General features: G+C 68.7%; 50 protein-coding genes (1 of these 50 running past the window's edge). 34 read left to right on the top strand and 16 right to left on the bottom strand.

Annotated elements, in window-relative coordinates; all coding sequences use genetic code 11:
• From dxr to ACZ7L9_RS28455, 6 genes are all read left to right on the top strand, one after another.
• A protein-coding gene (dxr, locus tag ACZ7L9_RS28480) for a 1-deoxy-D-xylulose-5-phosphate reductoisomerase (RefSeq protein ID WP_471419560.1) crosses the window boundary here: on the top strand, positions 1–564 show its 3' end. 690 nt of this gene lie to the left of the window's left edge; only the last 564 of its 1,254 coding nucleotides appear in the window; its start codon lies beyond the left edge, outside the window; its stop codon occupies positions 562–564.
• Entirely contained in the window at positions 561–1,871 is a 1,311-nt protein-coding gene (locus tag ACZ7L9_RS28475; protein WP_471419558.1) for a M50 family metallopeptidase, read from the top strand. The genes dxr and ACZ7L9_RS28475 overlap by 4 nt, the downstream gene beginning before the upstream one ends.
• Before the next feature lie 181 nt (positions 1,872–2,052).
• Positions 2,053–3,207 (top strand): flavodoxin-dependent (E)-4-hydroxy-3-methylbut-2-enyl-diphosphate synthase, encoded by a 1,155-nt coding sequence (ispG, locus tag ACZ7L9_RS28470; protein ID WP_471419678.1) that lies wholly within the window; start codon positions 2,053–2,055, stop codon positions 3,205–3,207.
• A 202-nt stretch (positions 3,208–3,409) separates the two neighbouring features.
• Positions 3,410–4,255 carry a GNAT family N-acetyltransferase gene (locus ACZ7L9_RS28465; protein ID WP_471419556.1) on the top strand — a complete coding sequence of 282 codons (846 nt, stop codon included), beginning with the start codon at positions 3,410–3,412 and terminating at the stop codon, positions 4,253–4,255.
• A gap of 63 nt (positions 4,256–4,318) precedes the next feature.
• Positions 4,319–4,942 carry a GNAT family N-acetyltransferase gene (locus ACZ7L9_RS28460; protein ID WP_471419554.1) on the top strand — a complete coding sequence of 208 codons (624 nt, stop codon included), beginning with the start codon at positions 4,319–4,321 and terminating at the stop codon, positions 4,940–4,942.
• A gap of 36 nt (positions 4,943–4,978) precedes the next feature.
• Positions 4,979–6,679: a proline--tRNA ligase gene (locus ACZ7L9_RS28455; RefSeq protein WP_471419553.1), complete on the top strand. Its 1,701-nt coding sequence runs from the start codon at positions 4,979–4,981 to the stop codon at positions 6,677–6,679.
• A 60-nt stretch (positions 6,680–6,739) separates the two neighbouring features.
• On the opposite strand, the gene ACZ7L9_RS28450 is transcribed toward ACZ7L9_RS28455, so the two are convergent.
• The 3 genes from ACZ7L9_RS28450 to ACZ7L9_RS28440 are packed head-to-tail and all read right to left on the bottom strand — an operon-like array spanning position 6,740 to position 8,659.
• Positions 6,740–7,642 (bottom strand): aminoglycoside phosphotransferase family protein, encoded by a 903-nt coding sequence (locus ACZ7L9_RS28450; RefSeq protein ID WP_471419551.1) that lies wholly within the window; start codon positions 7,640–7,642, stop codon positions 6,740–6,742.
• A gap of 28 nt (positions 7,643–7,670) precedes the next feature.
• Positions 7,671–8,135, bottom strand: a complete 465-nt coding sequence (locus tag ACZ7L9_RS28445) for a ferritin-like domain-containing protein (RefSeq protein ID WP_471419549.1) — start codon at positions 8,133–8,135, stop codon at positions 7,671–7,673.
• Positions 8,132–8,659: a hypothetical protein gene (locus ACZ7L9_RS28440; RefSeq protein ID WP_471419547.1), complete on the bottom strand. Its 528-nt coding sequence runs from the start codon at positions 8,657–8,659 to the stop codon at positions 8,132–8,134. The genes ACZ7L9_RS28445 and ACZ7L9_RS28440 overlap by 4 nt, the downstream gene beginning before the upstream one ends.
• A gap of 176 nt (positions 8,660–8,835) precedes the next feature.
• On the opposite strand from ACZ7L9_RS28440, the gene rimP reads away from it, so the two are divergent.
• The 8 genes from rimP (at position 8,836) to ACZ7L9_RS28400 (ending at position 17,226) form a co-directional block, all read left to right on the top strand.
• Complete coding sequence (gene rimP / locus ACZ7L9_RS28435) at positions 8,836–9,333, top strand: ribosome maturation factor RimP (protein WP_471419545.1); 498 nt, start codon at positions 8,836–8,838, stop codon at positions 9,331–9,333.
• Positions 9,334–9,335: 2 nt separating this feature from the next.
• Positions 9,336–10,376, top strand: coding sequence for a transcription termination factor NusA (gene nusA / locus ACZ7L9_RS28430; protein WP_384464155.1), 1,041 nt, complete (start codon positions 9,336–9,338; stop codon positions 10,374–10,376).
• Between the two features lie 190 nt (positions 10,377–10,566).
• Positions 10,567–10,845, top strand: coding sequence for a YlxR family protein (locus ACZ7L9_RS28425; RefSeq protein WP_266749022.1), 279 nt, complete (start codon positions 10,567–10,569; stop codon positions 10,843–10,845).
• Between the two features lie 147 nt (positions 10,846–10,992).
• A complete protein-coding gene (gene infB / locus ACZ7L9_RS28420) occupies positions 10,993–14,076 on the top strand; it encodes a translation initiation factor IF-2 (RefSeq protein ID WP_471419543.1) in 3,084 nt (1,027 codons plus the stop codon).
• A gap of 135 nt (positions 14,077–14,211) precedes the next feature.
• The gene (locus ACZ7L9_RS28415; protein ID WP_389999194.1) at positions 14,212–14,508 is read left to right on the top strand and encodes a DUF503 domain-containing protein; all 297 of its coding nucleotides are present in this window, start codon (positions 14,212–14,214) and stop codon (positions 14,506–14,508) included.
• Positions 14,509–14,533: 25 nt separating this feature from the next.
• Positions 14,534–14,986 (top strand): 30S ribosome-binding factor RbfA, encoded by a 453-nt coding sequence (rbfA, locus tag ACZ7L9_RS28410; RefSeq protein WP_471419541.1) that lies wholly within the window; start codon positions 14,534–14,536, stop codon positions 14,984–14,986.
• Complete coding sequence (truB, locus tag ACZ7L9_RS28405; RefSeq protein WP_471419539.1) at positions 14,983–15,936, top strand: tRNA pseudouridine(55) synthase TruB; 954 nt, start codon at positions 14,983–14,985, stop codon at positions 15,934–15,936. The genes rbfA and truB overlap by 4 nt, the downstream gene beginning before the upstream one ends.
• 336 nt (positions 15,937–16,272) lie before the next feature.
• A complete protein-coding gene (locus ACZ7L9_RS28400) occupies positions 16,273–17,226 on the top strand; it encodes a bifunctional riboflavin kinase/FAD synthetase (protein WP_471419538.1) in 954 nt (317 codons plus the stop codon).
• A 96-nt stretch (positions 17,227–17,322) separates the two neighbouring features.
• Here ACZ7L9_RS28400 and ACZ7L9_RS28395 read toward each other — a convergent pair whose 3' ends face one another.
• From ACZ7L9_RS28395 to eccE, 9 genes are all read right to left on the bottom strand, one after another.
• Entirely contained in the window at positions 17,323–18,318 is a 996-nt protein-coding gene (locus ACZ7L9_RS28395) for an oligopeptide/dipeptide ABC transporter ATP-binding protein (protein WP_471419536.1), read from the bottom strand.
• Positions 18,315–19,343, bottom strand: a complete 1,029-nt coding sequence (locus ACZ7L9_RS28390; protein ID WP_471419534.1) for an ABC transporter ATP-binding protein — start codon at positions 19,341–19,343, stop codon at positions 18,315–18,317. The genes ACZ7L9_RS28395 and ACZ7L9_RS28390 overlap by 4 nt, the downstream gene beginning before the upstream one ends.
• Entirely contained in the window at positions 19,340–20,260 is a 921-nt protein-coding gene (locus ACZ7L9_RS28385) for an ABC transporter permease (protein ID WP_471419532.1), read from the bottom strand. Before ACZ7L9_RS28385 ends, ACZ7L9_RS28390 begins: the two co-directional genes overlap by 4 nt.
• An 11-nt stretch (positions 20,261–20,271) precedes the next feature.
• Positions 20,272–21,354, bottom strand: coding sequence for an ABC transporter permease (locus ACZ7L9_RS28380; RefSeq protein WP_471419530.1), 1,083 nt, complete (start codon positions 21,352–21,354; stop codon positions 20,272–20,274).
• 108 nt (positions 21,355–21,462) lie between these two features.
• Positions 21,463–23,331 carry an ABC transporter substrate-binding protein gene (locus tag ACZ7L9_RS28375; RefSeq protein WP_471419529.1) on the bottom strand — a complete coding sequence of 623 codons (1,869 nt, stop codon included), beginning with the start codon at positions 23,329–23,331 and terminating at the stop codon, positions 21,463–21,465.
• Positions 23,332–23,528: 197 nt separating this feature from the next.
• A complete protein-coding gene (locus tag ACZ7L9_RS28370; protein ID WP_471419526.1) occupies positions 23,529–26,201 on the bottom strand; it encodes an SCO5717 family growth-regulating ATPase in 2,673 nt (890 codons plus the stop codon).
• Positions 26,202–26,530: 329 nt separating this feature from the next.
• On the bottom strand, positions 26,531–26,764 hold the full coding sequence (locus ACZ7L9_RS28365; RefSeq protein ID WP_406384356.1) for a DUF397 domain-containing protein: 234 nt from the start codon (positions 26,762–26,764) through the stop codon (positions 26,531–26,533).
• Between the two features lie 84 nt (positions 26,765–26,848).
• Positions 26,849–27,559 (bottom strand): hypothetical protein, encoded by a 711-nt coding sequence (locus tag ACZ7L9_RS28360; protein ID WP_471419524.1) that lies wholly within the window; start codon positions 27,557–27,559, stop codon positions 26,849–26,851.
• Positions 27,556–28,896 (bottom strand): type VII secretion protein EccE, encoded by a 1,341-nt coding sequence (gene eccE / locus ACZ7L9_RS28355; RefSeq protein ID WP_471419522.1) that lies wholly within the window; start codon positions 28,894–28,896, stop codon positions 27,556–27,558. Before eccE ends, ACZ7L9_RS28360 begins: the two co-directional genes overlap by 4 nt.
• A gap of 182 nt (positions 28,897–29,078) precedes the next feature.
• Here eccE and eccB point away from each other — a divergent pair, with 182 nt between their 5' ends.
• The 11 genes from eccB to ACZ7L9_RS28300 all read left to right on the top strand — a co-directional run bounded on the left by eccB (position 29,079) and on the right by ACZ7L9_RS28300 (position 39,955).
• The gene (eccB, locus tag ACZ7L9_RS28350; RefSeq protein WP_471419521.1) at positions 29,079–30,611 is read left to right on the top strand and encodes a type VII secretion protein EccB; all 1,533 of its coding nucleotides are present in this window, start codon (positions 29,079–29,081) and stop codon (positions 30,609–30,611) included.
• A gap of 13 nt (positions 30,612–30,624) precedes the next feature.
• Positions 30,625–31,881, top strand: coding sequence for a type VII secretion-associated serine protease mycosin (gene mycP / locus ACZ7L9_RS28345; RefSeq protein WP_471419519.1), 1,257 nt, complete (start codon positions 30,625–30,627; stop codon positions 31,879–31,881).
• A gap of 170 nt (positions 31,882–32,051) precedes the next feature.
• Positions 32,052–32,513: a hypothetical protein gene (locus ACZ7L9_RS28340; protein ID WP_471419517.1), complete on the top strand. Its 462-nt coding sequence runs from the start codon at positions 32,052–32,054 to the stop codon at positions 32,511–32,513.
• Positions 32,510–34,258, top strand: coding sequence for a hypothetical protein (locus ACZ7L9_RS28335; RefSeq protein ID WP_471419515.1), 1,749 nt, complete (start codon positions 32,510–32,512; stop codon positions 34,256–34,258). Before ACZ7L9_RS28340 ends, ACZ7L9_RS28335 begins: the two co-directional genes overlap by 4 nt.
• Positions 34,259–34,283: 25 nt before the next feature.
• Positions 34,284–35,540: a S8 family serine peptidase gene (locus ACZ7L9_RS28330; protein ID WP_471419513.1), complete on the top strand. Its 1,257-nt coding sequence runs from the start codon at positions 34,284–34,286 to the stop codon at positions 35,538–35,540.
• Between the two features lie 81 nt (positions 35,541–35,621).
• Positions 35,622–35,981, top strand: coding sequence for a WXG100 family type VII secretion target (locus ACZ7L9_RS28325; protein ID WP_471419512.1), 360 nt, complete (start codon positions 35,622–35,624; stop codon positions 35,979–35,981).
• A gap of 64 nt (positions 35,982–36,045) precedes the next feature.
• Positions 36,046–36,345, top strand: a complete 300-nt coding sequence (locus ACZ7L9_RS28320) for a WXG100 family type VII secretion target (RefSeq protein WP_471419510.1) — start codon at positions 36,046–36,048, stop codon at positions 36,343–36,345.
• 412 nt (positions 36,346–36,757) lie between these two features.
• Positions 36,758–37,111, top strand: coding sequence for a DUF4333 domain-containing protein (locus ACZ7L9_RS28315; protein ID WP_471419508.1), 354 nt, complete (start codon positions 36,758–36,760; stop codon positions 37,109–37,111).
• Between the two features lie 666 nt (positions 37,112–37,777).
• Positions 37,778–38,083, top strand: coding sequence for a hypothetical protein (locus tag ACZ7L9_RS28310; protein ID WP_471419506.1), 306 nt, complete (start codon positions 37,778–37,780; stop codon positions 38,081–38,083).
• Positions 38,084–38,102: 19 nt separating this feature from the next.
• Positions 38,103–39,407, top strand: coding sequence for a putative T7SS-secreted protein (locus tag ACZ7L9_RS28305; protein WP_471419505.1), 1,305 nt, complete (start codon positions 38,103–38,105; stop codon positions 39,405–39,407).
• A 35-nt stretch (positions 39,408–39,442) separates the two neighbouring features.
• Complete coding sequence (locus ACZ7L9_RS28300) at positions 39,443–39,955, top strand: hypothetical protein (RefSeq protein ID WP_471419503.1); 513 nt, start codon at positions 39,443–39,445, stop codon at positions 39,953–39,955.
• Positions 39,956–40,213: 258 nt separating this feature from the next.
• Here the strand turns inward: ACZ7L9_RS28300 and ACZ7L9_RS28295 are convergent, their stop codons facing one another.
• Together ACZ7L9_RS28295 and eccCa are read right to left on the bottom strand one after the other, a co-directional pair.
• Complete coding sequence (locus ACZ7L9_RS28295; RefSeq protein WP_471419501.1) at positions 40,214–40,930, bottom strand: hypothetical protein; 717 nt, start codon at positions 40,928–40,930, stop codon at positions 40,214–40,216.
• Positions 40,931–41,129: 199 nt separating this feature from the next.
• Positions 41,130–45,104 (bottom strand): type VII secretion protein EccCa, encoded by a 3,975-nt coding sequence (gene eccCa / locus ACZ7L9_RS28290; protein ID WP_471419499.1) that lies wholly within the window; start codon positions 45,102–45,104, stop codon positions 41,130–41,132.
• A 234-nt stretch (positions 45,105–45,338) separates the two neighbouring features.
• On the opposite strand from eccCa, the gene eccD reads away from it, so the two are divergent.
• From eccD to ACZ7L9_RS28260, 6 genes are all read left to right on the top strand, one after another.
• Entirely contained in the window at positions 45,339–46,841 is a 1,503-nt protein-coding gene (gene eccD / locus ACZ7L9_RS28285; protein WP_471419677.1) for a type VII secretion integral membrane protein EccD, read from the top strand.
• 281 nt (positions 46,842–47,122) lie between these two features.
• Positions 47,123–47,413 carry a 30S ribosomal protein S15 gene (gene rpsO / locus ACZ7L9_RS28280; RefSeq protein WP_189546018.1) on the top strand — a complete coding sequence of 97 codons (291 nt, stop codon included), beginning with the start codon at positions 47,123–47,125 and terminating at the stop codon, positions 47,411–47,413.
• Positions 47,414–47,759: 346 nt separating this feature from the next.
• Positions 47,760–49,973, top strand: a complete 2,214-nt coding sequence (locus ACZ7L9_RS28275; RefSeq protein ID WP_471419497.1) for a polyribonucleotide nucleotidyltransferase — start codon at positions 47,760–47,762, stop codon at positions 49,971–49,973.
• Positions 49,970–51,349 (top strand): M16 family metallopeptidase, encoded by a 1,380-nt coding sequence (locus ACZ7L9_RS28270; protein WP_471419496.1) that lies wholly within the window; start codon positions 49,970–49,972, stop codon positions 51,347–51,349. Before ACZ7L9_RS28275 ends, ACZ7L9_RS28270 begins: the two co-directional genes overlap by 4 nt.
• Before the next feature lie 23 nt (positions 51,350–51,372).
• Positions 51,373–52,125 (top strand): 4-hydroxy-tetrahydrodipicolinate reductase, encoded by a 753-nt coding sequence (gene dapB / locus ACZ7L9_RS28265; RefSeq protein WP_471419494.1) that lies wholly within the window; start codon positions 51,373–51,375, stop codon positions 52,123–52,125.
• Positions 52,126–52,138: 13 nt separating this feature from the next.
• Positions 52,139–52,624, top strand: coding sequence for a hypothetical protein (locus ACZ7L9_RS28260; protein ID WP_471419492.1), 486 nt, complete (start codon positions 52,139–52,141; stop codon positions 52,622–52,624).
• 42 nt (positions 52,625–52,666) lie between these two features.
• Here the strand turns inward: ACZ7L9_RS28260 and ACZ7L9_RS28255 are convergent, their stop codons facing one another.
• Both ACZ7L9_RS28255 and ACZ7L9_RS28250 read right to left on the bottom strand, forming a co-directional pair.
• On the bottom strand, positions 52,667–53,218 hold the full coding sequence (locus ACZ7L9_RS28255) for a hypothetical protein (protein WP_471419490.1): 552 nt from the start codon (positions 53,216–53,218) through the stop codon (positions 52,667–52,669).
• A gap of 94 nt (positions 53,219–53,312) precedes the next feature.
• A complete protein-coding gene (locus ACZ7L9_RS28250) occupies positions 53,313–53,552 on the bottom strand; it encodes a hypothetical protein (protein WP_471419488.1) in 240 nt (79 codons plus the stop codon).
• A 186-nt stretch (positions 53,553–53,738) separates the two neighbouring features.
• Between ACZ7L9_RS28250 and thyX the strand changes: the two genes are divergently transcribed.
• The 3 genes from thyX (at position 53,739) to ACZ7L9_RS28235 (ending at position 57,343) form a co-directional block, all read left to right on the top strand.
• Positions 53,739–54,476 (top strand): FAD-dependent thymidylate synthase, encoded by a 738-nt coding sequence (gene thyX, locus ACZ7L9_RS28245; protein ID WP_266749048.1) that lies wholly within the window; start codon positions 53,739–53,741, stop codon positions 54,474–54,476.
• A gap of 152 nt (positions 54,477–54,628) precedes the next feature.
• Positions 54,629–55,528: a 4-hydroxy-tetrahydrodipicolinate synthase gene (gene dapA / locus ACZ7L9_RS28240; RefSeq protein ID WP_471419486.1), complete on the top strand. Its 900-nt coding sequence runs from the start codon at positions 54,629–54,631 to the stop codon at positions 55,526–55,528.
• Positions 55,529–55,657: 129 nt separating this feature from the next.
• Entirely contained in the window at positions 55,658–57,343 is a 1,686-nt protein-coding gene (locus tag ACZ7L9_RS28235; RefSeq protein ID WP_384463067.1) for a ribonuclease J, read from the top strand.
• Positions 57,344–57,671 lie beyond the last annotated feature (328 nt).

Here is a 57,671-nt window from a genome sequence, read left to right as displayed (position 1 = left end):
ACGATCAACTCCGCCACCCTGGTCAACAAGGGACTGGAGGTCATCGAGGCGCATCTCCTCTACGACATTCCGTTCGACCGGATCGAGGTCGTGGTCCACCCCCAGTCATACGTCCACTCGATGGTCGAGTTCACCGACGGCTCCACCCTCGCCCAGGCCACGCCCCCGGACATGAGAGGCCCGATCGCCATCGGCCTCGGCTGGCCCCAGCGCATCCCGGACGCCGCACCCGCCTTCGACTGGTCGAAGGCGTCCAGCTGGGAGTTCTTCCCCCTCGACGACGAGGCCTTCCCGTCCGTGGGACTGGCCAGGCACGTGGGCACGCTCGGCGCCACCGCCCCGGCCGTGTTCAACGCCGCGAACGAGGAATGCGTCGACGCATTCCTGGCCGGACGGCTGCCCTTCAACGGAATCATGGATACGGTCACGGCGGTGGTGGCCGAACACGGCACCCCCGCCACGGGAACTTCGCTCACGGTCGCAGACGTCCTCGAAGCGGAGACCTGGGCACGCGCCCGGGCCCGTGAACTCTCGGCGAAAGCGACAGCGGAGGCGCGCGCATGAGTATTACGACGGTCCTGTTGACGATTCTGGGCATCGTCGTCTTCGTCATCGGGCTGCTGTTCTCGATCGCCTGGCACGAACTGGGCCACCTGTCGACAGCGAAGCTCTTCGGTATCCGCGTCCCCCAGTACATGGTCGGCTTCGGACCGACGATCTGGTCACGGAAGAAGGGCGACACCGAGTACGGGATCAAGGCCATCCCGGCCGGCGGCTACATCCGCATGATCGGCATGTTCCCGCCGGGACCGGACGGGCGCCTGGAGGCGCGGTCCACCTCACCGTGGCGCAGCATGATCGAGGACGCCAGGTCCGCGGCCTTCGAAGAGATCGAACCGGGCGACGAGAAGCGCCTCTTCTACACGCGCAAGCCCTGGAAGCGCGTCATCGTGATGTTCGCCGGACCGTTCATGAACCTGGTCCTCGCCGTCGCGATCTTCCTCGGTGTGGCGATGACCTTCGGCTTCCAGACCCAGACCACCGAGGTCGCCGGTGTCCAGAAGTGCGTGATCGCCCAGAGCGAGAACCGCGACACCTGCAAGAAGTCCGACCCGGTCTCGCCCGCACAGGCCGCAGGACTCAAGAAGGGCGACAAGATCGTCGCCTTCGACGGCCAGAAGGTCGACGACTGGGCCACGCTCTCCGAAAAGATCCGCGACACCATCGGCCCCGCCACCATCACGGTCCAGCGCGACGGCCAGGAGAAGACCCTCCACGCCGTGCTGCAGGAGAACTCGGTCGCCAAGAAGGACTCCAAGGGCGAGGTGGTCCCCGGGAAGTTCGTTCCGGCCGGATACCTCGGCTTCGCGGCCCAGACCGAGATCGTCCCCCTCTCCTTCGGTGACTCGGTCGTCCGCATGGGAGACATGATCGAGAACGGCGTCCACTCGATCATCGCCCTCCCGTCCAAGATCCCCGGCCTGTGGAACGCCGCCTTCGGCGACGGCCCGCGAGCGGCCGACTCCCCGGTGGGCGTCGTCGGCGCGGCCAGGATCGGCGGCGAGGTGATGGCGCTGGACGTACCGGCGCAGAACCAGATGGCGATGATGCTGTTCCTGCTGGCGGCCTTCAACCTCTCGCTGTTCCTCTTCAACATGCTGCCCCTGCTTCCGCTCGACGGCGGACACATCGCCGGAGCGCTCTGGGAGGCCCTGCGCCGCAATGTGGCGCGCGTCTTCAAGCGCCCCGATCCGGGCCCCTTCGACGTGGCCAAGCTGATGCCGGTCGCCTATGTCGTCGCAGGTGTCTTCATCTGTTTCACGCTGCTGGTGCTGGTGGCCGACATCGTCAATCCGGTCAAGATCTCCTGACCTCCCGGACGGCCGGTGCACGAAGGGTGACGGCCCCGGGACACAGTGTGTGTCCGGGTCGTCCCCTGTGTGCGGCGCTCCCGCACGCGGTGTGCTCCGGGCCGCCGCCGGTGACGTAACCTCGGAACCCGGAGCCCGCCGATCTCGGGACCTCGATCCACACCTTGGGGATGCTCAGCGCATGACTGCGATTTCTCTCGGAATTCCGTCCGTTCCGACCAAGCTCGCCGACCGGCGGGTCAGCCGCAAGATCCAGGTCGGGTCGGTGGCGGTGGGCGGGGATGCGCCGGTGTCGGTGCAGTCGATGACGACGACGCGTACGTCGGACATCGGTGCGACGTTGCAACAGATCGCGGAGCTGACGGCGTCGGGCTGTCAGATCGTGCGGGTGGCGTGTCCGACGCAGGATGACGCGGACGCGTTGGCGACGATCGCGAAGAAGTCGCAGATCCCGGTGATCGCGGATATTCATTTCCAGCCGAAGTATGTGTTCGCGGCGATTGATGCGGGCTGTGCTGCGGTGCGGGTGAATCCGGGGAACATCAAGCAGTTCGACGACAAGGTGAAGGAGATCGCGCGGGCTGCGAAGGATGCGGGTACGCCGATCCGGATCGGTGTGAACGCGGGTTCGCTGGATGCGCGGTTGCTGAAGAAGTACGGGAAGGCGACTCCGGAGGCGTTGGTGGAGTCGGCGCTCTGGGAGGCGTCGCTCTTCGAGGAGCATGATTTCCGGGAGATCAAGATCTCGGTGAAGCACAACGATCCGGTGGTGATGGTGAATGCGTACCGGCAGTTGGCGGCGCAGTGTGATTACCCGTTGCATCTGGGGGTGACGGAGGCGGGTCCGGCGTTCCAGGGGACGATCAAGTCGGCTGTGGCGTTCGGTGCGTTGCTGTCGGAGGGGATCGGGGACACGATCCGGGTGTCGTTGTCGGCGCCGCCGGCCGAGGAGGTCAAGGTCGGTCTGCAGATTCTGGAGTCGTTGAATCTGAAGCAGCGTCGGCTGGAGATCGTGTCGTGTCCGTCGTGCGGGCGGGCGCAGGTGGATGTGTACAAGCTGGCGGACGAGGTCAGTGCGGGTCTTGAGGGCATGGAGGTGCCGTTGCGGGTGGCCGTGATGGGCTGTGTCGTCAATGGTCCGGGTGAGGCCCGTGAGGCGGATCTGGGTGTCGCGTCCGGCAACGGCAAGGGGCAGATCTTCGTGAAGGGCGAAGTCATCAAGACCGTGCCCGAGTCGAAGATCGTCGAGACGCTGATCGAGGAAGCCATGAAGATCGCCGAGCAGATGGAGAAGGACGGCATCGCCTCGGGCGAGCCCGAGGTCTCCATCAGCTGAACCACGATGCTCGCGACCGCGCCCCGCCGGATGAACACCGCCCGGCGGGGCGCAGCCGTGAGCGGCCTCACCGAGCGGCCCGGGAGAACGGCCTGAACCACTCCCCGTCGTGCACCAGGTCGTTATCCGGGCACGGGGCGGCGCGGATGAGGCTCTTTGGGTACAGTGCGGAAATCAGCAGACCGCATGGTGAGGCCCCCTCGTGTTGACGCAGACCACCACCCGGGTCCTCGAACCCAGCGACCTCGGCGCCGCTCTCGCCATCCTGGAGAGCGAACCCGTGGTCAATGCCTTCGTGACCGCCCGGGTCCGAATCGCAGGTCTCGATCCCTGGCGCCTCGGCGGCGAGATGTGGGGCTGGTACGCCGACGGACGGCTGCGCTCGCTGTGCTACTCGGGTGCCAACCTCGTACCGATCTGTGCCACCCCCGAAGCCGTCAGGGCCTTCGCCGACCGCGCCCGCCGGGCCGGCCGCCGCTGCTCCTCGATCGTCGGCCCCGCGGAGCCCACCGCCCAGCTGTGGCGGCTGCTCGAACCCGGCTGGGGCCCCGCCCGCGAGGTCCGGGCCCATCAGCCGCTCATGGTCACCGAGAGCCCGTCCGCCCAGGTCGCCCCCGACCCCCTGGTCCGCCGGATCCGCAAGGACGAGATGGACGTCCTCATGCCGGCCTGCGTGGCGATGTTCACCGAGGAGGTCGGCATCTCCCCGCTCGCGGGCGACGGCGGTCTCCTCTACCAGGCACGCGTCGCCGAACTCGTCGGCGCCGGCCGCTCGTTCGCCCGGATCGAGGACGGCAAGGTCCTCTTCAAGGCGGAGATCGGCGCGGCCACCCCGCAGGCCTGTCAGATCCAGGGCGTCTGGGTCGCTCCCGAACACCGCGGCCGAGGACACTCCGAGACCGGCATGGCGGCGGTCCTGCGCTACGCACTGGCCGATGTCGCACCCGTCGTCAGCCTGTACGTGAACGACTACAACACCCCCGCCCGCAGGGCGTACGCCAGGGTCGGCTTCCGCGAGACCGGCGCGTTCATGAGCGTGCTGTTCTGACCGGCGGTGGCCGGTGCATCCGCCCCGTACCGCCCACCCCGCCCGGGCCAGTAGGGTCGGCCCATGGCAGCAGTTTCCGGGGGCGGCCCCCATACTCCCAGCGTCCGGATCGGACCGATCGATCTCGCCGCGCGCGTGGACGAGGCGCTCGCCGTGCAGGCCGTCGCCTTCGGCCTGGGTCCGGAAGAGATCGAGGTGCGGCGCCACATCGTCCTCAGACACCTCGACCACCCCTGCGCCCGCGCCCTGGGCGCCACCACCCCCGACAGCCGGCTCGTCGGCTTCGTCTACGGCATGCCGAACGAACGCGGCCAGTGGTGGTCCACCGTCGTGGAGCCCTACCTCCGCGCCACCGGCTCCGCGCACTGGCTCGACGACTCGTTCGTCATCACCGAACTGCACGTCCACCCGGCGTTCCAGAACCGCGGCATCGGCCGCATGCTGATCACCGCCATCACGGACGCCGTCGACCACCCCCGGTCCATCCTCTCCGCGATCGACACGGACAGCCCGGCACGTGGCCTGTACCGCAGTCTCGGTTACCGGGACCTGGCCCGCCAGGTGCTCTTCCCCAGCGCTCCCAAGCCGTACGCGGTGATGGGAGCCCCGCTCCCGCTGCGTCGCAAGGGACAGGCGGGGACAGACCGGCAGCCAATCGATTTCCGCCCACCCGTACCACCCGGCTAACCTCCTGCACATCACCCTTCCAAGCAGGAGTTCATCATGGCCCAGGTCCAGCGCATGTCCCGATTGATGATCAAGACACTGCGCGACGACCCGGCGGACGCCGAGACGCTCAACCACAAGCTGCTCGTCCGGGCCGGTTACGTACGTCGCACGGCGGCCGGAATCTGGACCTGGCTGCCGCTCGGAAAGAAGGTCCTGGAGAACATCACCCGCGTCGTGCGCGAGGAGATGGACGCCATCGGCGGCCAGGAAGTGCTGCTTCCCGCGCTGCTCCCCAAGGAGTCGTACGACGCCAGCGGCCGCTACCACGAGTACGGCGATCTGCTGTTCAAGCTCAAGGACCGCAAGGGCGCCGAGTACCTCCTCGGCCCCACCCACGAAGAGATCTTCACCCAGGTCGTCAAGGATCAGATCACGTCCTACAAGGACCTGCCCGTGATCCTCTACCAGATCCAGACCAAGTACCGGGACGAGGCCCGCCCGCGCGCCGGTGTGCTGCGCGGCCGCGAGTTCCAGATGAAGGACTCGTACTCCTTCGACACCACGGACGAGGGGCTCGTCGAGGCGTACCAGCTGCACCGCGCCGCCTACATCCGGATCTTCGAGCGGCTCGGCCTCGACCACCGCATCGTCTCCGCCGTCTCCGGCGCCATGGGCGGCTCGGCCTCCGAGGAGTTCCTGGCCCCCGCCCCGGCCGGTGAGGACACCTTCGTCGACTGCCCCGCCTGCGACTACGCTGCCAACACGGAGGCCGTGACCTTCAAGGCCACCGCCGTGGACGGCTCGGCCCACGGCCCCGTCGAGGAGCTGGACACCCCCGACACCCCGACCATCGAGACGCTCGCCGCACACCTGGGCGTCCCGGCCTCCGCGACCCTGAAGAACCTGCTGGTCAAGGTCGACGGCGAGATCGTCGCCGTCGGCGTGCCCGGCGACCGCGAGGTCGACCTCGGCAAGCTCGGCGAGCACCTCGCGCCCGCCGTCGTCGAGCTGGTCACCGCGGAGGACTTCGTGGGCCGCCCGGAACTGGTACGCGGCTACGTCGGCCCGCAGGGTCTGGAGAAGGTCCGCTACATCGCCGACCCGCGCATCGCCGCCGGTACCGCCTGGATCACCGGCGCGAACAAGCCCGGCACCCACGCGAAGAACGTCGTCGTCGGCCGTGACTTCGAGGTCGACGACTACCTCGACGTCGTCGTCGTCGAGGAGGGCGACCCCTGCCCCAAGTGCGGCACCGGCCTCAAGCTGGACCGCGCCATCGAGATCGGCCACATCTTCCAGCTCGGCCGCAAGTTCGCGGACGCCTTCCAGCTCGATGTGCTCGGCCAGAACGGCAAGCCGGTCCGGGTCACCATGGGCTCGTACGGCATCGGCGTCTCCCGTGCCGTCGCCGCGCTCGCCGAGCAGACCGCCGACGAGCAGGGACTCTGCTGGCCCCGCGAGATCGCCCCGGCCGATGTCCACGTCGTCGCGGCGGGCAAGGCACTCCAGACGGAGCTGGCCCTGGACGTCTCCGAGAAGCTCGCCGCCGCCGGTGTGCGGGTCATGGTCGACGACCGTGCGGGCGTCTCGCCCGGTGTGAAGTTCACCGACGCCGAGCTGATCGGCGTCCCGAAGATCCTGGTCGCCGGCCGCCGCTCGGCCGAGGGCGTCCTGGAGCTCAAGGACCGCCGCACCGGCGAGCGCGAGGAGCTCACGGTCGACGAGGCGATCGCCCGTCTCATCGCCCAGGGCTGATACCGGAACGGACAGGAGGCCCCCGCGCGGTGCGCGGGGGCCTCCTGCGTTCGCGGACCGCTACAGCCAGCCGGCGAACTCCAGCGTCAGCTCACCCTCCTGGCGACGGCCGACCGCCAGCGCCCGGGTACCCGACTCCACCGCGCGGAAGAGCGTCCAGCCGTGCAGCCGTTCCCGGTCCACGTCCAGCGAATCGGCGAGCTTCTTGATTCGGCGACGGGCCGTCGTCGGACCGCCCGGGGAGGCGATCAGATCCTCGACGCGGTCGCGTACCAGGCGCGCCAGATCGTAGGCCCGCTCGCCGACCAGCGGCTCCGGCCCGACCGTCAGCCAGGGCACCCGCTCACCCGCGAGTACCTTGCTCTGGCGGAAGTTGCCGTGCAGCAACAGGAGTTCGGGGGAGTGGGCGACCAGCTCCTCGCGCGCCGCGAGCGCCTCGGAGACCAGCGGGGCGAGGTTCGGTTCGGCCGCGGCGCAGGCGCGCATCGGCTCCGTACGGCGCCCGGTCCGTTCCGCGACCGTCTCGAATCCATGACCGGCCGGCGGCTCGACCCACAGCCGGCGCACCGTCCCCGCCGCCTCCAGCAGCGCCTTCGCCTCCGGCAGCGAGCGCAGCGACATCTCGGGGTGCAACCGCTCCAGCAGCAGGGCGCCGGGGCCGGAGCCGAGGAGCCGTACCGCGCCCCAGCCGTTCCAGTGTGCGAGCGCCGCCCGTTCCAGCTCGGGTGCGGCCCCGGACGGAGTGAGCTTCAGCGCGGCCGGGGTGCCGTCGGAGCACGTCACCAGCAGGACCAGACTGCTGCGGCCGCCAGGGGTGGCGATCCGGTCCACGGTCACCTGCTGCCCGGTCGACGACAGCGCTTCCTCGGTCAGTGCGGGAATCCGCGCGAGCCAGTCGGCGGCGTCATCCCCGTACGACTCGCCGAGCGCTCGCACCAGACGCTGCGGCGGTTCGAAACCCATGCGTGCTTTGTTCCCTTTCAGAGCTTCTTCAGTGCGTAGCGCCGGACCCGTGCTTCGCAGTGGTCCCGTCGGCGGTCAGCTCGGCGAGCCCGGGAAAGGGTACGCCGCTGCCCCGCCAGCGGACCGTACGCACCGCGGCCTCCCGCAGCGCGTCCGCGGCCTCCCGCCTGAGCGGCCCGTCGGCGGCCCGTACAAGATCCGAGTAGACGCCCGCGACCCGGTCCTCCAGCAGGGCGGCCAGTCGCACCGCCGCGGCCGGGTCTGGCACCGCGAACGGCAGAGCGTACGCGGCCTCTGCCGCCACCGGCTCACCGCCCAGGTCGCTCACGGTCCGCACCAGCGCGTCGCGCCGGGCCCGGTGCGCGTGGTAAGCAGCCGTGGCCTCGGCCCGGCGGCCGTCGGCGACCCGGCCGCCGACCACCCCGTACCCGTACACCGCCGCGTGCTCGGCGGCCAGGGCGGCCTGCGCCGCCTTCAGCGTCCCGGCGCTCATGACGAGGTCTCCTTGGCAAGCTCGGTCAGCAGATAGGTGTGGGCCGCGCCCGCCGCCGCGATGGACGCCAGCAGCCGGGCCAGCTCCGGCGGGGCCTTCAGCAGCGTCGCCGTATGGGCGTCCGCGGTGCGGCGCTCCGCCGCGGCCAGCTCCTTGACGGCGGCCGCGGCGTCGGTAGCAGGTGCCTGCGAGAACACGGGCGTCCCGCCGCCGTCGGGCGCCAGCGCCTTGGCATGGGCCCGTACGGCGTCCCGCAGCGGCGAGAGACCGGCGGCGGTCGCCGGATAGGCCCTGACCACGTGTTCGTACCGGGCGAGCAGTTCCCTGCTGGTACCGGCGGCGCTCGTCCGGAGCGTCCGCTCCGTCCGCGCGGCCAGCGCCTGCGCGGCCGCTGTCGTCGCGTCGGTACCGGCGGAGCCCTCCCCGGGCCCGGACCCGTCACCGCAGCCGGCCAGCACCGCCCCCATGGCGATCGCTCCCGTCGCGGTGAACGCACCTCTGCGCGTCGTCCCCGTGCGCCGCACTTGTTCTCCTCCGGGCTTGGACCTGTTGTGACTGGATCTGTCCTGAAGTGATCACCGCAGGCGAGCGTACCCGCGGCCGCGGAGCAGGCGGACGCCAACACCCCTCGGGACCGGATACCCTTTGACCTGACACGCGAGATCCCCACAACAGCACACGCGGCCGAGGAGTCACCCGGATGAGCACGACCCAGAGCGAGAGGCTGCGCGGACTGCTCGAACCGCTCGTCAGCGCCGAACAGCTGGATCTCGAAGAGATCGAGGTGTCCCGGGCGGGCCGCCGCCGGGTGCTGCGGATCATCGTGGACTCCGAAGAGGGCGTGGAGCTGGATGCCTGCGCCGAGCTGAGCCGCGCGATCTCCGAGAAGCTCGACGAGACCGACGCGATGGGCGAGGGCGAGTACGTCCTCGAAGTCAGTTCCCCCGGTGCCGACCGTCCGCTGACGGAGCACCGCCACTACGTACGTGCCACGGGCCGCCTGGCCAAGCTGCAGCTGCGCGAGGGCGGCGACCTGGTGGCCCGCATCCTCGCCGTGGACGAAGAAGGGCTCGACCTCGAAGTGCCGGGCGTCAAGGGCCGCAGGCCGACGTCCCGCCGGGTCGCCTTCGACGACATCGCCAAGGCGCGCGTGGAGATCGAATTCAGCCGCAAGGACAAGAAGGAAGAGGAGGCGTAGCCGTGGACATCGATGTGAAGCTCTTGAAGGGCTTGGCACAGGACAAGGAGATCCCCTTCGACGTGCTCGTCGAGGCGATCGAGTCGGCCCTCCTCATCGCCTACCACCGTACGGACGGAAGCCACCGCCGCGCGCGCGTGGAGCTCGACGCGCGCGGCCACGTGACGGTGTGGGCGAAGGAGGACCCGGCCGACCTCGAACCGGGCCAGGAGCCCAAGGAGTTCGACGACACCCCGTCCGGTTTCGGCCGGATCGCCGCGACCACCGCCAAGCAGGTCATCCTGCAGCGGCTGCGCGACGCCGAGGACGACAGGACGTTCGGGGAGTACGCGGGCCACGAGGGCGATGTCGTCACCGGCGTCGTCCAGCAGGGCAAGGACCCGAAGAACGTCCTGGTCGACATCGGCAAGCTGGAAGCCATTCTTCCGGTGCAGGAGCAGGTACCGGGCGAGGAGTACACCCACGGCCTGCGCCTGCGTACGTACGTCGTACGGGTCGCCAAGGGCGTGCGCGGTCCGTCCGTGACGCTGTCGCGGACCCACCCCAACCTGGTGAAGAAGCTCTTCGCGCTGGAGGTCCCGGAGATCGCGGACGGTTCCGTCGAGATCTGCGCGATCGCCCGCGAGGCCGGCCACCGCACCAAGATCGCGGTCCGTTCGACCCGCTCCGGGCTGAATGCCAAGGGTGCCTGCATCGGCCCGATGGGTGGCCGGGTGCGCAATGTCATGGCCGAGCTGCACGGCGAGAAGATCGACATCGTGGACTGGTCGGACGACCCGGCCGAGATGGTCGCCAACGCTCTGTCCCCCGCACGGGTGAGCAAGGTCGAGGTCGTGGACCTCGGTGCGCGGTCCGCCCGGGTCACCGTCCCGGACTACCAACTGTCGCTCGCGATCGGCAAGGAGGGGCAGAATGCCCGCCTCGCCGCCCGCCTCACCGGCTGGCGCATCGACATCCGTCCGGACACCGAGACCGATGCCGAGCGCGACATCGCCGACCGCGAGCGGGCCGAGCGGGCCCGCGAGCGTTCCGAGCGCGGCTGACACGACCCGGTAGTTCCGGGCGGGCGGCGCGCGCCGGATCACCGGGCGCGGGCCCGAAAACAGGTTCCCCGGGCTCGGTCGCGCCGGGCCCGGGGAATACATCGGGACGACAGGGCGCTGAGATCACGACAACATCCGTTCGATTTTTGCCCCAAAGGGGTGAGGTCGGCGCGGGGAGGTAGACTTAACCGTGTCTGGCCGGACGCAAGCCCGTGCCTGCCCTGAGCGAACCTGTGTGGGATGCCGGGAGCGGGCGGCCAAGAGCGAGCTGCTGCGCATCGTCGCGGACGAGGACGCCTGCGTCCCTGATCCTCGCGGTACGCTGCCCGGCCGGGGTGCCTATGTACACCCCGTCTCAGTCTGTCTGGACCTGGCGGTTCGCCGCCGGGCATTCCCCCGGGCCTTCAAGGCCAAGGGGCCGTTCGACACCGCCGCGGTGCAGCGGTTCGTCGAGCGGGTGACACCGTAAGAAATGAACGGCACGGGACCCCGTGCGGTCAGGTACCTCGCGAGTTGGAAGTAGGTCGAGATTGCGATGAGCACTCGATGAGTACGCGATGAGTACGCCCATGAAGTAGCGACGGTCCGGCGGTAACCCGGACCTAAAAGGAGCGAAGTGGCTAAGGTCCGGGTATACGAACTCGCCAAGGAGTTCGGCGTCGAGAGCAAGGTCGTCATGGCCAAGCTCCAAGAACTCGGTGAATTCGTCCGTTCGGCGTCCTCGACGATCGAGGCGCCGGTTGTACGCAAGTTGACTGACGCACTGCAGGGGCCCGGCGGCAACGCCGGCAAGTCCGCTGCGAAGCCTGGCGCGCCCCGCAAGGCGACGCCCGCAAAGCCCGCAGCGCCCTCCCCGGCCGCTGCGGCACGTCCCGCTGCCCCGAAGCCCGGCGCCCCGGCCCCCAAGCCGGCCGCCGCAGCCCCGGCGAGCAGCACCCCCGCGGCGCCCTCCGCGCCGTCCGCAGGCCCGCGTCCGGGTCCGAAGCCCGCGCCCAAGCCCGCTCCGGTGACTCCGGTCCCCGCCGCGGAGTTCTCGGCTCCGGCTCCGGCCCAGCCCGCTGCCCCGCAGCAGCAGGCCCCGCGTCCCACGGGCGCCACCCCCGGACCTCGTCCGGCCGGTGGTCACGCCCGCCCGGGCGGCGGTCAGCGTGACGGTGGCCGTGGCGGCGAGCGTGGCGACCGTCCCGCACGTCCCGCAGGCCAGGGCGCTCCGCGACCTGGCGGCTCCCGCCCGGCCGGTCCCCGTCCGGGCAACAACCCCTTCACCTCCGGTGGCTCGACGGGCATGGCCCGTCCGCAGGCGCCCCGTCCCGGCGGCGCCCCGCGTCCCGGTGGCGGTCAGGACCGTCCGGGCGCCCCGCGTCCGCAGGGCGGCCCCGGCGGCGCCCCGCGCCCGCAGGGCCAGGGCGGTGCTCGTCCCACTCCGGGCGGCATGCCCCGTCCGCAGGCTCCCCGTCCGGGCGGTGCCCCCGGTGGTAACCGTCCGAACCCGGGCATGATGCCGCAGCGTCCCGCTGCCGGCCCGCGTCCCGGCGGTGGCCCCGGCGGTGGCCGTGGTCCCGGTGGTGGCGGTCGTCCCGGCGGTGGCGGCGCAGGTCGTCCCGGTGGCGGCGGCTTCGCGGGCCGTCCGGCCGGTCCCGGTGGTGGCGGCGGCGGTTTCGCCGGTCGTCCCGGTGGCGGCGGTGGCGGCGCGGGTCGTCCCGGCGGTGGCGGCGGCTTCGGCGGTCGTCCCGGCTTCGGTGGACGTCCCGGCGGCCCCGGTGGCCGTGGTGGCACACAGGGCGCGTTCGGCCGTCCCGGCGGTCCCGCGCGTCGTGGTCGCAAGTCGAAGCGGCAGAGGCGCCAGGAGTACGAGGCCATGCAGGCCCCGTCGGTCGGCGGCGTCATGCTGCCTCGCGGCAACGGACAGTCCGTCCGTCTGTCGCGCGGTGCCTCCCTCACCGACTTCGCGGAGAAGATCAACGCCAACCCGGCGTCGCTCGTCGCCGTGATGATGAACCTCGGCGAGATGGTCACCGCCACGCAGTCCGTCTCCGACGACACGCTCAAGCTGCTCGCCGAAGAGATGAACTACGTCCTGGAGATCGTCAGCCCGGAGGAGGAGGACCGCGAGCTGCTCGAGTCCTTCGACATCGAGTTCGGCGAGGACGAGGGCGGCGAAGAGGCGCTCATCCCGCGTCCGCCGGTCGTGACCGTCATGGGTCACGTCGACCACGGTAAGACCCGACTGCTGGACGCGATCCGCAAGACGAACGTCGTCGCGGGCGAGGCCGGCGGTATCACGCAGCACATCGGTGCGTACCAGGTCTCCTCCGAGGTCAACGGCGAGGACCGCCGGATCACCTTCATCGACACCCCGGGTCACGAGGCGTTCACCGCCATGCGTGCCCGTGGTGCGAAGTCCACCGACATCGCGATCCTCGTGGTGGCGGCGAACGACGGTGTGATGCCCCAGACGATCGAAGCGCTGAACCACGCCAAGGCGGCCGACGTGCCGATCGTGGTCGCGGTCAACAAGATCGACGTCGAGGGCGCGGACCCGACCAAGGTGCGCGGCCAGCTCACCGAGTTCGGTCTGGTGGCCGAGGAGTACGGCGGCGACACGATGTTCGTCGACATCTCCGCCAAGCAGGGCCTCAACATCGAGGCTCTTCTGGAGGCCGTCGTCCTCACCGCCGACGCCTCGCTCGACCTGCGGGCCAACCCGGAGCAGGACGCGCAGGGTATTGCGATCGAGTCCCACCTCGACCGCGGCCGCGGTGCCGTCTCGACGGTCCTGGTCCAGCGCGGCACGCTGCGCATCGGCGACACGATGGTCGTCGGCGACGCGTACGGCCGTGTCCGGGCGATGCTCGACGACAACGGCAACAACGTCGAGGAAGCGGGTCCGTCGACCCCCGTCCTCGTGCTGGGTCTCACCAACGTCCCGGGTGCCGGCGACAACTTCCTGGTGGTCGACGAGGACCGTACGGCCCGTCAGATCGCCGAGAAGCGTGCCGCCCGTGAGCGCAACGCCAACTTCGCCCGCAAGGGTGTCAGGTTCTCCCTGGAGAACCTGGACGAGGCGCTCAAGGCCGGTCTGGTCCAGGAGCTCAACCTCATCATCAAGGGCGACGCGTCCGGTTCGGTGGAGGCTCTCGAGTCCTCGCTGCTCCAGCTCGACGTCGGCGACGAGGTCGACATCCGGGTCCTGCACCGCGGTGTGGGTGCGGTCACCGAGTCGGACATCGACCTGGCGACCGGCTCCGACGCCATCGTCATCGGCTTCAACGTCCGCGCTGCCGGGCGTGCCCAGCAGATGGCGGAGCGCGAGGGTGTCGACGTCCGCTACTACTCGGTGATCTACCAGGCCATCGAGGAGATCGAGGCGGCCCTCAAGGGCATGCTCAAGCCGGAGTACGAAGAGGTCGAGCTCGGTACGGCGGAGATCCGCGAGATCTTCCGCTCGTCCAAGCTGGGCAACATCGCCGGTGTGCTGGTCCGGTCCGGCGAGGTCAAGCGCAACACCAAGGCGCGCCTGCTGCGCGATGGCAAGGTCATCGCGGAGAACCTCAACATCTCGGGTCTGCGCCGCTTCAAGGACGACGTCACCGAGATCCGCGAAGGCTTCGAGGGCGGTATCAACCTCGGAAACTTCAACGACATCAAGATCGACGACGTCATCGCGACGTACGAGATGCGCGAGAAGCCGCGAGGCTGACCCGTACCTCAACAGTCGGGGCCGGTCGACGGGTCATATTTCCGTCGATCGGCCCCGGCCGTTCCGTGTACGGTTCTTGTGTCCCTGCCAAAAGCGCAGGGCACGAACCCGAACCGGCGGGACATCCGGACATACATGTATGTGGGGACACTGTCCTTCGATCTGCTCCTCGGCGACGTACGGTCGTTGAAGGAGAAACGCTCCGTCGTCCGTCCGATCGTCGCCGAACTCCAGCGCAAGTACGCGGTGAGCGTGGCGGAGGTGGGCGGTCAGGATCTCCACCGCAGGGCCGAGATCGGCCTCGCCGTGGTCTCCGGGGACACCGGACACCTCACAGACGTACTCGACCGGTGCGAGCGGCTGATCGCTGCCCGGCCCGAGGTGGAGCTGTTGTCCGTACGACGACGGCTGCACAGCGACGAAGACGATTGAGCAAGGCTGAGAAGGAGAAGGACCAGTGGCCGACAACGCGCGGGCGAAAAAGCTGGCGGACCTCATCCAGGAGGTGGTGGCCGAGAAACTGCAGCGTGGTATCAAGGACCCGCGTCTGGGTACGCACGTGACCATCACGGACACCCGCGTCACCGGTGACCTGCGGGAGGCCACGGTCTTCTACACGGTCTACGGCGACGACGAGGAGCGGGCGAGCGCGGCGGCCGGCCTGGAAAGCGCCAAGGGCATCCTGCGTTCCGCGGTCGGAGCGGCGGCGGGGACGAAGTTCACCCCCACGCTGGCCTTCGTGGCCGACGCCCTTCCGGAGAACGCCAAGGCGATCGAGGACCTCCTCGACCGGGCGCGTGCCTCGGACGCGCGGGTGCGCGAGGCGTCCTCGGGCGCCACGTACGCCGGTGGCGCGGACCCGTACCGCAAGGCGGGCGACGAGAACGACGAGGACACCGCCTCCGAATGACACCGCAGAACAGGACTCCCGGTCGGGGGAGCGGGAGCGCAGCGACCTCGGACAAGGGGGGCGGGCGACTGGAGGGCGGCCTTGTCATCGTCGACAAGCCGTCCGGCTTCACTTCGCACGACGTCGTCGCCAAGATGCGCGGCATCGCCCGGACCCGCCGCGTCGGCCATGCCGGCACGCTGGACCCGATGGCGACGGGCGTTCTCGTGCTCGGTGTCGAGAAGGCCACCAAGCTGCTGGGCCATCTCGCACTGACCGAGAAGGAGTACCTCGGCACGATCCGGCTCGGTCAGAACACGGTCACGGACGACGCGGAGGGCGAGATCACCTCGTCCACCGACGCGTCCGGTGTGACCCGTGAGGGGATCGACGCCGGGGTCGCGGCCCTGACCGGACCGATCATGCAGGTGCCGTCCAAGGTCAGCGCCATCAAGATCGACGGCAAGCGGTCCTACGCCCGGGTCCGCGGCGGCGAGGAGTTCGAGATCCCGGCCCGGCCGGTGACGATCTCGTCCTTCAACGTCTACGACGTCCGCGAGGCGGTCGCCGAGGACGGGACGCCGGTCGTCGACCTGGTCGTCTCCGTCGTCTGCTCCTCCGGTACGTACATCCGCGCGATCGCCCGCGACCTCGGCGCCGGGCTCGGCGTCGGCGGGCATCTGACCGCGCTGCGGCGGACCCGGGTCGGGCCGTACGGACTCGACGTGGCGCGGACGCTCGACCAGCACCAGCAGGAGCTGACCGTGATGCCGGTGGCCGAGGCCGCCGCGTCGGCGTTCCCTCGCTGGGACGTGGACGAGAAGCGCGCCAAGCTGCTGCTGAACGGGGTGCGGCTGGACATGCCCGCCTTCCCGCCGGGACCGGTCGGGGTCTTCGGGCCCGACGGACGGTTCCTGGTGCTCGTCGAGGAGCAGAAGGGCAAGGCCAAGAGCCTCGCCGTCTTCGCCTGACCGGTGCCCCGGCTCCCGGGGCCTCGTCGTGGAGCGGGCGGGCCCGGTGCCCGCTCCACGATCCCCCACCGGTTTCTGTCCACCGGACGCCATGAATTCACCCCAACGGGCAGGCGCACGGAGTGAATCAGGGGTGCATTCGGGGGCGCTTCTACTCCGAGTGGGTACGCGCTGATCATCACCGAGCTGACGCCGGCCCGAGCGTGCGGCGGCCGGTGGAGGCGTCAGCGAGTCCCAAAACGATACCGATGCAGGCCGCGGGGCGTGAGCATGGCAGTCTTAGACCTGCGTAACAAGCAATTTCACGTACACGGGTTCGGGCGAGGAGCGGTCACAGTGCAGCGCTGGCGTGGCTTGGAGGACATCCCCGAGGGCTGGGGACGCAGCGTCGTCACCATCGGTTCCTACGACGGGGTGCACCGCGGGCACCAGCTGATCATCGGGCGGGCCGTGGAGCGGGCCCGCGAGCTGGGCGTGCCGTCGGTCGTGGTGACCTTCGACCCGCACCCTAGCGAAGTCGTACGGCCCGGCAGCCACCCGCCGCTGCTCGCCCCGCACCACCGGCGCGCCGAGCTGATGGCGGAGCTGGATGTGGACGCGGTGCTGATCCTGCCGTTCACCTCCGAGTTCTCCAAGCTGGCGCCCGCCGACTTCATCGTGAAGGTGCTCGTCGACAAGCTGCACGCGCAGCTGGTCATCGAGGGTCCGAACTTCCGCTTCGGCCACAAGGCGGCCGGGAATGTGCAACTGCTCACCGAGTTCGGCGAGACCTACGACTACGGCGTCGAGGTCATCGACCTGTATGTGAGAGGCGAGGCGGGCGGCGGCGAGCCGTTCTCCTCCACCCTTACCCGACGGCTGGTCGCCGAGGGCGATGTCGCGGGCGCCGCCGAGATCCTGGGCCATCCGCACCGCGTCGAGGGCGTCGTGGTCCGCGGCGCCCAGCGCGGCCGCGACATGGGCTTCCCCACGGCCAACGTGGAGACCCTGCCGCACACCGCGATCCCCGCCGACGGCGTCTACGCGGGCTGGCTCAATGTGAACGACGAGGCGATGCCCGCCGCGATCTCCGTCGGCACGAACCCGCAATTCGACGGCACCGAGCGGACCGTGGAGGCGTACGCGATCGACCGCGTCGGCCTCGACCTGTACGGGCTGCATGTCTCGGTGGACTTCCTCGCGTACGTACGCGGGATGCTGAAGTTCGACTCGATCGACGAACTGCTCATGGCGATGGCCGCCGATGTGAAGCGGTGCAGCGAGCTGGTCGCCGAGTACGAGCGCGGCTGACTCCCCCCTCGTGCACGGCCGGGGCCGGGACCGTCGAGAACGGTCCGGTCCCCGGCCGTGACGGGGCGCCCGCCGGACGGGCCCCCGGCCACCGCGTTACGCCCGTGCCTGCGCGGCCGCGGTCGCCCAGTGGCACGCCACCTGGGTCTGCCCGCCGCCCGCGAGCACCGGCAGATCCTTCGTACGGCACGCGTCCGCGACGCCCGCCCGCTCCGCCTCGCCCGAGGCCAGCACCTGGCAGCGGGCGTGGAACCGGCACCCGGACGGCACCCTGGACGGGTCCGGCGGCTCGCCGGTCAGAATCACCGGATCACCCGCGGCCTCCGGAAGCACCGACAACAGCGCCTGGGTGTAAGGGTGTTGCGGGGCGGTCAGGATCTGCTCCACCTCGCCCGTCTCCACGATCCGGCCGAGGTACATCACCGCGACGCGGTCCGCGATGTTCCACGCCAGCCCGAGGTCGTGCGTGACCACCAGCGCGGACAGGCCGAGTTCGTCCCGCAGCCGCAGCAGCAGGGCCAGGATCTCGCCGCGCACCGAAGCGTCCAGCGAGGCCACCGGCTCGTCGGCCACGATGAGTTCAGGCTCCAGGACGAGCGCGCCCGCGATCACGACCCGCTGGCGCTGACCGCCCGACAGTTCGTGCGGATAGCGCAGGAAGAACCGCTCCGGGGGCCGCAGCCCCGCCCGCGCCAGCGCCTCGGCCACCGCCTTCCGCTCGTCCCCCGCGTACCCGTGGATCCGCAGGCCCTCGGCGACGGCGTCGTACACCGTGTGCCTCGGATTGAGCGAACCGCTGGGGTCCTGGAGCACCAGCTGGACCCGCTTGCGGTACGCCTTCAGCGCCCGGCTCGCGTAGTCGAGCGGCTGCCCGTCGAAGGTCACCCGCCCGGACGTCGGCGGGACCAGGCCCAGCAGCGAACGCGCCAGCGTCGTCTTGCCGCAGCCCGACTCGCCGACCAGCGCGACGATCTCGCCGGGCCGGATGTCCAGGTCGACGCTGTCCACGGCACGCGCCGGGGCGGCTCCGCGCCGCCCGGGGAAGGTGACCTTCAGCCCCTCGGCGCTGAGCAGGGGAGTGGTGGTGGTCATGATGTGCTCCTTGCTTCCTCGGCACCCGGCAGGGCCAGGGCCGCGGCGGCCCCCGGCTCCACCAGCACACAGGCCGCCCGCCGCTCCGGTCCCGCCTCCCGCAGCACCTGGTCCTGCGTCGTGCAGGAGTCCAGGGCCACCGGACAGCGCGGATGGAACGTACAGCCGCCGGGCAGCGCCGACGGGTCCGGCGGGTCGCCGGGCAGCCCGCGGGGCGCGAACCGGGAGGCCGGGTCGCCGATGCGCGGAAAGGCGCCGGACAGGGCCTTGCCGTACGGGTGGTGCGCGTTCTCGTAGACCTCGGACGCCGGGCCCTCCTCCACGACCCGGCCCGCGTACATCACCGCGAGCCGGTCACAGGTGTCCGAGAGCACCGCGAGGTCATGGCTGATCATGATCAGGCCGAGGTCCTGCTCGGACACCAGCTGCTCGATCAGCCGCAGGATCTGGGCCTGGATCATCACGTCGAGAGCCGTGGTCGGCTCGTCCGCGATGATCAGCCCCGGATCACAGGCGAGCGCCATCGCGATCATCACGCGCTGCCGCTGTCCGCCGGAGAGCTCGTGCGGATAGGCGTTCGCGCGTGCGGCCGGGAGCCCCACCTGCTCCAGGAGTTCGCCGGCCTTCTTCGCAGCCGCGGCCTGCGTCGCCTTCCGGTGCAGCAGGATCGGTTCGGCGATCTGATCGCCGATGCGGTGCACCGCGTTGAGCGAGTGCATCGCGCCCTGGAACACGATCGAGGCCCCCGCCCAGCGCACCGCCCTGACCTGGCCCCACTTCATGGCGAGGACGTCCTCGCCGTTCAGCAGGATCTCGCCGGAGACCTTCGCCCCGGCGGGCAGCAGACGCAGCAGCGCGAGCGCCAGCGTGGACTTCCCGCAGCCCGACTCACCGGCGATGCCCAGCTTCTGCCCCGCGTCGACGGTGAGGTTCACCCCGCGGACGGCCTGCGCTCCACCCTCGTACGTCACCGTGAGGTCCCGTACGTCGAGAAGCGGCGTCTTGCGGATGCTCGTCGTACTCAACGGGCCACCCCCAGCTTGGGATTGAGGACGGACTCGATGGCGCGGCCGCACAGCGTGAACGCCAGGGCCACCACGGCGATGGCGATGCCGGGCGGTGCCAGGTACCACCAGTCGCCCGCGCTCACCGCGCCCGCCTCGCGGGCGTCCTGGAGCATGCCGCCCCAGGAGGTGGTGGTCGGATCGCTCAGGCCGAGGAACGCCAGGGTGGCCTCGGTGAGGATCGCGCTGGAGATCACCAGCGTGGTCTGCGCGAGCACCAGCGGCATCACGTTCGGCAGGACGTGCCGGACCATGACGTGTCCGTGGCCGCCGCCCAGGGCGCGGGCCCGCTCGATGTACGGGCGGGACTCCACGGCCAGGGTCTGGGCACGGACCAGCCGGGCGGTGGTCGGCCAGGTCGTGACGCCGATCGCGATGATGACCGTCCACATGGAGCGGTCCATCACGGTGGCGAGCGCGATCGCGAGGACCAGGGTCGGCATCACCAGGAACCAGTCGGTGATCCGCATCAGGACCGTCGAGTACCAGCCGTGGAAGTGCCCCGCGACGATGCCGACGACCGTACCGATGGCGACGCACAGGAACGCCGCGAGCAGACCGACCGTCAACGAGATCCGGGTGCCGTACACCAGCAGGGCCAGCACGCTGCGCCCGAACTGGTCGGTACCGAGCGGGAATTCACCGCTCGGCGACTCAAGCGCGCCACCGGGCGCATCGGTGACGCTCTGCGAGTCGGCGCCGACGAGCTGCGGTGCGAAGACGGCGATCAGCGCGATCAGGACGAGCGCGCCCAGACCCCACAGTCCGCTCCTGTGCTTGCGGTACTCCCGCCAGAAACGGGCGGCGGACTGCCGCTTGCGGGCGCGGGCGAGCGCGCGCGGGTTCTCGGCAGCCCCGGCCTTCGTGGGCGTGGGCATGGATTCGGTCGTCATCGGCCCACCCGGGGATCGAGCAGCGGATAGAGCACATCGGCAAGGGTGTTCGCCAGGATCACCGCGGTGGCGAAGACGAAGAACAGCCCTTGTACCAGGGGAAGATCGGGCACGCTGAGCGCCTCGTAGAAGAGATCGCCGAGGCCGGGCCAGGAGAACACCGTCTCGACCAGGATCTGCCCGGCGACCACATGCCCCAGGTTCACGAACATCAGCGTGAACGTCGGCAGCATCGCGTTCGGCACGGCGTGCTTGCGGCGCACGACATCGTCCCGCAGCCCCTTCGCGCGGGCCGTCGTCAGATAGTCGCTGCCCATCTCGTCCAGCAGCGAGGAGCGCATCACCAGGAGCGTCTGCGCGTATCCGACCGCGACCAGCGTGATCACGGGGAGGACCAGGTGGTGCGCCACATCGAGGAGGTACGCGACTCCGCTCTCGCCGCCCGTCTCCATGCCGCCGGTCGGGAACATTCCGGGCATCGGCCCGATGCCCACCGCGAAGACGATGATCAGGAGCAGGCCCAGCCAGAACGCCGGCACCGAGTAGAGGGTGAGCGCGAACGCGGTGTTGAAGCGATCGCTCATGGAGCCGTTGCGCCAGGCGGTACGGGTGCCGAGCCAGATGCCGAGCGCGGTGTACAGGACGTACGACGTGCCGGTGAGCAGCAGGGTCGCGGGGAGCGCCTCGGTGATCTTGTCGATGACGGGGGCGTGGAACTGGAACGAGGTGCCGAAGTCGCCCGTGAGAGCGTCGCCGACGTAGCTGGTGAACTGCCGCCACATCGGCTGGTCGAGACCGAACTGATGACGCAGCGACTGCAGCTGTTCGCCGGAGACAGGACGGCCGCCCGTCATCTGTTTCACCGGGTCGCTGGGAATGAGCCGGAAGAGGAAGAAGCTGGTGACCAGGACCGCGAACAGGGAGACGGCCGCTCCCACGATCTTGGCCGCCACGTACTGGAGATATGCCTTGGTGTTACGCGCCCGTGGGCCGCGGGCGGCCGCCGGTCCGGCCTGAGCCGGACCTTCGGTGTCCGCGTCCGCGATCTGCACGAGCGCCGGAGTGCTGTCAGCTGTCATGGGGAACTCTCGTTACTCGTGCGGCACTTGGACCGACGGGCAGATAGGGGTAACCGGCAGGGCGGCTGTGTGCCGCCCCGGCCGGCCCGTCTCAACCCGTCCGCGTGACTACTCGCGGTCGTCCGCGGTGGTGCGGCGGCGCATCGCGATGAACATTCCGCCACCGGCGAGTACCACGACCACCACGATGATGCCTACGACGACTCCGGTGGAGCCGGATCCGCCGGAGCTGTCCGAACTGCTGCTGCCCGCCGGAGCCGCCGACCACCAGCTCCAGTACCCGTCCTGGCCGTAGATGTTGCCCGCCGCCTGGGGCATCGTCGTGATCGACTTGATCTGGTCGGTGCGGTAGGCCTCGACCGCGTTCGGGTACGCGATGATGCTCATGTACCCCGAGTCGTACAGCCACGACTGCATCTGCTTGACGATGTCCGCGCGCTTGGCAGGGTCGTACTCGGCGAGCTGCTTCTTGTAGAGCTCGTCGTACGTCTTGTCGCAGATGAAGTTGTCGGTGGTGGCGCTCTCCTTGGCCTTGGCCGGCAGCGCGCCGCAGGTGTGGATGCCGAGGACGAAGTCGGGGTCCGGGTTGACCGACCAGCCGTCGAAGGCGAGGTCGTACTCACCGGCGTACCAGGGCACCGAGACGTTGTCGAGACAGTCGACCTTGAGGCCGATGCCGAGCTTGCCCCACCACTCCTTGAGGTACTTCCCTATCGCCTTGTCGTTCGGGTCCGTGGCGTGGCACAGGATGCGCAGGTCGAGCGGCTTGCCGTCCTTGCCGACGCGCTGGTCGCCCTTGAGCGCGTAGCCCGCCTCGTCGAGGAGCTTGGCCGCCTTGGCCGGGTCGTAGGCGAGGCTCTGGTCGGCGGACGGCTGCCAGAAGTACGTGGAGAAGCGCGGCGGGATGTAGCCCTGACCCTCGACGGCGTGCCCTTGGAAGACCTTGTCGATGATGGTCTTGCGGTCGATCGACAGGAAGAGGGCCTGGCGCACCTTCTGATCGAGAAGGGCCTTGTTTCCGTCGCCGAACTTCTTGCCGTCCTTGGTCTGCGCGCCCGGGTTGGTGGCGAGCGCGAAGAAGCGCCGGCCCGGACCCTCGTTGACCTTGACGTTCTTCTCGCCCTTGAGGGAGGCGGCCTGGGCGGGCGTCAGCGCGGGGGAGCCGGCGACGAAGGAGACCTCGCCCTTGCGCAGTGCGGCGACCGCGGCGTCCTGGTCCTTGTACGTCTTGAAGACCAGCTCGTCGAATTTCGGTGCACCGCGCCAGAAGCTCTTGTTGGCCTTGAGCTTCACATACTGGTCGACCTTGTAGTCCGTCAGGATGAACGGCCCGTTGCCGACGATCGGGAACTTCGTGTCGTTGTTGAACTTGGAGAAGTCACCGACCTTCTCCCAGACGTGCTTCGGGACTATCGGCACGTCGAGCGCGGCCATGGTGGCCTGCGGCTCCTTGAGCTCGATGACAAGCTGCGTCGGGCTCGGAGCCGTCACCTTCTTGAAGTTCGCGACGAAGTTGCCGTTGGCCTGCGCGGCGCCCTCGTCGGTCATCATCTTGTTGAAGGTCCACGCCGCGTCCTCGGCGGTGGCCTGCTGGCCGTCCGACCACTTGGAGTTGGACCGGATGGTGTACGTCCAGGTCAACTTGTCCGCGGACGGCTCCCACTTGGTGGCGAGGGCGGGGACGGCGTGGTTGTCCTTGGGGTCGTAGTTCGTCAGGAAGTCGTACATGAGCCGGCTGATGCTTGTGCTCATCAGCTTCTGAGCGAGGAACGGGCTCAGGGAGTCGACGCTCTGTGCGACGGCGACGGTCAGCGTCGACTTGCCGCTGTCGGCGGCCTGCGCCTGCTGCGGCGCGGCACCGAGGGGCACACCGACGACGGAACCGGCGGTCAGTGCCAGAGCGGCGGCGCCGGAGGCCAGCAGGACACGCAGACGTGAGCGTGGCTGGGCAGTCAGTGGTGGAACTCTTTCGACCATGGTCAGGGACCTCGCGTCATGACTCGCACGGAGAAGGCGGGTTGATCTCTGGTTCGCCAGCTGGTGAAGCGAAGGTTTATCAGCGAGGGTCGAGTCGCGTCAACGGTCCTCGAAACGGCGTGTGGGCTGCGGGAATAAGCAGAGGGCCCGCACCGTGGAGACGGTACGGGCCCTCATTGGTTTAGACCTCTGTTGCCTTACTGTTGAGGCGCTGGCGGCGGCTGCTGCTGCCAGCCCGCGGGCGGTACGGGACCCTGCAGTTCGGGCGGGACCGGCTGACCGGGCTGCCCCGGCTGACCAGGCAGGCCGGGCTGCTGCTGGTGAGGCGGCGGCGGACCGGCCGGGCTCGCCGCAGACCGGGCCTGGGAGGGCAACGACTGCTGCCAGCCGTGCTGTTGCACTCCGGGGCCGGGCTGCGGGGGGTACGGCTGCGGGGGCTGCTGGCCGCCGTACGGCTGTTGCTGCGGGGGGTACGGCTGCTGCGGCTGCTGCGGGGCGTATTGCTGCTGGCCCGGCATCGGCGGGGCGTACTGCGGGGGCGGATTGACGCCGTTCGACGTCCAGAGCCCCTGCTGCTGCTGAGCGCGCGCGAAGTCCTCGGCGACCATCGCGGAGAGGTTGAAGTACGCCTCGCGGGTCTTGGGGCGCATCATGTCGAGGTCGACCTCCGCGCCGGCCGCCAGATGCTCGTCGAACGGTACGACGATCACCCCGCGGCAGCGCGTCTCGAAGTGCTGCACGATGTCATCGACCTTGATCATCTTGCCGGTCTCTCGGACTCCGGAGATGACGGTGAGGGAACGCTGCACGAGTTCCGCGTACCCGTGCGCCGACAGCCAGTCCAGCGTGGTGGACGCACTGGACGCACCATCGACCGACGGAGTCGAGATGATGATCAACTGGTCGGCGAGGTCCAGCACTCCGCGCATCGCGCTGTAGAGCAGACCGGTGCCCGAGTCGGTGAGGATGATCGGGTACTGCCTGCCCAGCACATCGATGGCGCGCCGGTAGTCCTCGTCGTTGAACGTCGTGGAGACCGCCGGGTCCACGTCGTTGGCGATGATCTCCAGACCGGAGGGCGCCTGCGAGGTGAAGCGGCGGATGTCCATGTACGAGTTGAGGTACGGGATCGCCTGGACCAGGTCACGGATGGTGGCCCCGGTCTCCCGGCGCACCCGGCGGCCGAGCGTGCCCGCGTCCGGGTTGGCGTCGATGGCGAGGATCTTGTCCTGCCGCTCGGTGGCCAGGGTCGAGCCGAGGGCGGTGGTCGTCGTGGTCTTGCCGACGCCGCCCTTGAGGCTGATGACCGCGATCCGGTAGCAGGACAGCACGGGCGTACGGATCAGGTCGAGCTTGCGCTGCCGCTCGGCCTCCTCCTTCTTGCCGCCGAGCTTGAAGCGGGCCGCGCCGGACGGCGTGCGGCTGCTCTTCGCCTTCTGCTTGCCCCGGACGAGCCGGTCGGAGGAGAGCTCCACCGCCGCCGTGTACCCGAGCGGAGCGCCGGGCACGGAACGCTCGCGCTGGTCGTGCGTGACCGGGGTCGGCCAGGCGGCACCGGTGCGCGGGTCGACGGGCTGTCCGTGGGGCTGTTGCTGCTGCGGCTGGGGCTGGGCGGGCTGCTGGGGCACAGGCTGCTGCGGGGCGACCTGTGCGGGCAGATTGGGCGTGCCCTGGACCGGCTGCTGGGGCGCCTGGGGGACCTGCGGCGGGAGGGGCGCGCCCTGCTGCGCGGGCCACTGGGGCGGCTGGGGCGCTTGCGACTGATGGGGCGTCTGGGGCGGCTGCGGGAAGCCGTAACCGCCCTGAGGCTGGTGAGGTGCCGACTGGTGGGGTGCCTGCGGCTGCTGGGGTGCTCCGGTCTGCGGGAATCCGTAGCCACCGGGCCCCTGGCCGGCCGGAGCCTGTGCGGGCCACTGCGGCGCAGCCTGGGGCGCGGCGGGCTGCGGTGCGGCGGGCTGGAAGGCGGGCGGCAGCGGCGGCAGAGCGCCCTGCGGCGGCGCCGGGGTCCAGGCGGTCGGCGCGGCGGGCGCCGGGGCGGCCTGCGGTGCGCTGGGGGACGGTGCGACCTGGGGCACCGCGTCCGCGACGGCGTCCGAGGCCGCGGCAGCACCCTCCGGCCCGTCCGCAGTACCGCTCGTCATGTCGCTGCCCGGAGGCTCGGCGGGCGCCCCGGCGTCGGCACCGGAATCCGCGGCGGCAGCGCCGTCGGGCTCATCGGCGGGCGCATCCGCGGCCTCCGCGGAAACGGAACCGGAACTGGAACCGGAACTGGAACCGGAACCGGAACCGGGAGCTTCGCCCTCGTCCGTACGGTCGGCACCAGCGCCTGCCCCGGCACCGTGTTCCGCGGAACCCGAGTCCGCGGCCGAGCCGTCCCCGGCCGCGCTCTTCGCCGCCTCCTCGCGCTCCGCGATCTCCCGCTTCAGCGCGGCGGGCGAGAACCGCATGGTCGCGCCGCTCTCCACGTCACCGCCCCCGAACGGGTCCGTCATCCCGCCGGAAGCCACCGCTCCCGCTCCCTCCGCAGAAGCTCCCGCTCCCTCCGCAGGAGTAGGAGCAGGCGAAGGAGCGAAGTCATCCGCCGCGGATTGAACCGGGGCGGGCGCAGGCGGCGCCGGAGCCCAGTTGGGGTCGAAACCGCCCCTGGCCTGCGGCGCGGGCACGGACACCGGCGCCCCGCTGGGCGGCGGAGGCGGCGCCAGGTGCGATCCGGCACCGCCCGACGAGTCCCCCGGCGCGTTCTGCGTGTACCAGGCGGGCGGGGTGTAGTCGATGGTGAACTCACCCGTCATCTCGGCGGGCTCCGCGTCGGACGACTCGTCGACGGGCTTGTGCCAGCCCCCGCGGATCTCGTCCCGATCGCCGTTCACTTTGCCTCCTGGTGTGGTCGAGCACCCTTGTGCCGTGGTGGGTGGGGGCGACCGTTCCCGTTGTCCGATCCGCCCGGCTCTCCCCCTTGGGACGTGCATCGCCTGCCCGCAGGTTCTTCTGCTGCCCCCCGACCCACCCTAATCGTCATCGGGCTCGGTGCGGCAGGCCGTACCGCACGGCAGAAACTGTCCAGTAGGTCGCGCACCGCCCTCGAGTGCCCCGAGTACGGCAGAGCGCACAGGCCGAAGCGGTCAATTCGCTACATATCCAGGCGTGGTGAAAGGGTGGCCACCGTGTTCGGACAGCCACCCTTTCCCCTCGCCATTGCCTACGTGAGGTCGAACTCACCGTCCCGTGCGCCCAGTACGAAGGCGCGCCACTCGGCCTCCGTGTACCGCAACACGGTCTCCGGGTCCAACGACGAGCGCATGGCGACTGCACCGCCTGGCAGATGCGCGATCTCGACCCGTTCCTCGACGTCCTCGGTCCCCGGTGCGCTCAGCCACTCCACATCCGAGATGTCGAGAGCGTAGAGCTCTTCCTTTTCCTGCTGGGTGCCCATGTCGGCGTCCCTTCGATCGAACCGTGTCGTTCCCCGGCCATCCTCCCTGGAAGTGGCAGGCCGGGGTTGCGAACGGAACAGTATTCAGTCCATTCGGCGAGCAGTGCCCAGCAGGCCGTTCTCTATATCCGTCGCACTGGTCATCACCCAGTGGCGCTCGGGGCCCGCCACCCAGAGCGTGACACCGTCCGCCAGGGTGGGCAGGGCCTCGCTCTCGGCCCGAGCGAGCCCCAGGATCCGGCCGATCTGGTCCGCCTCGGCGGGCGAGACCCGCTGGACCCCCACGAGCGTCGACGCCCGCATCAACCGGGGCGCCACGGGGCTCAGATAGGGCAGCAGCGTCAACACCGACTGCCAGGGCGAGGACACCACCCGGCCACGAGGCGGGCGCATACCGCAGTCCCGCACCACCACCACCGGGCTGCCCACGGTCGCTCCGGTCGGCGGAACCCGGCCCACGTCATGGAGGGAGACGCACTCGAGACCGGCACCCGCGGCTTGCGCCAGAGTGGTCCACGCCTGGGTGCGCCCGGTCTCGACCGCTACCCGTGCCCCCGTAGCCGCCGCACGCAGCGCCAGCACCTGCGCGGTCCACAGGCCGCCGATCAACAGGACGTCGTACGGTGCCGGGCGGTGGAACCCGATCATCTGCGGGCGCCCCTCGGCATCGGTGCCGATGATCACTCCGTCGTCCCCGACCGGCAACGACAGTGCGCCCAGGTGCTCCGCGGCCAGAGTGTGCCCCGCGTGGCGAGGACCGCGCAGTCCCCGCCTCGGCTCGGTGCGATTCGTCACTGTGCGCCTCCCAGCGGGAGCGTCGCCAGCACGCCCGGCAACTGCTCACGGTCCAACCGCACCAGGCCGACCTTGGCGTGCCGTGCGGCTTGCTCCAATGTCCTTCGTACCCCGACCAGTTCGGTATCGGATCCACCCGTGATCCGTACGTGACCGGACACGGACACATCGCCCTGGCGCGAACCTCGTCGCACCGTCAGGCTGAAGGTCGTCGCATACGCGGGGACCGAGGTCAACAGTGAGACGAGGCGCGGGAGAGGAGTCGCACCCCGGCCCAACTCGGGCCAGCGGTCCACCGCATAGGCGGTGTGCCAACGGTCGTCGCACCGCCAGACCCTCGTCGTCTCCATCGTCCGCCGCTGCGGTGCGACATCCGGGCGTCCGGCGCGGGCCGACAGGATGGGATTGGCACACGCGGATGTCGCCACGGCGGAGTGCAGCTCCTCCTGGTCCAGTACCACGGCCCGGAATCCGGCGCCGGTGATCCGGCTCGCCACATGGTCCGCGACCCGGACCAGACAGCGCTGAGCCCCGCCGATTCCGCCCCCGCGCGCCTCGACCGCCTCCCGGCACAGTTCCGGATCCAGCTTCACAGCCACCCAGGTCATCCGCAGCGCGGGCGCCCCGGTCTGCTCCTGAAGGGGGGCGTAGGAGAGCCGTGCCGACGACTGCTGCGGCAGATGCTGCGCCGGAGCGGGACGTACCTGCTGCACGAGCTGCGCGGACTCCAGCACGATGTCGTCCACCGAGAGGGCATCGCCCAGGAGGGACAGCGGGAGCGCCCGTGCACCGCGCGCCTGGCGGAGCGATTCACCGCTGGCCTCGACCCGTACGACAGCGGTCAGGAACGTGCCGTCTCCGACCATGCCCACCGTGCGACGGTCCCGGTCGACATAGATGTACGGAGCGAAACCCGGCACACTTTCCGCCACCGGCGCCAGTTGTGGCTCCGCATCCACGGCGGACGCCGCAGCTGTTCGCCTGCGACCGCGGAGGGAGAGCGCCGTCGACAGCCAGTCCTGTACGGCGTGGCCCCGGCGACGTACCACCGCGAGAAGCACCAGCAGGCAGGCCACCGCGACTGCGGGCACCAGCCAGGCACCGCCGAGCGCGGCACCCACCGCGGCAACCGCCAGGGCCGCCTCGACGAGCACCATCTGCCGTAGTGCGGGACCGAGGCGACCGGTCCGCGAGATCGACCGCAGAGTCGTCGCCGCAGGGGCGTTCGCCGACGGGGCGGGTGCTGCGTCGGCCGGTTCGTTGCCGCGTTGCCGTCGGGAAGGGCTGGACGCTCGATGGGTAGACCGCCCCGTGCGCTCGCGCGTCGCTGCACCCATCGCCGCGTTGCCCCCTCGTATCCGTATGTACCGTTTTTTCACGGGTGTTGACCGGGCGATCACCCTACCTGAGCAGTGACGGCCAAACGCCAACAGGCATAGTAGGGGGCCCAGTCGACGACAGTGGCCCACGGCGTGTGTGGGAACCTGGTTGCCCACTGGGGAAAAGGGGCAGCGGACAGATGGCATCACGGCGGGACGAACTCAACGCCTACACCTTCGCGAAGCGGAGGTTGATCGCACAGTTCCTGCAACCCAACCCGACCGGCTCCGAGGAGGGCGCACCGCGCCCCCTGCGTGCAGTGGTGCCCGGCGCGATCGTCGGTGTCGTCATCCTCGCGGCCTTCGGAGCCTGGGGAATGTTCAAACCCGTAGCACCCCAGAATTGGGACACTCCCTACGAGAACGTCATCATCGCCAGCAAATCCACCACGCGCTATGTGGTGTTGAACACCGATGGCAAGACGCAGCTCCACCCGGTGCTGAACATGTCCTCCGCCAAGCTTCTCCTTGCCCCGGACAAGGGCAAGGTCATCAACGTTGACGAATCGGTCCTCGACAACGGCAAGATCCCGCATGGTGCCACGCTCGGCATCCCGTACGCCCCCGACCGGTTGCCGGACAAGGACGAAGCCGGCTCGAAGAAGCGGTGGGCCGTCTGCGAGCGGCCCGGCGAGGGCGGCAGAGCCATCCAGAAGGCGGCGTTCGTCTTCGCGGAGCGCGAGCAGAAGAAGACCGAGGGCGCGGGCCGGCTGCACGGCGGTGAGCTGATGTACGTCGAGGGACCGGGACCGGCCAGAACCCGCTACATCGTGGACGCCGCGGGCAAGGCGTACAAGGTGAAGAAGGACGAACTGCTGCTTCGCACCCTGGTCGGCGACGGCCGCGCCCCTCAGCGGGTCTCCGCCGCGTGGCTGGACACCCTGCACACCGGAGACGCGGTCGACTTCCCGACCGTCCCCGGAATTCCCGGTAGCGACGCGGGCATCCCGGGGGAGCTGCCGCCCGGGGCGAACAAGGTGGGGATGGTCCTCGCGGCGCCATCCGGTACCAAGACCCAGCACTACGTGGTCCTGCCCGGCCGGGTTGCCCCCGTATCGGACTTCGTCGCGAAGCTCCTGCTCAGCAGCCGGGACCTGGTCAGCCTTGGCCAGGACGGCAAGGAGAGGCATGTCAGCGCCGGAGCGTTCGAGCCCGGCGAGGCCTTCGGACAGGACATGGACTGGCCCACGAGCGAGCCGAAGCCCGTCAACTCCGCGAGCGCCGCGGCCGGCAGCCGTAACACGGTGTGCAACGTCCTGCGTGGTGTCGCCACGAAGAATGGGGCCAGCACGCTCAGCACATGGGCGGGCACGGACTTCCCCGCAACGCTCCCCACCGGCTCCAGCAGCGCCTACGTCACCCCCGGATCCGGACAGCTCTTCCGGCAGTTCAAGGGGTCCAGCGCCGACTCCGGCCCCCTCTTCCTGGTCACCGACACCGGTCTGCGCTATGCCATGCAGTCCAACGGCGACAGCGTGCAGGACGACTCCGGCATCGGCGAATCCGGCACGAAGGAGGAGAGGGCGCAGCGGCAGCAGGAGGCGCAACAAGCGCAGAACCGGCTCGGATACAAGGACGTCGTGCCCGCGCCCATCCCGGCCGCCTGGTCCTCGTTCCTGCCCACGGGACCACGCCTGTCGACCGGCGCGGCCCGTCAGCCGCAGGGTTCCTGAGGAGCGCATCCACATGACGACGCACTCCTCTCCGTACCGGCGTCCGCTGACAGTCGCAGCCGCCACCGCCGTCCTCTTCGTCACGCTGCCCGCACTGCCCGCCGCCGCGGACGACTCGACCCAGTGCACCTTCCCCTCGAAGAAGTACGCGGGCCGCCCCTGGTCGTTGCAGCGCGTCCTGATGGACGAGCTGTGGAAGCAGTCCACCGGCAAGGGGGTACGGGTGGCCGTCATCGACACGGGCGTGGACGTCAAGAACCCTCAGCTCAAGGCGGCCGTGGATACCAGGAGCGGCCGTAATTTCCTGCGGAAGGACCTCAAGGACGAGAACGGCAACAAGGTCGAGCGCGGCAAGGAGAACGGCACCACCGACACGGTCGGTCACGGCACCAAGGTCGCCGGAATCATCGCCGCGCGAGAGGTGAAGGGCACCGGCTTCACAGGCCTGGCTCCGGACGCGACGATCATTCCGATCCAGCAGAACGACGCCGAGGGCCACGGAACGGCCGAAACGCTGGCCGACGCCATCAGCTACGCAGCCGATGTCGCCCACGCGGACGTCATCAACATCTCTCAGGACACTGCCAACGCGGTGAAGCCCACGGACGCTCTGCGGCAGGCGGTGGTCGCCGCCCTGGCCAAGGAGATCGTGATCGTCGCCTCCGCGGGCAACGACGGGCTCGGCGGCAACGTCAAGGAGACCTACCCGGCCTCGTACGACGGTGTCCTGGCCGTGGCCGCATCGGACCGCAACAACGAGCGGGCGGCCTTCTCCCAGTCCGGCGAATTCGTGGGCGTGGCCGCACCCGGGGTGGACATGATCTCGACGGTCCCCGGCGGCGGACACTGCGCCGACAACGGCACCAGCTTCTCGGCCCCGTACGTCGCAGGAGTCGCCGCCCTCATCAAGGCCAAGCACCAGGACTGGACGCAGAAACAGATCGTCGCTCAGATCCAGCAGACGGCGGAACGCTCGATCGCGGGCCACGACCGTCTGGTGGGCTGGGGCGTCGTCGACCCGGTGCGCGCCCTGACGGAGGACGACAAGCCCATCGAACGCCCCGTGGCGAACGAAGGTGTGAGCAAGGGCGAAGCGCCGACACCGGCTGAACTCCACCTGGGCGAAACGGCGGACGAACGCAACGCACGCCTGGCGACCTACGTGGTGGTGGGCGGGGCAGTGCTGGTTGCCGCGATAGCGGGTGTCGCCGTGGCCGTGCGCGATACCCGACGGCGGTCCAGGCGCCTGGGAGGAGTGGGCCAAGCCTGACGAGGCCGTCCACCGGGGATCGATCGGGGGAAGTTACGTGATGGACAAGAGAGTTGGCCCTGTCGTAGTCAGTGGCTAGAGTTTGTGGAATGAGGTCAGACGTGTTCACGCGGGTGCGATAGCAACGAGTAACAGTCTGAGCAAACGGGGAAAACGGGGAGGGCAGGATCGTGACCGATCCAGGCGGTGGCGGGGGAGGTTCGGGCGACCTCCGGCGTGGTGTAGGCGCGCTGGAGACGTTCAGGGGGCGTGTCAACACGCTGCTCGCGGACCTCGAGGGTTCGGCAGCCGGCAAGTCGAAGATTGCGGCGCAGACGGTGTCACGCGCTGCCCTGAGTGGTCAGAACACCTGCTTCGCGGAGGCAGACGGGCTGTACACGCAGTACAACCGCGTCCACGAGGCGCTCGTCTCGCTCTCCAAGTCTCTCGGCGACCAGATCGAGTACTTGAGCCTGGGCGTGCACGCGGCGGCCGTCGGCTTCGACAACGTGGACGACGACGTGCGGCGGCGGTTCTACGAGATCCAGACCCGTCTGGACAAGGAGAACGAGAAGGCGCAGGCGGAGAAGACCGACAAGCCTGAGTCTCGGAACACCGACAAGCAGAGCGACTCGGGGTGGGCAGCCGAATGAGTGATGCGAAGAAGCCGGAACTGTCTCCCAAGGAACAGCAGGCGCAGGACCAGCAACGCGTCCAGACCCAGCTGATCGTCACTGACGTCAACCGGCAGGTCCAGCACGTCATGGAGTCATTCGGCTTCGGACGTTCCGGCTCATCAGGACGGACTTCGTTCGAGGGCCACGAGCTCAACACGATGATCGACCTGATCCACAACTCCAATCCGGAGCACCTCGAAGACGCGGGTGATGCGCTCTGGAACGCAAGGACGGCCATCAAGGTCGCCGCGGATGAGCTGGGCGACTTCATCAAGGCTGTCGACTGGGAGGGCGAGTCCGGAATTGCCTTCCGTGACTGGGGCAATGGCCTGGTCGCCCACGCCCTGAAGCTGGGCGATTTCGCGGAGGCGGCCGGGACACAGATCACGGTCGCGGGCACGGGCCTCGCCTCGGTGCGCAACTCCCTGCCGCCGCGCGACAACCGCCTGGACCGCAAGTCCGTCGAGGACATCGAGGCCCCGAAGCGGATCGAGGGCAACCCGGAGTACGTCGCGGCGGTGAAGGTCGAGAAGGACCGCCAGGAGGCCATCAACCAGGCGAACAGGCTGGCTTCGTACTACTCGGTCTCGGAGGAGACGCTGGCGGCGCAGGAGCCGCCCCGGTTCGACAAGCAGCTTGATGTTGCGATGCCGCGGCCGCGGGGCCGCATCCGATCAAATTCCAACTCCGGAGGCTCATCGGCAGGCTCCGAGACGGTGGGTAACAGCACGACGCGGGGTGCGTCGGAGCCCACCGCGAAGCATGAAGTCATCAGTTCAGGCAATACCAGGCACAGGACGTCCGCTGAGGAACTCGGGTCGGCCTTGCCTGTTCCCGACAAGAGCACATCGACTGAGATCAACAGTGTTGCTGCTCCGCCAGCCCCAGTGACCGATTCCGGTCCGTCCCCCACGCCTTCGACCACAAGTCCCGCAGGTCCGGGCGGCGGTCCGGCCCAGCCCACGGCGACTCCCTTGCTGAACCCTGTGACAGGGAACTCGCGGCGACCCACGACGTCGACCGGCATGCCCAGAGCGATCGGCCAGCCCGGAAACGGCGTGGTCAGACCTGGCGGCTCCACGCAAGGTAATCCTGGGGTGAATGGGCGCACCGGAGCTCCGGTTGGGCGTCCGGCTTCCGTGGGCGAGGGTTCGGGCACGGGCACGTCCGGGCGTGGAGGAGGCGGGGGCCAGTCTCCTGCTGCCGGTCGGTCCGGCGTGACGGGCGGCAGGCCCACGGCAGGAGGCCATGCAGCTAGGTCCGGAACCTCTGGCCCGCGTGCCGGCCGGGCGAACGGCATCGCAGGTGGGACCCCGCAGCGCGGCATGCCGGGCGCAAGTACGCCCGGAAAAACTCGCGGTGTTCCGCGTGGCACGGTCATCGGAGCTGGAGGAACGGCACCTGCGGGCGGCTCGGCCGGCAGCACAGGGCAACGGGGAGTCATCGGAGCCGGCGGAGCGAGCGGCGTGCCCCGGTCCGGTGGGCGCGGCACTCCCAGCTCGAACGGAGTCGTGGGTACGCCTCGTGGTGCTGCCGGGGCCGGCTCGGGCGCAAAGGGCTTCACGGCTGGGGGAGCAGGCCTCGTTCGTGGGCCCGCAGGCCGACGTGAGTCCGACCGTGAGGGCCAGGACGATGGAACGGCGCGTCCGGACTACCTGACTGAGGACAGAGAGACGTGGGAGGCCGGACGGCGTGGAGTCGCACCTCCGGTGATCGAGTAGATACAGGGAAGGTTCGGAAGTCAGGATGACAGCAGGAATGAGCCAGACCCGGAAACGCCGCATGCCCGTCGGGTTGCGTGGGCGTCTGCTCGGCGTGATGGCTGTGACTGCTGCTTGGAGCGTGGGATTCGCAGGAGTGGGAACCCCTGCGGTTGCGGCGGATGTGCAGTCCAAGCAGTGGTACCTCAGCGCGATGCAGGCGGAGGAGATGTGGAAGGTCACCACGGGCGAAGGCATCAAGGTTGCTGTCATCGACACCGGCGTCAATGCGTCCACGCCTTCTCTGAAGGGGCAGGTCCTGAAGGGGCTTGACGCTACAGGGGCCGACGGCGATGAGTACGACGACTATGACGGGCACGGCACAACCATGGCTGAGTTGATTGCCGGAACGGGCAAGGGTGGGGGCCTGCGAGGCCTTGCCCCAGGTGCGAAAATCATCCCGATGCGGATCACCGATACGAATTTCCAGAATGAGCATTCGGTGAATGCGCATGACACGGAGGATGCAATCCGGGCCGCAGCGGACAGTGATGCGCAGATCATCAGCATGTCGTTTGCTAGCGACTTCCCAGGCCGAGAAGAGCGAGAAGCCGTCAAGTACGCACAAAGTAAGGGCAAATTGTTCTTCGCGGGTGTCGGGAATAATGCGGAGACGAGCAACAAAGAACAGTACCCCGCCGCGTACCCGCAGGTCGTAGGAGTCTCCTCGGCTGACCGCGAGGGCAAGGTAGCCGAGTACTCCCAGAACGGGAACATCGTGGACATCGCAGCTCCCGGTAACGACATCCCGTATTGGTGTGACGAAACCTTCCGAGGTTACTGCGACGGCGATGGCGGCACCAGCGCAGCCACCGCCATCGCATCCGCCTCCGCAGCCTTGGTGTGGTCCGCCCACCCTGACTGGACCGCGAACCAAGTCCTCAACGTTCTCTTCGACACCGCTGGCCGTAACTGGGATAAGGGCACGCTCAGCAAGTACCTCGGCCACGGCCTGATTCGCCCCTCCATGAACATCCTCAAGGGCAAGGGCAACCCCGGCCCCCCGGACATCAGCCCCCTCACCAAGGAAAAGACGTCCGGCTCCTCGGCCTCCCCCACCCCGTCTGCACCAGCTTCGTCACAGCCCGAGAAGAAAGAAAAGGCTGACGACGCCGTCGTGGCAGGCTCCAGCAAGGAGAAGGACGACGGCAGTTCGCTCGGCCTGATCCTCGGCGGAGCGGCAGCAGTCATCGTGCTCAGTGGCGGAGCCTTCGCGCTCGTCCGTAAGCGCCGCGCCGCCTGACTGACCGTAGGTTCTTCACCCGTATACCCACCGGCGAGTAAAGCCGGACCGAATAAGAGCACCAGGAAGGAAGCCGGAACCATGGCTGATCAGAAGCTCTCAGATGATGCTCTCCTGAAGCTGGAGGGCGAGCTCTCCACGCGGTTCGACTCCGTAAAGGGCCAGCTGAAGACGTTGCAGGGGACGATCGACAGCCTGGAAGGCGCATGGCAGGGCATCGGTGCCGGCGCCTTCAACACGAAGCAGGAGGAGGTCAACCGGAAGATGGTCAGCATTGCTCACCGGCTCCTCAGGTTCCAGGAGGCCATGAAGGCGGCCCGGACCATCAAGGGCAACACCGAAGACGAAATCAAGCAGGCCCTCCAGGGCGTCGACGTCGTCAGCGGTCACTCGGGTGACGCGGCGGCGGAGGCCAAGATGTCGAACCTCAACGACTTCTGACCCTGCCCTGCCCGTACCACGTACGAGGCAACCACACCAAACCTAGATAGCACGGGAGGACCGCATGCCGAACAACGACGGCACACTGGTTGTCACTTACGCGAGTCTCGATCTCGCAGCAGGTGACATTGAGCGGCAGAGCAGGCAGCTCCAAGAGGACCTTGCGGCCATCAAGCGGATGATCGCCAATGTGTCTGAGCTCTGGGTGGGCGAAGCCAAGACCGCCTATGACACGGCGCAGACCGGTTGGGACAATGACGCCAGGGGGATTCACAACGCCCTGAGCGAGATCTCCCGAAGGGTTCGCGACGCTGGTACTGCTTACCATGCAGGCGACAAGCGGGCGAGGGCCAACTTCGAGTAAGCCGCGGTAGAACACAGCCAGGGTGGGCACGCGCGGGAGGTGCCCACCCTGACCTGTGTCCCGACCATCGAGCCGAGCACAGCACAGTGCCCCTGCCCGCAGGCAGGGGTACTTGTGTTTGTTCGGCGCACTCGCTGCACAGCGAGGAGGCGCATCCGCGTTTCAGATCACCAACTGGCACTGTCTCAATCGACAATTTCACGAGCCAGTTCTTCCGGTCTGCCCCCTCGCGGGTGGAGATCGTCTGCACGTAGAGCGAAGAGTCCATGGAACACCGTCGATTGCTCGGTGCAGACTGAAGTGTTCACTGCTCCGCCCCAGGTGGGGGCGCTGCTCCGGCGGAATGCCGGAGCAGCGCCGCCAAGTATGCTTTCGGCGTCCTGCTGTCTTGATCAACCGAAGGGGTCGCACCATGACCAAAGCCCGATTGTCCGCAGTGACTTGGAGCCTCTCGGCCGTAGCTGTCAGCGCACTGCTCGCCGGCTGCTCGGGCTCGGTCAGTGTGGGGAACTCCGATCCGAAGCTGTCCGCGGACAAGCTGGCCACCACGGTCGCCGAAAAGCTCGCCGCCACAACGAACCAGCCGAAGCCGGACGTCACTTGCCCCGACGACCTCGTCGGGAAGGTCGGCAACACCACCCGCTGCACCCTCACAGCAAGTGACGGCAGCACCTTGGGTGTGACGGTCAAGGTTTCATCTGTCGAGGGAGGCAAGATCAACTTCGACATCAAGGCCGACGACACCGCCTCTCCGGCTGCGAACTGACAACTGGGCCTCTCGCGCGCTCGACGAGCGCGCGAAAGGCCCGGCGGCGGGCGCGGAGTTCACCCGCCGCCTCCACGCGGACGTCTGTGTGCGCTCCAGAACGTCGCAGAGGCAGTTGAGTCTCAGCAGGGCATCCTTCGGGCGGAGGCGGCCCTCGCCCGGGCAATGAGCCCAAGGACACGTCGGGGAACGGTGGGACGCTCTCGTGGCGGTCGACGCCCGCCCACGTCCCGTGTCTTGTACGTCCATCCCTGCTCGCTCGCGAGGGCCACGAGGCCGGACACCTCCTCGTCGCTGCGGGAGCCGTCCCATGCGCTGGACCAGCTCGCCGCAGACGCTGCCACCGAAGGCGCCGCCCAGAGAAGGAAGACGACGGCGCCGGCCCAAGAGGAAATAACACCAATCAATCTCATGGTCGTTGACGATGGCCACGCGGCGCCGCCCGGACGGGCGGTACGAGGTGTCGTCGTTCGTGAGCCCGTTCAGCGTCTGCTTTGGCGCGGTGACGAGGGACGTATCGAGGTTGTCGAGTGTCTTGAGCAGCCGAGTAGCAGGGGTCGTGAGGAGGCTGTGGGGGCGTCAATTCCGGGTTGTCCAGGTGCTAGCGTGTCCGGACTGGACACCAATGCGATTACGCGCAGGCGGAGTTGGAAGCGGGGGAATCTCATGACGGGTGATCTCGGTGTAGGCCCGGGGGTCCTCAAGAAGGGCGCTTCGGACATTCTGGAAGGCCTCAAGCCGGTCGAGAAAGTGGACTTGAAGTCACTGTCCGAGCAGGGCTCCGCGGCCGGGGACGAGGCGGCAGTCGCGGCAATGGTGACGTTCTGCACCACGTGGCAGTTGGGGGCGGAGTTCCTCAGGGACTGCGCTGTGACCCTGGCGGGTGGGCTGAACTCGGCCAACAACAACTACGCGGACACGGACGAAGCCATCCGTGACGCAGTGAACTCGGTCAAGTCGGACTTGAGCTAGAGACGGGGGATTCGAATCCATGGGAGCAGCGCTGGGGTCGACGGACGACCCCAAGGAACTCATACCCGGCGACGTCGGAAAGCTGACCGGGCTCGCCACCACCCTCAGCAGCTGGTCGGAAAAGTTCGAGGGAATCGCTACGGGCCTGCGCGACCTGAAGATCCCGGGCTGGATCGGTGAGGCCAGCGACGCCTTCTGGCCCACCTTGTCCAAAGAGAAGGCCAACTGGCATCTCGCTTCCGACGCGATGTCCGGGGCGGCCTCGGCGGTCACCTCGTACTCCTCCACGCTGAGCTGGGCGCAGCAGCAGGCCTCCACCGCGATCACGCAGTGGAAGGCCGGGCAGCACGACACGGCGGAAGAGACCTTGAAAGCCGCGCGCAATCAGCTCAAGCCCGAGACCGAGAAGCTGGTGAAGAAGCTCGGCGACCTGGCGGGCGGCGCTGCCGGCAGCCCCGGCTGGCTTGCCGACGCCAGGGATTGGGTCGATGCCCGGCAGTGGGCCACTGATCACGGAGTCGGCAAAACCAGCCAGAGCCGGCCGATATGGGATGACGAGAAGTGGCGGGAGGGAGACGGCCGCTTCCGGCACCGGCAAAAGGAGTGGGGCAAGGACGATGACGGTAACTGGTTCATCCGGGACAAGTCTTCCGACTCCGGGGCGGGGGACCAGGGCACGCCTGGCAACAAGGCCAATGTAAACATCAAGCTTGCCGAGTGGACGGGCGACGCCAGCGCCTGGTCGTTCGGCACCGGCCCGGGCGAGACGACGGTCGGTGGCGCCAAGCTGAAGGGCCAAGCAGGCATCGACCTGCTCGGGGTCAGCGGGACCGCCGGTGCGAGCATCAAAGACGGGCAGCTGCAGGCCGGTGTTTCGGGGAGCGCATACCTGGCACAGGCTTCTGCGAAGGGCAGTGCGGAGTACGGCATCGCCGCGGTCCAGGGCGAGGCGAAGGCCTACGCCGGTGCGGATGCCTCGGCTACCGTCGGCGTGGGCAAGGATGGTCTGCATGCCGGCGCAGAGGCGTTCGCCGGAGCCAAGGCCACCGGGTCGGTTTCCGCCGATGTCGGCGGCGTCGGTGCCGGTGTCACCGGCGAGGCGTGGGCGGGCGTGGGCGCATCCGCCAGTGCCGACTTGGGCATGAAGGACGGCAAGTTCACCATCGGCGGCGAGCTCGGGGCCGGTCTGGGCGTCGGCGGCAAGGTCTCTTTCGACGTCACCATCGATGCCGGCAAGGTGGTCGACACGGTCGGTGACGCAGCGGACGCAGTAGGTAGTGGCGCAAAGTCGGCCTGGGACCACACAATCGGCGCGCTGTTCTAGCCTGGGCTGTAGTTCATCGAAGGAGTGGGTCCACCATGGCGACTACGTTGCCGATCAAGATCTCGTTTTCGCTGCCGGAAGGCTGGCAAGCCGCGCCGCCGGACGAGGTGGGAGCACCCGGCGTCGCCTTCGTCGCGCTCCATCCCGCCTCCATCGACGGGTTCACGGCGAACATCACCATCGCCGGGCGGATGCGTAACGACAGCGCCACCATGTGGCAGATCGCCGACGAGTCGGTGCAGCGGCTGGCGCAGGCAGGGACCGTAGAAGTCGTCAAGAAGACCGAAGTGGGTACCCCGGACATCCCGGGCCTGACGGACTCCCCGGGTGTGGTCCAGAACCTCCGTCTCTCCACCACTCTGAGGGGGGAACCTCTGGAACTGCTCCAGAGCCAGGTGTACCTCGGCATGGAGGACGTCAAGAATCCCGCGAAGCGTGTCGTCATCGAACTCGTCCTGACAGCAAAGCCGACCCAACTCGAGGAAGTCATCGAGGACTTCAAGACCTTCCTCCGGACGGTGCGCCCGGCCGACGAAACTCCTGCCTAGTGCCGCGCCCGGCACCGGCCTTGCCATTTCGGTCGATGCGGTGCGAGTTGGTGTTCTGAAGCGCGGAAGAGCCTTCTGAGCTGGGATGATGAACCTTGTCGAGGGGTTCTCTCGTTCCAGGCGGAAGGCACTTTCTGTGCGCAGGGTATCGATCGACGAACAGCATCCCGTCACTGCAAAGGAAACGCCGAGGCCGGACGCCAAAGTGCCCCGCGCCCCGGTGAACCATGGTCACGGGGCGAGGGGCACTCTGCTTGCTCAGGCAGCCGGCCAAGCCTGTGCGGGAATCAGGTCCAGTACGTCGCAGAGGTAGTTCAACTTCTCGTCGACAGCCTGCGGAGACAGGGTGCCTGTGTACCAGGTGAACAGTTCGTTTTCACGCAACGCAAACGGGGACTTCTTGGCTCGTGGATCCGCGAGCACAAAGGGCACCACGGTGTCGCTCAAGACATCCCGGACAAATGGCTCGTCCTTGGTGACGATCTGAAATTCCTCATCGAATTCCGGCACACCGAGCTTCATCTTGGTCCTCCGGTCGAGAACCGCGTCCAACTTGCTCGGGTGATATATCTGCACAAAAGGCGCTGAGCCGGGCGCCGTCACGACGAGGACTGCCCTGATGATGGGCACCCTCTGCTCCCCGACTTCGTGGGTCGCCATGGGACTGACGTAGCGATACTCGAAGTACACGAAGGGGCGACCGCGGAACTCTCCCGTGGTGTAGTGCCAGGCGCTCAGATTCGTGCCCTTGTCGGGGAGGGGAGTTATCCCGCAATAACGATCGATCCGCCCGTTCGTGCGCTGTGTGTATGTCCAACCACGTTCCTGGGCAATCCGGGCGAGCTGTGCATACTCCTCCCTGACCTGCGCATCCTTCTTGCGTCCGCGCCTGCCCATGATGAAGACGAAGGTGAACATCCCCGCGATGAAGGTGAAGAGGAGTCCCTTCACCAGAATCCCTACCAGAAGCTCCATGACCCATGATTATGGGGGACGTCGAACGACGGCGTGAACCGGAGCTCGGAGCCGCTGTCGGCTCTTTCCGGGGGCGACAGCCCGACGAGCCGCCGCCCCGTCTCCGACATGCAGAGGGAGTGGAGCACGAGGCGCGGCGGGAACAGCCACACCGGCCGGTCCCGCCGCCCCGCCCGCCCCGCCCGCCGCGCATGCGGCGCTACCGCTCCCCGGCCATGAGCCCGGACTGCACCAGCGGATTCCCCCGCCGCCGCGTGACGAAGACGCCGCGCCCCGGGGGCATCGGGCGCGGTCGTACGTTGCCGAGGACGTCCCCCTCGATGGGGTCGCCCGAGAGCATCAGGCCCTGCGCGCCCAGCTCCATGATGCGCTGCATGAACGGCTCGTACAGGGCCCGTCCGGCCCCCGCCGTGTTACGGGCGATGATGAACCGGACGCCGACGTCACGTGAGAACGGCAGCATCTCCGTGAGCTTGGCCATCGGGTTCCCGCTGGACGTGGAGACCAGGTCGTAGTCGTCGACGACCACGTACACCGTCGGGCCCCTCCACCAGCTGCGGTCGCGCAGTTCCTGCGCCGTGACGTCGGGCGACGGCGTACGACGCTTCATCAGGTCGTACAGCGCGTCCATATGGTGCTCCATGTCGTTGGACATGGGCACGTACTCCGCCAGGTGCGTCGCAGGGGTGACGTCCAGGAGCGCTCGCCGGTTGTCGATGACGAAGAACTTGCAGGTGTTCCCGTCGTACCTCTCGGTCAGCTGCTTGATGAGCAGCCGCAGGAGATTGGACTTGCCGGACTCGCTCTCGCCGAACACCAGGAAGAACGGGTCACGCTCGAAGTCGAGGAACACCGGCTCCAGGTTGTTCTCGTCGATACCGAACGCGATGCCGCGCTCCGGATGCGCGTAGCCCGCGGGCAGCTCGTGCACCGGGAGTTCGCGGGGCAGCAGCCGGACCGCCGGGGCGGGAGCCGCGGTCCAGTGCCGGGCGACCTCCTGGTTCATGGCCGCCGTTGCCTCGGAGAGGTCGCTGTCGGAGTTGATGCCGTCGATCCGCGGTACCGCGGCCATGAAGTGCAGCTTCTCCGGCGTGAGACCGCGACCGGGCACGCCGGCCGGCACGTTGACCGCGACCTTGCGGTCCAGTTCGGAGTCCATGACGTCGCCGAGCCGCAGTTCCAGCCGGTTCATCAGGTGGTCCTTGAGGTTGGCCCGGACCTCCATCGAACGAGACGCCGTGACGATCAGGTGGATGCCGTATCCGAGGCCGCGCGCCGCGATGTCCACGGCCGCCGCTTCCAGGCCCTCGTAGTCCGAACGGAAGTTGCCCCAGCCGTCGATGATCAGGAAGACGTCGCCCCACGGCTGGTCAGTGACCGAGATGTCGCCGCGCGCCCGCAGCCTGCGGAAGGTGGCGATGGAGTCGATGCCCGCGCTGCGGAAGTACTCCTCGCGCCGCGTCATGATCCCGTACACCTCGGAGACCGTACGTCGCACCCGCTCCGGGTCGAGCCGGGAGGCGATCCCGCCGACGTGCGGCAGGCCGGAGACCGAGGCCATGCCGCCGCCACCGAAGTCGAGTCCGTAGAACTGGACCTCCTGGGGCGTGTGGGTGAGTGCGAAGCCCGCGATGAGTGTGCGCAGCAGCGTGGACTTGCCGGACTGCGGACCACCGGTGATCTGCATGTGGCCTGCCGCCCCGGAGAAGTCCCGGTAGAGCGTGTCGCGCCGCTGCTCGTACGGCTTGTCGACCACACCGAGCGGTACGACGAGACGGCCCGCACCCTCGAATCCGGGCTGGGTCAGCCCACGGCCCTCGACCGCGGAGAGCCCCGGCAGGAGCTCGTCAAGCGACGGCGGGTTGTCCAGCGGCGGGAGCCATACCTGGTGTGCGGATGCCCCCCGGCCCTCCAGCCTGCGCACGATCACATCGAGCACCGTGTCCGCCAGGGCGTCGTCCTCCGGTGTACGCGCGTCGGGCACGGAGGCCTCGGTCTGCGGGCTCGGCTGGACGTACTGCACCGGCACCGGAGCCGCTGTGAACACCACCGGCCTGCGATCCACCGGCAGGGGGCCGGAGGATACGGCCGGCTGGGCGCCCGAGCGGTACACCCCGGAGACGTACGCGGCCTTGAAGCGCACCATCTCGTCCGTGCCGTACTTCAGATAGCCGGAACCGGGGACGTTGGGCAGGTGGTAGGCATCGGGCACACCCAGCGCCGCCCGGGACTCGCCCGCCGAGAAGGTGCGCAGGCCGATCCGGTAGGACAGATAGGTCTCCAGACCGCGCAGCCGCCCCTCCTCCAGGCGCTGCGAGGCCAGCAGCAGATGGACGCCGAGCGAACGGCCGATGCGTCCGATCTGCACGAACATCTCGATGAAGTCCGGCTTGGCGGTCAGTAGTTCGCTGAACTCGTCGATGACCAGGACCAGGGAGGGGATGGGCTGCAGCGGGGCTCCCGCGGCGCGCGCCTTCTCGTAGTCGTGGATGTTGGCGTAGTTGCCCGCGTCGCGGAGCATCTCCTGGCGCCGGTTGAGCTCACCGCTGATGGAGTCACCCATGCGGTCAACCAGCGTCAGATCGTCCGCGAGGTTGGTGATCACGGCTGCGACGTGGGGCATCTGTGCCATACCGGCGAAGGTGGCGCCGCCCTTGAAGTCCGCGAGGACGAAGTTGAGCGTCTCCGAGGTGTGGGTGACGGCAAGGCCAAGCACGAGCGTACGCAGCAGTTCGGACTTGCCGGAACCGGTGGCGCCGACGCACAGGCCGTGCGGTCCCATGCCCTCCTGCGCCGCTTCCTTGAGGTCCAGCATCACGGGACCGCCGTCCTCGCCGACGCCGATCGGGACGCGCAGCCGCTCCGCCTGGGAGCGGGCCCGCCAGGTCCTGCTGACGTCGATCGAGGCCGCGTCTCCGAGATTCAGCAGATCGGTGAATTCGAGATTGGCGAGCAGCGGCTCGTCGTCGTCCCCGCCCGAGGACACATGGAGCGGCGCCAGTTGCCGGGCCAGTGCTTCGGCGGCCTCATAACTGAGCAGGTCGGGAAGGCCGTCGTAGACCAGCCCGTGCCCGGACTCCAGCTGCAGCGAATGGGGGTGCACCACGACGGACAGGCCGCCGCGCGCCCCGTTGACCTCACCCGGTACGACCTCGACGACCGTCACGCCCTGGAGGCCTTCGGCCGCTGCGAGCGCCGACACCGGAGATACGGACTGGCCGTCGAGCACCACGACGACATGAGGCTGGTCCATGAGCGGCTGGCCATCGGGCTGGAAGCGCGGCCTGCCGTCGAGCCGGCCCGCGAGCATTTCCTCCAACTCCGCGATGCTCGTGGTGATCAGACGGCGGCCGCCGGCACCGTCGATGAAGTCCGGGGCCTGGACGTGCGGAAGCCACTTCGCCCATTCCCAGTGCGGGGTGGCGTCCCGGCCCGTCGCGAAGGCGATGATCAGGTCCTCGGGGGAGTGCAGCGAGGCGAGCGAACCGACCATCGCACGGGCCGTGGCACGGACGGACTCCGCTTCGCCGCTGATCGTCAGGTGGTAGAAGGCGCGCAGCGAGACCGCCATGGGCAGGCCGTCCAGCGTGCTGTGGGTCGTCAGGAACTGCTGCATCGCCCCCGCGGTCAGCGGCTCCAGCTCATCGACCGGTGCGGTCTGTGGCGCGATGAGCGGTGTGGCGAGTTCCTGACTGCCCAGGCCGATGCGCACCTGCGCGAAGTCGGCGTCACCGACGCGACGCTCCCACACCCGGCTGCCCTCGGCGACGAGCGCCCACAACTGGTCCGGGGACGGGTGGAGATAGAACTGCGCGTCGCGCTGTCTGCGGGCCGTCTTCAGTACGGCGCGTCTGGTCTGCGTCAGATACTTCAGATAGTCGCGCCGCATGTCCGCGAGCTGCCCCTGGGTGCCCCGCCGGAAGCGGACGAGCATCGAAATGGCCATGGCGAGCGTTGACGCGATCATGATCATGCCCATGATCCGCATGACCGGGTTCGGGGTCATGAAGAAGAAGACGACGGAACCACCCATGCCGAGCATCGGCAGCAGCTGCATCATCACCCCCTCCTGCTGACCGCGAGGAAGCTCGGGCGGAGGTTGCAACTGCACCTGCTCGTCCGGCACTTCGGAGGGCAGGGCCCGCGGTGGGCGCTTGACGACAATCTGGCTCACAGCTCACCAATTCCCTTGCCGGACAGAACTGTTCGTATCGGCGCCCCCGTGGCGACGGGCTCCATCCGCGGGAGGATCCTACTGGCGTACGAGATGACCCGAGAGCGATAGGGTGTCGCGACGCGTGTAAGCATTCGCTAACTACCGTAAGGAAACGGTCATTCGGGGCGCGAGCGAGGCCCGCGTTCCTGGCGTTCGTTTCAGGAGAACGATGAGGGGGAGCAGCAGGTGACTATGACGGCCCAAGCGGCGGCCACCGGACAAGGTCGGCCGGGTCCCGGAGTTCCGGCCGGCAGCGGAACCGGTTTCTGCCGGGTCACGGTCGTCGCGCCCGACAGTCGCGTCGACGTGGCGCTGCCCGAGGACATCCCGGTCGCCGATCTGTACCCGGAGATCCTCCGGCTGTCGGGGCAGAGCCCCGCCCAGGGCGCTCCGGTCGGCTATCACCTGGTACGCCGCGACGGCACCGTCCTCGACAGCGGGCGCACCCTGGCCGGTCAGCGCATCCTCGACGGAGAGCTGCTGTCCCTGCGCCCCTTCTCCGAGTCCCTGCCCCCCGCGGTCTTCGACGACGTCTCCGACGCAGTCGCCTCCGCCGTCGCCCGGGATCGCACGCTCTGGGGCGACAGCCTCATGCGCGGAGCCGGGCTCTTCGGGGGGTCGCTCCTGCTGGTCCTGCTCGGTTTCGTGCTGTGGACGTCCGGCCCCCGGCATGACATGCACGGCCTGCCCGGCATCCTTGCCGCTGTCATCGCCGTACTCACTCTCGCGCTCGCCTGCGTACGTGCGCGCGTGTACGACGACCGGGGATCATCCACAGCTCTGGGGATCGGCGCGCTCGCGAACGCCGCGGTCTCCGGTGCCGGGCTGCTGCCGCTCGCCGAGGGCCAGGGCATCGGCAGGCTCCAGTTCCTGCTCGCCTGCGCCGCCGTGCTGGTGGCGGCGGTGATCCTCATGATCGCCGCCCCCGGCGGGGACGGTCTCTTCGTCGCGTTCGTGTTCGCCGCCGCCATCGGCCTGCTGGTGACCTTCATCGCGATCATGACCGGCATGGAGCCTGTCGAGACCGCGGCGGTGTGCGCCCCGCTCTCCGTGGGTGTACTCGCCTTCCTGCCCGGTCTCTCCACCCGTTTCGCCCGCCTCCCCATCGGCTTCGAGCCGCCCCGTACCACCGTCGGTGACTATGGGACGTCCGAGCCGGCGCCGCAGGGCCCGGTCGACGCCGACCGCATCGCGGCCCAGGCGCGGCGCGGCCACGAACTGCTCGTCGGCCTGGTCGGCGGATGCGCGCTGGTGGCCGTGGGCGCCGCAGCCGTCCTGGGGTTCTCGGACAACATATGGGGCCAGCTGCTGGCGCTCGCCACCGGAGTCGCGATGCTGATGCGTTCCCACCTGTTCCGTTACACGGCCCAGGTCGGCTGCGCCCTGGCGGCGGGTCTCGGCGCGCTCGTGCTGCTGGGCCTCGGCCTGTCCCTCAATCCGCCGACCGAAATGCTGCGCGAGGCCGTTACGGGGGACAGCACCGCGCTCGACATCCGTACGATCTGGCTCACCGCAGCCGTTGCGGGCGCCGCCGCCCTGATCACTGCCATCGGGCTGATCGTGCCGCGCAAGGGAGTCACTCCGTTCTGGGGGCGTTTCCTGGAGATCGCCGAAGCGTGTGTGCTCCTGACGCTGATGCCTCTGTGCCTCGCCGTTTTCGATGTCTACCACTCGATCCGCGCTCTCACCAGCTGACCCCGCGGGCCGCCCGACCGAACCCAAGCTCAGCCAGGCAGTGTCAAGCCCCTCCGGCGATTGAGGACAAAGCGGCAATCGCACTCGCCGGGGTCACATCACCCCCGACCCAACCGGCTCCGCCGGACTGGTACGCTGTGTGACGGCCGTTTGTGTACGCGCTCCCGGATCATCCTGGGAGCTGCGCTCATCGGACCTTCGCCCCCGAGTTACGGAAGACCCCCTGAGAACAAGACCAGGGGCACTCGTGGACGCATCGAATCATCAAAAAGGAGTACCGCGTGTCGCTCGACGCCGCTACGAAGAAGCAGATCATGGCCGAGTTCGCCACCAAGGAGGGTGACACCGGTTCCCCCGAGGTCCAGGTCGCGATGCTCTCCCGTCGGATCTCGGACCTGACGGAGCACCTCAAGACGCACAAGCACGACCACCACTCCCGCCGTGGTCTGCTGATCCTGGTCGGCCAGCGTCGCCGCCTTCTGCAGTACCTGGCCAAGAAGGACATCCAGCGCTTCCGTGCCCTGGTCGACCGCCTCGGCATCCGCCGCGGTGCGGCCGGCGGCGCCAAGTAACACGCCGTGAAGGGAGCGGTTCCCACTACTGAGGGGGCCGCTCCCTTTGTTGTACGTACGATTGTGTGTACGTACGCATGTACGGGATGTGACGGGCCCGCCCGCACGACCGGAATGCCAAGCTGAGTCGAATCTCAGTAACCTGGTTGCAGAACGACCAGCAGAACGAACCACGGACGAGCGAGAAGCAGACCTCCCCGCCGCCGGTCCTCGGTAGTGGCCCCCGGACTCATCGACCCGGGTGCTTCGATCGAAGACCGGCCCGCCGATGGAGGGCTTCTCCGCTACCGTCCCCCGCCACACGGGCGTGGGGGCGAGAAGACGATATGTATCGGAGAAAACGCTAGTGGAGAACGAGACCCACTACGCCGAGGCCGTTATCGACAACGGAACCTTCGGCACCCGCACCATCCGCTTCGAGACGGGCCGCCTGGCCAAGCAGGCCGCCGGCTCCGCCGTCGCGTACCTGGACGACGACACGATGGTGCTGTCGGCCACCACCGCGTCCAAGAAGCCCAAGGACCAGCTCGACTTCTTCCCCCTCACGGTGGACGTCGAGGAGCGGCAGTACGCCGCAGGCAAGATCCCCGGCTCCTTCTTCCGTCGTGAGGGCCGGCCCTCCGAGGACGCGATCCTCACCTGCCGCCTGATCGACCGCCCGCTGCGCCCCTCCTTCAAGAAGGGCCTGCGCAACGAGATCCAGATCGTCGAGACGATCATGGCGCTCAACCCCGACCACCTGTACGACGTGGTCGCGATCAACGCCGCCTCCTGCTCCACGCAGCTGGCCGGCCTGCCCTTCTCCGGCCCGGTCGGCGGCACCCGTGTCGCCCTGATCAAGGGCCAGTGGGTCGCCTTCCCGACGCACACCGAGCTCGAGGACGCCGTCTTCGACATGGTCGTCGCCGGTCGCGTCCTGGAAGACGGCGACGTCGCGATCATGATGGTCGAGGCCGAGGCCACCGAGAAGACCATCCAGCTCGTCAAGGACGGCGCCGAGGCCCCGACCGAAGAGGTCGTCGCCGCCGGTCTCGAGGCCGCGAAGCCCTTCATCAAGGCGCTCTGCAAGGCCCAGTCGGACCTCGCCGCGAAGGCCGCCAAGCCCACCGGCGACTTCCCGGTCTTCCTGGACTACCAGGACGACGTCTTCGAGGCGCTCGCCGCCGCGGTGACGTCCGAGCTGGCCCAGGCGCTCACCATCGCCGGCAAGCAGGACCGCGAGGCCGAGCTGGACCGTGTCAAGGAGATCGCCGCCGAGAAGCTGCTCCCGGCCTTCGAAGGCCGCGAGAAGGAGATCTCCGCCGCGTACCGTTCGCTGACCAAGAAGCTGGTCCGCGAGCGCGTCATCAAGGACAAGGTCCGCATCGACGGCCGTGGCGTCACGGACATCCGTACGCTCGCCGCCGAGGTTGAAGCCATCCCGCGCGTGCACGGCTCGGCGCTGTTCGAGCGTGGCGAGACCCAGATCCTGGGCGTCACCACCCTCAACATGCTCCGCATGGAGCAGCAGCTGGACACCCTCTCCCCGGTGACCCGCAAGCGCTACATGCACAACTACAACTTCCCGCCGTACTCCGTCGGTGAGACCGGCCGCGTGGGCTCGCCCAAGCGCCGCGAGATCGGCCACGGTGCGCTCGCCGAGCGCGCCATCGTGCCGGTGCTGCCGACGCGCGAGGAGTTCCCCTACGCGATCCGCCAGGTCTCCGAGGCGCTGGGCTCCAACGGCTCGACGTCCATGGGCTCGGTCTGCGCCTCCACCATGTCGCTGCTGAACGCCGGTGTGCCGCTCAAGGCCGCCGTGGCCGGTATCGCCATGGGCCTGATCTCCCAGGAGATCGACGGCAAGACCCACTACGTCGCCCTCACCGACATCCTCGGTGCGGAGGACGCCTTCGGCGACATGGACTTCAAGGTCGCCGGTACGAAGCAGTTCGTCACCGCACTCCAGCTCGACACCAAGCTCGACGGCATCCCCGCCTCGGTCCTGGCCGCCGCGCTGAAGCAGGCCCGCGACGCCCGCCTCCACATCCTCGATGTGATGAACGAGGCCATCGACGTCCCGGACGAGATGTCCCCGAACGCCCCGCGGATCATCACCGTCAAGATCCCGGTGGACAAGATCGGCGAGGTCATCGGCCCCAAGGGCAAGATGATCAACCAGATCCAGGAGGACACCGGCGCCGACATCACGATCGAGGACGACGGCACCATCTACATCGGTGCCGCCGGCGGACCGGCCGCCGAGGCCGCCCGCGCCACGATCAACTCGATCGCCAACCCGACCATGCCGGAGGTCGGCGAGCGCTACCTGGGTACGGTCGTCAAGACCACCACCTTCGGTGCGTTCGTGTCCCTCATGCCGGGCAAGGACGGCCTGCTGCACATCTCGCAGATCCGCAAGCTCGCCGGTGGCAAGCGCGTGGAGAACGTCGAGGACGTGCTCGGCGTCGGCACCAAGGTCCAGGTCGAGATCGCCGAGATCGACTCCCGTGGCAAGCTCTCCCTGATCCCGGTCATCGAGGGCGAAGAAGACGAGAAGAAGGACGACGCCGCCAAGTGACGTCCCGTAGTTCCGTGACGACGGCCCGCGCCTCCTCCAAGGCGCGGGCCGTCGCCCGTACCCAAACGCTTCTCAAGGGCACCAACGGCATCGGTACGGTCCGCCGAACCGTCCTGCCGGGCGGACTCCGCGTCGTCACCGAGACCCTGCCCTCCGTCCGCTCCGCCACCTTCGGGATCTGGGCCAACGTCGGATCACGCGACGAGACCCCCACCCTGAACGGCGCGACGCACTACCTCGAACATCTCCTCTTCAAGGGCACCGCCAAGCGCAGCGCCCTCGACATCTCCGCCGCCATCGACGCGGTCGGCGGCGAGATGAACGCCTTCACGGCGAAGGAGTACACCTGCTACTACGCGCGGGTCCTCGACACCGACCTGCCGCTGGCCATCGACGTCGTCTGCGACATGCTGACCGGCTCGCTGATCACGGCGGAGGACGTCGACGCCGAGCGGGGCGTCATCCTCGAAGAGATCGCGATGACCGAGGACGACCCGGGCGACTGCGTGCACGACCTGTTCGCGCACACACTGCTCGGCGACACCCCCCTCGGCCGCCCAGTCCTCGGCACCGTCGACACCATCAACGCGCTCGACCGCGGCCGGATCACCCGCTTCTACAAGAAGCACTACGACCCCACACACCTGGTCGTCGCCGCCGCGGGCAACATCGACCACGCCACGGTCGTACGCCAGGTCCGCAAGGCCTTCGAGCGCGCGGGCGCCCTGTCCCGCACCGACGCCGCCCCGGTCGGCCCGCGCGCGGGCTCCCGCACCGTGCGCACCGCCGGCCGCGTCGAGCTGCTGAACCGCCGGACCGAGCAGGCCCATGTGGTCCTCGGCGTGCCGGGCCTGGCCCGCACCGACGACCGGCGCTGGGCGCTCGGCGTCCTCAACACCGCCCTCGGCGGTGGCATGAGCTCACGCCTCTTCCAGGAGGTACGGGAGAAGCGCGGTCTCGCCTACAGCGTCTACTCGTACACCTCGGGCTTCGCCGACTGCGGACTCTTCGGCGTGTACGCGGGCTGCCGGCCCAGCCAGGTCCACGACGTCCTCAAGATCTGCCGGGACGAGCTCGACCGGGTAGCGTCCGAAGGACTGAGCGACGAGGAGATCGGCCGTGCCATCGGGCAGCTGTCCGGCTCCACGGTCCTGGGCCTGGAGGACACCGGCGCGCTGATGAACCGCATCGGCAAGAGCGAACTGTGCTGGGGCGACCAGATGTCGGTCGACGACATGCTGGGCCGGATAGCGCAGGTCACCCCCGATGACGTCCGCGCGGTCGCGGGCGAGGTCCTCGGACACCGCCCCTCGCTCTCCGTCATCGGCCCGCTCAAGGACAAGCAGGCCGACCGCCTCGACGAAGCGGTCTCCTAACCCACCTGTAAGGAAGCAGAGCAATGAGCAAGCTGCGCGTGGCCGTTCTCGGTGCCAAGGGCCGTATCGGATCCGAGGCGGTACGAGCCGTCGAGGCCGCCGACGACATGGAGCTGGTGGCCACCCTGGGCCGCGGCGACAAGCTGGAGACCCTGGCGGAAACCGGCGCCCAGGTCGTCGTCGAGCTCACCACCCCCGCGTCGGTGATGGGCAACCTCGACTTCTGTATCCGGCACGGCATCCACGCGGTCGTCGGTACGACGGGCTGGACCGACGAACGGCTCGCGCAGCTGAACACCTGGCTCTCCGGCTCCCCGGAGACCGGTGTGCTCATCGCGCCGAACTTCTCCATCGGCGCCGTCCTCACGATGAAGTTCGCGGAGCAGGCCGCCCGCTACTTCGAGTCCGTCGAGGTCATCGAACTCCACCACCCCAACAAGGTCGACGCCCCCTCGGGCACCGCCACCCGCACCGCCCACCTGATCGCCGACGCCCGGCGGAAGGCCGGCTGCGCCCCGCAGCCGGACGCCACCACCACGGCCCTGGACGGGGCCCGCGGAGCTGACGTCGACGGTGTTCCCGTCCACGCGATCCGGCTCCGCGGTCTCCTCGCCCACCAGGAAGTGCTGCTCGGCGGCGAGGGCGAGACCCTCACCATCCGCCACGACTCCCTGCACCACAGCAGCTTCATGCCCGGCATCCTGCTCGGCACACGACGCGTGGTGACCACTCCCGGCCTCACGTTCGGCCTGGAAAACTTCCTCGACCTGAACTGACTGAGTCCCCGCCATGCGCGCAAAGATCACTTACTTCGTCACCGCTGCCGTCCTGGTCTTCTATTTCGTCCTGGTCGGCAGCCGTGGCGTCCTGCTCATCAAGCACGGCACCCTGCTGACGGTCACCTTCGGGGTCGCGGTGCTGATCCTGCCGGTGATCGGGGTCTGGTTCCTCTGGAAGAACACCCAGTTCGTGGCGCAGGCCAACGCGCTGGCCGCGGAACTCGACGCGGAGGGCGGACTGCCGGTCGACGAGCTGGTCCGTACCCCGTCCGGCCGCATCGACCGTGCCTCGGCCGACGCCGTGTTCGCACGGCGCCGCGAGGAGACCGAGGACGCCCCGGAGGACTGGCGCTGCTGGTTCCGCCTGGCCGTCGCCTACCAGGACGCCAGGGACACCCCCCGGGCCCGGAAGGCCATGCAACGCGCCATCGCCCTGCACACGAGGCCCGTCCCCGGACAGGTCACACCGGCCGGATCAAGTCCGTCCGGCGACTGAGGACGGAACGGTTACCGGGCCCGCCCGGTAACCGTTCCGTCCTCAGCGCCGCCGATATTCGTCCCCCCACGCCTCGACCGTGTCCGCGGCCCGGTCGAACGCCTCGCCCCGCGCAAGGAAATCCGCGTTGCTGTCGGTGAGCAGGGGCGGAATCCCCTCGCCACCCTGCCGTACGACGATCAGCGCCTGGCCCTGCACCGTGCGCGGAAACCCGAGCCACTTCACCGGCTGCTGCACGGTACGGACGGCCGTGACCTGATTCCACGGCACGGTCCTCGTCGTGAAGAAGCCCACCCGCCGCACGCCGTGCCTGCTCACCCAGGCACCGAGCCGCAGCAGTCGCAGGGCACAGGCGATGACCACGAGTGCGAGTCCCAGACACACGGCGGCACCCGGCACCTCTCCGGCGAACGCGATGACCATCCCCGCGAGCAGGACGAACGACGCGAGCAGCAACATGGAGGCCGCAGCCGCGACCCGCCAGGGCCCGGGGCGGTACGGACGCCGCCACCTGTCGTGGTCGTCGAACGGCAGCGCGATGTCTTCAGCGCTCGCGTCAAACGCGCGGTCGGCCGTCAGGAAGGGCAGGGGCACGACTGATCCTCACTCACAAGCACGCTCGATTGCTGTGCCTGGTGAGGCTACCGAGGAGATCACCACCCCGACCACCCCAGGGGGCCTGTACGAGTCAGTGCCCGTGGGCGGCCTCCGTCTGCTGGGAGTGCGCCGGGTCCTGGGCGGGGCTCAGAGCGGGCAGGCCGAGGATCAGCGACCCTACGAGACCTGCGACTAGTGTCAGCCCGAGGAGGGAACTGCCGGCCAGCTGCGAGACGCTGGTGCGCTCACGCGGGGGCGGGGTGACGTTACTGCGGAATCGGTCGGCCTCGGCCACGAACGAGAACGGGACGGATTCACGCCGGCGGAACATGAGGAAACTCTCCTTGAACCCTTGCACGGATGCTGCTATTGAGTCAGACGCACAACAGGCCCGTTCGGTGCCCCGAATCGCCGAATTCGTCGAAGAAATTCCGGCACGGCCCTTCCCGCCCTCGTTGTCGGTGGCGGCCCGTAGAGTGGGCGCCGCCCGAGCGACGCAATTGGAAGGACCCCGCCGGTGACCGAGACCCCCGAGCCCGCAAAGCCCAGCTTCCGCAGCGATGTCACCGTTGAGCTGGTGAAACATGCCGCAGGCGACTCCGACGTCCTGTTCGCGGCCCGTGTCTCCACGGCCGGCGAACAGTCCCTGGAGGAGGTCACCAAGGACCCTGAGCGCTCCAAGGGGCTCATCAACTTCCTGATGCGCGACCGGCACGGCAGCCCGTTCGAGCACAACTCGATGACCTTCTTCATCAGCGCCCCGATCTTCGTGTTCCGCGAGTTCATGCGCCATCGAGTCGGCTGGTCGTACAACGAGGAATCGGGCCGCTACAGGGAGCTGGAACCGGTTTTCTACGTCCCGGGGGAGTCCCGCAAGCTCGTCCAGCAGGGGCGCCCCGGGAAGTACGAGTTCGTCGAGGGCACCCAGGCCCAGCAGGAACTCACCGGCCGCATCATGGAGGACTCGTACCGCCAGGCGTACGAGGCCTACCAGGAGATGCTCGCCGCAGGTGTGGCCCGCGAGGTCGCCCGCGCGGTGCTCCCCGTCGGCCTGTTCTCCTCGATGTACGCCACGTGCAACGCCCGCTCGCTGATGCACTTCCTCGGCCTGCGCACCCAGCACGAGCTGGCCAAGGTGCCCTCCTTCCCGCAGCGGGAGATCGAGATGGTCGGCCAGCAGATGGAGGAGCACTGGGCCCGTCTCATGCCGCTCACCCATGCAGCCTTCAACAAAAACGGACGCGTAGCCCCGTAAGCGGTGTCCGTATTGCGGCGTTTCGTGAAGTTCATCTAGGCTGATCAAACGGACCCGGCACTGCTTGAACCCCCGAGCAGGCAGTGCCGGGCTCCTACTGCGTGTCCCCCCGAGGGGGCATTGGACGCTGAGCAACGAGTAGCGTGTTACCCATGGCTCCGATCTCCACTCCGCAGACCCCCTTCGGGCGGGTCCTCACCGCTATGGTCACGCCCTTCACGGCGGACGGTGCACTCGACCTCGACGGTGCCCAGCGGCTCGCCGCCCATCTGGTGGACGCAGGCAATGACGGCCTGATCATCAACGGCACCACCGGTGAGTCCCCGACCACCAGCGACGTGGAGAAAGATCAGCTCGTCAGGGCTGTACTGGAAGCGGTGGGGGACAGGGCCCACGTCGTCGCCGGCATCGGCACCAATGACACCCGGCACAGCATCGAGCTCGCCCGTACGGCCGAGCGCTCCGGCGCTCACGGCCTCCTCGCGGTGACGCCCTACTACAACAAGCCGCCGCAGGAAGGCATCTTCCGCCACTTCACGGCCATCGCCGACGCCACCGGGCTGCTGGTGATGCTCTACGACATTCCCGGCCGCAGCGGTGTACCGATCGACACAGAGACGCTGGTACGGCTTGCCGAGCACCCGCGTATCGTCGCCAACAAGGACGCCAAGGGTGACCTCGGCCGCGCAAGCTGGGCCATCACCCGATCCGGCCTGGCCTGGTACTCCGGCGACGACATGCTGAACCTGCCGCTCCTCTCGGTCGGCGCCATCGGCTTCGTCTCCGTCGTCGGCCACGTCGTTACGCCCGACCTGCGCGCCCTCATCGAGGCGTACCTCGGCGGTGACGTCCAGAAGGCCACGGAGATCCACCAGAAGCTCCTGCCGGTCTTCACCGGCATGTTCCGCACCCAGGGCGTGATCACCACCAAGGCCGCGCTGGCCCTCCAGGGCCTCCCCGCAGGGCCGCTGCGCCTCCCCCTGGTGGAACTCACCGCACAGGAAACGGCGCAGCTCAAGATCGATCTCGCCGCCGGTGGGGTACAGCTGTAATCACAGACTTCACAACTGAATAAGCGAAGAACACTCGCAAGAGCGACAACCCAGACAACAGCAAGTGCACGAATGACATGCGCGCCACGTGCCCAAGCGGTACGTGGCGTGCGTGGTAAGGAGAGTCTTTTGAGTCATCCGCATCCCGAACTCGGCACCCCGCCGAAGCTCCCGAAGGGCGGCCTCCGGGTCACCCCGCTCGGCGGCCTCGGTGAAATCGGCCGCAACATGACGGTCTTCGAGTACGGCGGCCGCCTGCTCGTCGTCGACTGCGGAGTTCTCTTCCCGGAGGAGGAGCAGCCCGGAATCGACCTGATCCTGCCGGACTTCACCACGATCCGGGACCGTCTCGACGACATCGAGGGCATCGTCCTCACGCACGGCCACGAGGACCACATCGGTGGTGTCCCGTACCTGCTGCGCCTGAAGCCGGACATCCCCCTCATCGGCTCCAAGCTGACCCTCGCGCTGATCGAGGCGAAGCTCCAGGAGCACCGCATCCGCCCGTACACCCTCGAAGTCGCGGAGGGCCAGCGCGAGCGCATCGGAGTCTTCGACTGCGAGTTCGTCGCGGTCAACCACTCCATCCCGGACGCACTCGCGGTCGCCATCCGCACGCCCGCGGGCATGGCCGTCGCGACCGGCGACTTCAAGATGGACCAGCTCCCGCTGGACGGTCGGCTCACCGACCTGCACGCGTTCGCCCGGCTGAGCGAGGAAGGCATCGACCTTCTTCTCTCCGACTCCACCAACGCGGAGGTCCCGGGCTTCGTACCGCCCGAGCGGGACATCTCCAACGTCCTGCGCACGGTCTTCGCCAACGCCCAGAAGCGCATCATCGTGGCGAGCTTCGCCAGCCACGTGCACCGCATCCAGCAGATCCTCGACGCGGCCCACGAGTACGGCCGCCGGGTCGCCTTCGTCGGCCGCTCGATGGTCCGCAACATGGGCATCGCCCGTGATCTGGGTTATCTGAAGGTCCCCGCGGGCCTGGTGGTCGACGTCAAGACCCTCGACGACCTGCCGGACGACGAGGTGGTGCTGGTCTGTACGGGATCCCAGGGCGAGCCGATGGCCGCACTGTCCCGTATGGCCAACCGCGACCACCAGATCCGGATTGTCCAGGGCGACACGGTGATCCTGGCGTCGTCCCTGATCCCGGGCAACGAGAACGCGGTCTACCGCGTGATCAACGGCCTGACCCGCTGGGGCGCCAACGTGGTCCACAAGGGCAACGCCAAGGTCCACGTCTCGGGCCACGCCTCGGCCGGCGAGCTGCTGTACTTCTACAACATCTGCAAGCCGAAGAACCTGATGCCGGTCCACGGCGAGTGGCGCCACCTCAGGGCCAATGCCGAACTGGGCGCCCTCACCGGTGTCCCCAAGGACCACATCGTCATCGCCGAGGACGGCGTCGTCGTCGACCTCATCGACGGCAAGGCCAAGATCGTCGGCAAGGTCCAGGCCGGTTATGTGTACGTCGACGGCCTCTCGGTCGGGGACGTCACCGAGACCTCCCTCAAGGACCGCCGGATCCTCGGCGAGGAGGGCATCATCTCCGTCTTCATCGTGGTCGACAGCTCCTCCGGCAAGATCACGGGCGGGCCGGACATCCATGCCCGCGGCTCCGGCATCGACGACTCGGCATTCAGCGCCGTCGTGCCGAAGATCGAGGAAGCGATCAACAGGTCCGCCCAGGACGGTGTGATGGAGCCCCACCAGCTCCAGCAGCTCGTCCGCCGTACGGTGGGCAAGTGGGTCTCCGACACCTACCGCCGACGCCCGATGATCCTTCCGGTCGTCGTCGAGGTCTGACCCGGCAGGCGCGAACTCCGGAGCGGGGCCCCCGATTTGCATCAGGGCGCCCCGCTCCAGTACGTTTACGGCTCCGCCTGGCCGGGAAGCACCGGGCACACTCGTGTGCCGTGGTCACCCCGATGGGGGCGGGAATTCCGACTCAGAACTTCTGATAAAGTCGGATCCGCCGAAAGGCAAGGCCATTCCAAAGGCCACCAGAATTCAAATTCGAACCGGAAACGGAACGGAAAAGAGTCTGGTAAGGTTGGAACCGCCGGAAAGGGAAACGCGAAAGCGAAGAACTGGAAAGCGACCCCGCTTCGACCGGGAATCGGACACGAAAGAG

The sequence above is a fragment of the Streptomyces sp. NPDC111516 genome (assembly GCF_055635345.1).
This window is presented reverse-complemented; position numbering and strand designations above follow the sequence as displayed.

Coding starts and splice junctions, on each gene's coding strand:
- rimP (WP_471419545.1), top strand. CDS start 8,836: ATGAGCACGACCCAGAGCGAGAGGCTGCGCGGACTGCTCGAACCGCTC.
- ACZ7L9_RS28300 (WP_471419503.1), top strand. CDS start 39,443: ATGGCGACTACGTTGCCGATCAAGATCTCGTTTTCGCTGCCGGAAGGC.
- ACZ7L9_RS28395 (WP_471419536.1), bottom strand. CDS start 18,318: ATGACCACCACCACTCCCCTGCTCAGCGCCGAGGGGCTGAAGGTCACC.
- dapB (WP_471419494.1), top strand. CDS start 51,373: ATGAGCAAGCTGCGCGTGGCCGTTCTCGGTGCCAAGGGCCGTATCGGA.
- ACZ7L9_RS28330 (WP_471419513.1), top strand. CDS start 34,284: ATGACAGCAGGAATGAGCCAGACCCGGAAACGCCGCATGCCCGTCGGG.
- ACZ7L9_RS28415 (WP_389999194.1), top strand. CDS start 14,212: ATGTATGTGGGGACACTGTCCTTCGATCTGCTCCTCGGCGACGTACGG.
- dapA (WP_471419486.1), top strand. CDS start 54,629: ATGGCTCCGATCTCCACTCCGCAGACCCCCTTCGGGCGGGTCCTCACC.
- ACZ7L9_RS28475 (WP_471419558.1), top strand. CDS start 561: ATGAGTATTACGACGGTCCTGTTGACGATTCTGGGCATCGTCGTCTTC.
- eccB (WP_471419521.1), top strand. CDS start 29,079: ATGGCATCACGGCGGGACGAACTCAACGCCTACACCTTCGCGAAGCGG.
- ACZ7L9_RS28305 (WP_471419505.1), top strand. CDS start 38,103: ATGGGAGCAGCGCTGGGGTCGACGGACGACCCCAAGGAACTCATACCC.
- ACZ7L9_RS28455 (WP_471419553.1), top strand. CDS start 4,979: ATGGCCCAGGTCCAGCGCATGTCCCGATTGATGATCAAGACACTGCGC.
- mycP (WP_471419519.1), top strand. CDS start 30,625: ATGACGACGCACTCCTCTCCGTACCGGCGTCCGCTGACAGTCGCAGCC.
- ACZ7L9_RS28445 (WP_471419549.1), bottom strand. CDS start 8,135: ATGAGCGCCGGGACGCTGAAGGCGGCGCAGGCCGCCCTGGCCGCCGAG.
- ACZ7L9_RS28295 (WP_471419501.1), bottom strand. CDS start 40,930: ATGGAGCTTCTGGTAGGGATTCTGGTGAAGGGACTCCTCTTCACCTTC.
- ACZ7L9_RS28375 (WP_471419529.1), bottom strand. CDS start 23,331: ATGGTCGAAAGAGTTCCACCACTGACTGCCCAGCCACGCTCACGTCTG.
- ACZ7L9_RS28310 (WP_471419506.1), top strand. CDS start 37,778: ATGACGGGTGATCTCGGTGTAGGCCCGGGGGTCCTCAAGAAGGGCGCT.
- ACZ7L9_RS28250 (WP_471419488.1), bottom strand. CDS start 53,552: ATGTTCCGCCGGCGTGAATCCGTCCCGTTCTCGTTCGTGGCCGAGGCC.
- ispG (WP_471419678.1), top strand. CDS start 2,053: ATGACTGCGATTTCTCTCGGAATTCCGTCCGTTCCGACCAAGCTCGCC.
- eccD (WP_471419677.1), top strand. CDS start 45,339: ATGACGGCCCAAGCGGCGGCCACCGGACAAGGTCGGCCGGGTCCCGGA.
- ACZ7L9_RS28260 (WP_471419492.1), top strand. CDS start 52,139: ATGCGCGCAAAGATCACTTACTTCGTCACCGCTGCCGTCCTGGTCTTC.
- ACZ7L9_RS28460 (WP_471419554.1), top strand. CDS start 4,319: ATGGCAGCAGTTTCCGGGGGCGGCCCCCATACTCCCAGCGTCCGGATC.
- ACZ7L9_RS28320 (WP_471419510.1), top strand. CDS start 36,046: ATGCCGAACAACGACGGCACACTGGTTGTCACTTACGCGAGTCTCGAT.
- ACZ7L9_RS28385 (WP_471419532.1), bottom strand. CDS start 20,260: ATGCCCACGCCCACGAAGGCCGGGGCTGCCGAGAACCCGCGCGCGCTC.
- ACZ7L9_RS28365 (WP_406384356.1), bottom strand. CDS start 26,764: ATGGGCACCCAGCAGGAAAAGGAAGAGCTCTACGCTCTCGACATCTCG.
- ACZ7L9_RS28450 (WP_471419551.1), bottom strand. CDS start 7,642: ATGGGTTTCGAACCGCCGCAGCGTCTGGTGCGAGCGCTCGGCGAGTCG.
- eccE (WP_471419522.1), bottom strand. CDS start 28,896: ATGGGTGCAGCGACGCGCGAGCGCACGGGGCGGTCTACCCATCGAGCG.
- ACZ7L9_RS28325 (WP_471419512.1), top strand. CDS start 35,622: ATGGCTGATCAGAAGCTCTCAGATGATGCTCTCCTGAAGCTGGAGGGC.
- ACZ7L9_RS28335 (WP_471419515.1), top strand. CDS start 32,510: ATGAGTGATGCGAAGAAGCCGGAACTGTCTCCCAAGGAACAGCAGGCG.
- ACZ7L9_RS28315 (WP_471419508.1), top strand. CDS start 36,758: ATGACCAAAGCCCGATTGTCCGCAGTGACTTGGAGCCTCTCGGCCGTA.
- truB (WP_471419539.1), top strand. CDS start 14,983: ATGACACCGCAGAACAGGACTCCCGGTCGGGGGAGCGGGAGCGCAGCG.
- ACZ7L9_RS28380 (WP_471419530.1), bottom strand. CDS start 21,354: ATGACAGCTGACAGCACTCCGGCGCTCGTGCAGATCGCGGACGCGGAC.